Source organism: Burkholderia sp. Bp8984 (genome assembly GCF_003853755.1).
In the GTDB taxonomy this organism is placed as follows: Bacteria; Pseudomonadota; Gammaproteobacteria; order Burkholderiales; family Burkholderiaceae; genus Burkholderia.
The window spans coordinates 57153-114823 of the sequence record NZ_QTQN01000013.1; the positions used below are offsets into that span (position 1 = coordinate 57153).

General features: G+C 67.5%; 51 protein-coding genes (2 of these 51 cut by a window edge). 30 read left to right on the forward strand and 21 right to left on the reverse strand.

The features are described 5' to 3' along the window. The 7 genes from DID98_RS15525 to DID98_RS15555 form a co-directional block, all read right to left on the reverse strand. Positions 1–841, reverse strand: the 5' portion of a protein-coding gene (locus tag DID98_RS15525) for an aldo/keto reductase (RefSeq protein ID WP_124521443.1). It extends 167 nt beyond the left edge of the window; the window shows 841 of its 1008 coding nt (coding positions 1–841); the start codon lies at positions 839–841; its stop codon lies off the left edge, out of view. Positions 842–915: 74 nt separating this feature from the next. Then, entirely contained in the window at positions 916–1242 is a 327-nt protein-coding gene (locus tag DID98_RS15530) for a carboxymuconolactone decarboxylase family protein (RefSeq protein WP_059466882.1), read from the reverse strand. A gap of 95 nt (positions 1243–1337) precedes the next feature. Further along, on the reverse strand, positions 1338–2237 hold the full coding sequence (locus DID98_RS15535) for a LysR family transcriptional regulator (RefSeq protein WP_124521445.1): 900 nt from the start codon (positions 2235–2237) through the stop codon (positions 1338–1340). Positions 2238–2381: 144 nt separating this feature from the next. Then, positions 2382–3230 (reverse strand): alpha/beta hydrolase family protein, encoded by an 849-nt coding sequence (locus tag DID98_RS15540; protein WP_185500329.1) that lies wholly within the window; start codon positions 3228–3230, stop codon positions 2382–2384. A gap of 146 nt (positions 3231–3376) precedes the next feature. Continuing rightward, complete coding sequence (locus DID98_RS15545) at positions 3377–4108, reverse strand: alpha/beta fold hydrolase (RefSeq protein ID WP_124521447.1); 732 nt, start codon at positions 4106–4108, stop codon at positions 3377–3379. After that, complete coding sequence (locus DID98_RS15550; protein ID WP_124521449.1) at positions 4105–4911, reverse strand: DinB family protein; 807 nt, start codon at positions 4909–4911, stop codon at positions 4105–4107. The genes DID98_RS15545 and DID98_RS15550 overlap by 4 nt, the downstream gene beginning before the upstream one ends. A gap of 92 nt (positions 4912–5003) precedes the next feature. Next, positions 5004–5774, reverse strand: a complete 771-nt coding sequence (locus DID98_RS15555; protein ID WP_124521451.1) for an alpha/beta hydrolase — start codon at positions 5772–5774, stop codon at positions 5004–5006. A gap of 180 nt (positions 5775–5954) precedes the next feature. Here DID98_RS15555 and DID98_RS15560 point away from each other — a divergent pair, with 180 nt between their 5' ends. Beyond that, positions 5955–6551: a TetR/AcrR family transcriptional regulator gene (locus DID98_RS15560; RefSeq protein ID WP_124521453.1), complete on the forward strand. Its 597-nt coding sequence runs from the start codon at positions 5955–5957 to the stop codon at positions 6549–6551. Between the two features lie 68 nt (positions 6552–6619). Here DID98_RS15560 and DID98_RS15565 read toward each other — a convergent pair whose 3' ends face one another. After that, a complete protein-coding gene (locus tag DID98_RS15565) occupies positions 6620–7051 on the reverse strand; it encodes a YciI family protein (RefSeq protein ID WP_044844390.1) in 432 nt (143 codons plus the stop codon). Between the two features lie 240 nt (positions 7052–7291). Next, positions 7292–7738, reverse strand: a complete 447-nt coding sequence (locus DID98_RS15570; protein ID WP_124485127.1) for a YciI family protein — start codon at positions 7736–7738, stop codon at positions 7292–7294. Positions 7739–7994: 256 nt separating this feature from the next. Here DID98_RS15570 and DID98_RS15575 point away from each other — a divergent pair, with 256 nt between their 5' ends. Next, on the forward strand, positions 7995–8225 hold the full coding sequence (locus DID98_RS15575) for a hypothetical protein (protein WP_044844388.1): 231 nt from the start codon (positions 7995–7997) through the stop codon (positions 8223–8225). 42 nt (positions 8226–8267) lie between these two features. Here DID98_RS15575 and DID98_RS15580 read toward each other — a convergent pair whose 3' ends face one another. From DID98_RS15580 to DID98_RS15590, 3 genes are all read right to left on the reverse strand, one after another. Continuing rightward, positions 8268–8969, reverse strand: a complete 702-nt coding sequence (locus tag DID98_RS15580) for an MBL fold metallo-hydrolase (protein ID WP_124521455.1) — start codon at positions 8967–8969, stop codon at positions 8268–8270. 145 nt (positions 8970–9114) lie between these two features. Next, positions 9115–9885, reverse strand: a complete 771-nt coding sequence (locus DID98_RS15585; RefSeq protein ID WP_124485129.1) for an ABC transporter permease — start codon at positions 9883–9885, stop codon at positions 9115–9117. Between the two features lie 5 nt (positions 9886–9890). Continuing rightward, positions 9891–10835: an ABC transporter ATP-binding protein gene (locus DID98_RS15590; RefSeq protein ID WP_124521457.1), complete on the reverse strand. Its 945-nt coding sequence runs from the start codon at positions 10833–10835 to the stop codon at positions 9891–9893. A gap of 417 nt (positions 10836–11252) precedes the next feature. Here DID98_RS15590 and DID98_RS15600 point away from each other — a divergent pair, with 417 nt between their 5' ends. The 6 genes from DID98_RS15600 to DID98_RS15625 all read left to right on the forward strand — a co-directional run bounded on the left by DID98_RS15600 (position 11253) and on the right by DID98_RS15625 (position 17988). Continuing rightward, complete coding sequence (locus DID98_RS15600) at positions 11253–11549, forward strand: cupin domain-containing protein (RefSeq protein ID WP_044844384.1); 297 nt, start codon at positions 11253–11255, stop codon at positions 11547–11549. 622 nt (positions 11550–12171) lie between these two features. Continuing rightward, the gene (locus DID98_RS15605; protein WP_124521459.1) at positions 12172–13785 is read left to right on the forward strand and encodes a DUF2957 domain-containing protein; all 1614 of its coding nucleotides are present in this window, start codon (positions 12172–12174) and stop codon (positions 13783–13785) included. A gap of 71 nt (positions 13786–13856) precedes the next feature. Next, entirely contained in the window at positions 13857–15110 is a 1254-nt protein-coding gene (locus DID98_RS15610) for a DUF2957 domain-containing protein (protein WP_124521461.1), read from the forward strand. A 72-nt stretch (positions 15111–15182) separates the two neighbouring features. Then, positions 15183–16007 (forward strand): OmpW family protein, encoded by an 825-nt coding sequence (locus DID98_RS15615; protein WP_124485133.1) that lies wholly within the window; start codon positions 15183–15185, stop codon positions 16005–16007. Between the two features lie 123 nt (positions 16008–16130). Next, positions 16131–16634: a hypothetical protein gene (locus DID98_RS15620; RefSeq protein WP_044844380.1), complete on the forward strand. Its 504-nt coding sequence runs from the start codon at positions 16131–16133 to the stop codon at positions 16632–16634. A gap of 223 nt (positions 16635–16857) precedes the next feature. After that, positions 16858–17988 carry a hypothetical protein gene (locus DID98_RS15625; protein ID WP_124521463.1) on the forward strand — a complete coding sequence of 377 codons (1131 nt, stop codon included), beginning with the start codon at positions 16858–16860 and terminating at the stop codon, positions 17986–17988. 77 nt (positions 17989–18065) lie between these two features. Here the strand turns inward: DID98_RS15625 and betA are convergent, their stop codons facing one another. From betA to betI, 3 genes are read right to left on the reverse strand one after another with little or no spacing between them, the layout of a single operon-like run. Further along, positions 18066–19766, reverse strand: a complete 1701-nt coding sequence (gene betA, locus DID98_RS15630) for a choline dehydrogenase (protein WP_044844378.1) — start codon at positions 19764–19766, stop codon at positions 18066–18068. 22 nt (positions 19767–19788) lie between these two features. Next, positions 19789–21258 carry a betaine-aldehyde dehydrogenase gene (gene betB, locus DID98_RS15635; protein ID WP_044844377.1) on the reverse strand — a complete coding sequence of 490 codons (1470 nt, stop codon included), beginning with the start codon at positions 21256–21258 and terminating at the stop codon, positions 19789–19791. Positions 21259–21290: 32 nt separating this feature from the next. Beyond that, positions 21291–21875: a transcriptional regulator BetI gene (gene betI, locus DID98_RS15640; RefSeq protein ID WP_044844376.1), complete on the reverse strand. Its 585-nt coding sequence runs from the start codon at positions 21873–21875 to the stop codon at positions 21291–21293. A gap of 719 nt (positions 21876–22594) precedes the next feature. On the opposite strand from betI, the gene DID98_RS15645 reads away from it, so the two are divergent. The 8 genes from DID98_RS15645 to fdhA all read left to right on the forward strand — a co-directional run bounded on the left by DID98_RS15645 (position 22595) and on the right by fdhA (position 32661). Then, a complete protein-coding gene (locus tag DID98_RS15645; RefSeq protein ID WP_124485137.1) occupies positions 22595–23497 on the forward strand; it encodes an alpha/beta fold hydrolase in 903 nt (300 codons plus the stop codon). A 67-nt stretch (positions 23498–23564) separates the two neighbouring features. Continuing rightward, positions 23565–24134, forward strand: a complete 570-nt coding sequence (locus DID98_RS15650) for an isoprenylcysteine carboxylmethyltransferase family protein (RefSeq protein WP_124485138.1) — start codon at positions 23565–23567, stop codon at positions 24132–24134. Between the two features lie 17 nt (positions 24135–24151). Beyond that, entirely contained in the window at positions 24152–25435 is a 1284-nt protein-coding gene (locus DID98_RS15655) for a glycosyltransferase (protein WP_124521465.1), read from the forward strand. Then, positions 25432–27018, forward strand: coding sequence for a DHA2 family efflux MFS transporter permease subunit (locus tag DID98_RS15660; RefSeq protein WP_124521467.1), 1587 nt, complete (start codon positions 25432–25434; stop codon positions 27016–27018). Before DID98_RS15655 ends, DID98_RS15660 begins: the two co-directional genes overlap by 4 nt. 10 nt (positions 27019–27028) lie before the next feature. Further along, positions 27029–27967 carry a glycosyltransferase family 2 protein gene (locus DID98_RS15665; protein ID WP_124521469.1) on the forward strand — a complete coding sequence of 313 codons (939 nt, stop codon included), beginning with the start codon at positions 27029–27031 and terminating at the stop codon, positions 27965–27967. Between the two features lie 8 nt (positions 27968–27975). Next, positions 27976–29853 carry an efflux transporter outer membrane subunit gene (locus tag DID98_RS15670; protein ID WP_124521471.1) on the forward strand — a complete coding sequence of 626 codons (1878 nt, stop codon included), beginning with the start codon at positions 27976–27978 and terminating at the stop codon, positions 29851–29853. Next, positions 29853–31043: an efflux RND transporter periplasmic adaptor subunit gene (locus DID98_RS15675; protein ID WP_124521473.1), complete on the forward strand. Its 1191-nt coding sequence runs from the start codon at positions 29853–29855 to the stop codon at positions 31041–31043. The genes DID98_RS15670 and DID98_RS15675 overlap by 1 nt, the downstream gene beginning before the upstream one ends. 421 nt (positions 31044–31464) lie before the next feature. Further along, positions 31465–32661: a formaldehyde dehydrogenase, glutathione-independent gene (gene fdhA, locus DID98_RS15680; RefSeq protein ID WP_044844368.1), complete on the forward strand. Its 1197-nt coding sequence runs from the start codon at positions 31465–31467 to the stop codon at positions 32659–32661. A 278-nt stretch (positions 32662–32939) separates the two neighbouring features. On the opposite strand, the gene DID98_RS35835 is transcribed toward fdhA, so the two are convergent. Together DID98_RS35835 and DID98_RS15700 are read right to left on the reverse strand one after the other, a co-directional pair. Beyond that, positions 32940–33812 carry an ATP-dependent serine protease gene (locus DID98_RS35835; RefSeq protein WP_185640858.1) on the reverse strand — a complete coding sequence of 291 codons (873 nt, stop codon included), beginning with the start codon at positions 33810–33812 and terminating at the stop codon, positions 32940–32942. A gap of 8 nt (positions 33813–33820) precedes the next feature. Beyond that, positions 33821–35242 carry a PLP-dependent aminotransferase family protein gene (locus DID98_RS15700; protein ID WP_124521479.1) on the reverse strand — a complete coding sequence of 474 codons (1422 nt, stop codon included), beginning with the start codon at positions 35240–35242 and terminating at the stop codon, positions 33821–33823. Positions 35243–35525: 283 nt separating this feature from the next. Here DID98_RS15700 and DID98_RS15705 point away from each other — a divergent pair, with 283 nt between their 5' ends. Continuing rightward, the gene (locus DID98_RS15705) at positions 35526–36938 is read left to right on the forward strand and encodes a discoidin domain-containing protein (protein WP_044844365.1); all 1413 of its coding nucleotides are present in this window, start codon (positions 35526–35528) and stop codon (positions 36936–36938) included. A 56-nt stretch (positions 36939–36994) separates the two neighbouring features. Here DID98_RS15705 and DID98_RS15710 read toward each other — a convergent pair whose 3' ends face one another. Continuing rightward, positions 36995–38020: a GlxA family transcriptional regulator gene (locus tag DID98_RS15710; protein WP_124521481.1), complete on the reverse strand. Its 1026-nt coding sequence runs from the start codon at positions 38018–38020 to the stop codon at positions 36995–36997. 224 nt (positions 38021–38244) lie between these two features. Further along, positions 38245–38469: a hypothetical protein gene (locus tag DID98_RS15715; RefSeq protein ID WP_124485147.1), complete on the reverse strand. Its 225-nt coding sequence runs from the start codon at positions 38467–38469 to the stop codon at positions 38245–38247. 9 nt (positions 38470–38478) lie between these two features. Between DID98_RS15715 and DID98_RS15720 the strand changes: the two genes are divergently transcribed. From DID98_RS15720 to DID98_RS15770, 11 genes are all read left to right on the forward strand, one after another. Further along, on the forward strand, positions 38479–39753 hold the full coding sequence (locus DID98_RS15720) for a serine hydroxymethyltransferase (RefSeq protein ID WP_044844363.1): 1275 nt from the start codon (positions 38479–38481) through the stop codon (positions 39751–39753). 43 nt (positions 39754–39796) lie between these two features. Continuing rightward, complete coding sequence (locus DID98_RS15725) at positions 39797–40768, forward strand: dipeptidase (protein ID WP_124521483.1); 972 nt, start codon at positions 39797–39799, stop codon at positions 40766–40768. A 139-nt stretch (positions 40769–40907) separates the two neighbouring features. Next, positions 40908–41441: a DUF5943 domain-containing protein gene (locus DID98_RS15730; protein ID WP_006488993.1), complete on the forward strand. Its 534-nt coding sequence runs from the start codon at positions 40908–40910 to the stop codon at positions 41439–41441. 73 nt (positions 41442–41514) lie between these two features. Then, positions 41515–43578 carry an NADH:flavin oxidoreductase gene (locus DID98_RS15735; protein ID WP_044844361.1) on the forward strand — a complete coding sequence of 688 codons (2064 nt, stop codon included), beginning with the start codon at positions 41515–41517 and terminating at the stop codon, positions 43576–43578. Between the two features lie 3 nt (positions 43579–43581). After that, entirely contained in the window at positions 43582–45507 is a 1926-nt protein-coding gene (locus tag DID98_RS15740) for a (Fe-S)-binding protein (RefSeq protein WP_124521485.1), read from the forward strand. A gap of 4 nt (positions 45508–45511) precedes the next feature. Then, positions 45512–46681, forward strand: coding sequence for an electron transfer flavoprotein subunit alpha/FixB family protein (locus DID98_RS15745; RefSeq protein WP_124521487.1), 1170 nt, complete (start codon positions 45512–45514; stop codon positions 46679–46681). Further along, on the forward strand, positions 46678–47463 hold the full coding sequence (locus tag DID98_RS15750) for an electron transfer flavoprotein subunit beta/FixA family protein (protein WP_044844358.1): 786 nt from the start codon (positions 46678–46680) through the stop codon (positions 47461–47463). The genes DID98_RS15745 and DID98_RS15750 overlap by 4 nt, the downstream gene beginning before the upstream one ends. A gap of 52 nt (positions 47464–47515) precedes the next feature. Beyond that, complete coding sequence (locus tag DID98_RS15755; protein WP_124521488.1) at positions 47516–48757, forward strand: SRPBCC family protein; 1242 nt, start codon at positions 47516–47518, stop codon at positions 48755–48757. 27 nt (positions 48758–48784) lie between these two features. Next, complete coding sequence (locus tag DID98_RS15760; protein WP_124521490.1) at positions 48785–49933, forward strand: hybrid-cluster NAD(P)-dependent oxidoreductase; 1149 nt, start codon at positions 48785–48787, stop codon at positions 49931–49933. A gap of 149 nt (positions 49934–50082) precedes the next feature. Next, positions 50083–50946: a glycine betaine ABC transporter substrate-binding protein gene (locus DID98_RS15765; RefSeq protein ID WP_044844355.1), complete on the forward strand. Its 864-nt coding sequence runs from the start codon at positions 50083–50085 to the stop codon at positions 50944–50946. Between the two features lie 176 nt (positions 50947–51122). Then, positions 51123–52778 carry an APC family permease gene (locus DID98_RS15770; protein WP_124521492.1) on the forward strand — a complete coding sequence of 552 codons (1656 nt, stop codon included), beginning with the start codon at positions 51123–51125 and terminating at the stop codon, positions 52776–52778. A gap of 150 nt (positions 52779–52928) precedes the next feature. Here the strand turns inward: DID98_RS15770 and purU are convergent, their stop codons facing one another. Together purU and DID98_RS15780 are read right to left on the reverse strand one after the other, a co-directional pair. Further along, positions 52929–53816: a formyltetrahydrofolate deformylase gene (gene purU / locus DID98_RS15775; protein WP_124485154.1), complete on the reverse strand. Its 888-nt coding sequence runs from the start codon at positions 53814–53816 to the stop codon at positions 52929–52931. A gap of 460 nt (positions 53817–54276) precedes the next feature. Next, a complete protein-coding gene (locus DID98_RS15780; protein ID WP_124521494.1) occupies positions 54277–55203 on the reverse strand; it encodes a choline sulfate utilization transcriptional regulator in 927 nt (308 codons plus the stop codon). Positions 55204–55405: 202 nt separating this feature from the next. On the opposite strand from DID98_RS15780, the gene betC reads away from it, so the two are divergent. Next, entirely contained in the window at positions 55406–56941 is a 1536-nt protein-coding gene (gene betC, locus DID98_RS15790) for a choline-sulfatase (protein WP_124485156.1), read from the forward strand. 43 nt (positions 56942–56984) lie between these two features. Continuing rightward, positions 56985–57671 carry the 5' portion of a choline ABC transporter substrate-binding protein gene (gene choX, locus DID98_RS15795; protein ID WP_124485157.1) on the forward strand. It continues 285 nt past the right edge of the window, so the window shows 687 of its 972 coding nt (coding positions 1–687); it begins with the start codon at positions 56985–56987; its stop codon lies beyond the right edge, outside the window.

Genomic DNA, 57671 nt, shown 5'->3' on the forward strand with positions numbered 1-57671 from the left:
TCGTCGAGCTGACGATCCGGTTCTTCATCACCCAGGCGAGCGCGAACGCGACCGACGTCGTGCCGCGCGCGGCCGCGTGCTCGGCCACCTGCCGCGCGATGTGCAGCGACTCGGGCCGCCATTCCGTCTGCTGGATGCGCCGGTCGCCACGGCCCGCGCGCGAATCGGCGGGCGGCTGCGCGCCGGGCGTGTATTTGCCGGTCAGCACGCCACGCGCGAGCGGGCTGTACGGCACGACGCCGATGCCGTAATGCGCGGCCGCCGGCAACTGTTCGACCTCGGCCGTGCGATCGACGAGGTTGTACAACGGTTCGCTCGCCACTGGGCGATCGATGCCGAGCTGGTCGGCGAGGCGCACGATCTCGGCGATGCGCCAGCCCTTGAAGTTCGACAGCCCGACGTAGCGCACCTTGCCTTGCCGGATCAGGTCTGCCACCGCGCGCATCCCTTCTTCGAGCGGCGCATCGGTCAGCGCGCGGTGGAAATAGAGGATGTCGATGTAATCGGTGCCGAGCCGCTTCAGGCTCGCGTCGACCGATTCGCAGATCCATTTGCGCGACTGGCCTTGACGGTTCGGCCCCGCGTCCGGACCGGCCGGAAAGCCGAACTTCGTCGCGACGACCCACCTGTCGCGATGCCGCGCGATCGCACGGCCGACGATTTGTTCCGAGCGTCCGGCGTGATAGACGTCGGCCGTGTCGATGAAGTTGATGCCCTGGTCGAACGCCTTGTCGATGATGCGCGTCGACGTCGCTTCGTCGGTCTCGCCGCCGAACATCATCGCGCCGAGACACAGCGGCGACACTTTCAGCGCGCTGCGCCCGAGATAGCGGTAATCCATGGTGAAGCTCCATGCGGGCGAGCGCCCGCGTCGATTGAAGTCGGTTGAATGAGCGTGCGGTCCGGATGTGGCGCTCACACGCCTGCTTCGTCGAACACGCGCTTCGCGATCGGTAGCGCCGAGCTGGCGGTCGGCCAGCCCGAATAGAACGCGAGATGCGTGATCGCCTCGATCAGCTCGTCGCGCGTGATGCCGTTGTCGAGCGCCTTCTTCAGATGGAACGGCAGTTCGTTCACGCGATACAGCGCGACGAGGCTCGCGACCGTGATCAGGCTGCGATCGCGCGGCGACAGGCCGGGGCGCTGCCACACGTCGCCGAACAGCACGTTGTCGGTGTAGTCGGCGAGAGCCGGCGCGATTGCGCCGAAGGCCTGGCGCGCGGCGGAAGTCGGTTCGGACATCGAGGGCTCCGGAGGACGTGGAAGACATCGACGATGGTAGCCACCGACGCGCTATCGATAATCCCCAGGAATGCGCATGCACTTATCGAACCGGTTCATGAATGGCCGGGATGGCGCAGCGCGTCGACGATCAGCGCGAAAGCCCGCGACGATTGCCGCCGGCTCGCGTAGTACAGGTGGTGGCCGGGAAAGGTGGGACACCAGTCGTCGAGCACGCTGACGAGCCTGCCGGTACCGACGTGCGGCGCGGCGAGTTCGGCCGGCACGTACGCAAGGCCGTAGCCTGCGAGCGCCGCGTCGAGCATTTCATAGGTGCCGTTGAACGTGACCTGGCCGTCGACGCGCACCTGCAGCGTGTCGTCGCCGCGCGCGAGTTCCCACGCGTACAGCGCGCCGTGAGTCGGCAGCCGCAGGTTGATGCAGTCGTGCGCGACGAGATCCTGCGGCGTCGCGGGGTGCTCGCGTTGCGCGAAATACGCGGGCGCGCCGACGATCGCCATTTTCAGGTCGGGCGAGATGCGCACCGCGATCATGTCCTTCGCGACCTGGTCTCCCAGCCGCACGCCGATGTCGAAGCGTTCCGCGACGATGTCGGAGAGCCCGTAGTCGGTTACGAACTCGACCTTGAGGTCGCGGTAGTCGAGCAGGATCGGCGACAGCTTTGGCCACAGCAGCGTGCGGATCACGTAGTCGGTCGCGTTGATGCGCACGGTGCCGGCCGGTTTGTCGCGCAGTTCCGCGAGCGCCGACAGTTCGGCCTCGATTTCGTCGAAGCGCGGCGCGAGGTTGAGCAGCAGGCGCTCGCCGGCTTCGGTCGGCGCCACGCTGCGCGTCGTGCGCGTGAGCAGCCGCACACCGAGACGCGTCTCGAGCGAGCGGATCGTGTGGCTGAGTGCGGATTGCGACACGCCGAGCCGGGCGGCCGCGCGCGTGAAGCTGCGCTCGCGCGCGACGGCGATGAAGGCGAGCAGGTCCGCAAAGTTGTCGCGCGGCATGGAGGAAGTCGGGTGGTCGATGCCTGCGCATCCTACCATCGGGTCCGTCGCGCGCTGCGACGACCCACGGGCGCGGCAGCGCGATGCGCGTCGGGCTGTCCGCGTCACGCCGGCCGGACGGCGCGCGACACGGGTGGGCGGATCCTACGCGTAGCCGCCGTGCTGGAACGACGTCGCGAAGAACTGCATCTGGTAGCGGATCGCGTGCGCCCAGTAGTCCCACGTGTGACCGCCCGGACGCTCCGCATAGTCGTGCGGCACGCCGAGTGCGACGAGTCGTTGATGCAGCGTGCGGTTCGAGCTGACGAACGAGTCGTCGCGGCCGCAGTCGATCGTCAGGTCGAGATGCGCACGGACGAACGCGCGCGCGCTTTCGACGATCGCGTTGCGGTTCCAGAACGACGGATGGCGGACGGGATCGCCGAACACGTGGTCGATGCCGGGCTCGTCCTCGCAGCAGCGCGGATCGACCGCGCCGCTGATGCTGCCGACCGCGCCGAACGTGTCGGGCCGGTCGAGCGCGATGCGCAGCGCGCCGAAGCCGCCCATGCTGAGCCCGGTGATCGCACGTGCGCCCTTGGTCGCGATGGTTCTGAAGTGCATGTCGACATACGACACGACTTCGTCGCCGACGAAGGTTTCGTAGCGGCTGCCCGAGTCGAACGGGCTGTCGATGTACCAGCTTTCGTGTCCGCCGTCGGGCATCACCAGGATCACGTGATGGCGATCGGCCAGCGCGGCGATCCGCGTGTTCGCGGTCCAGTCGGTGTGGTCGCCGCCGGAGCCGTGCAGCAGGTAGACGACCGGAAAGCGCTCGACGGCGCGTTCAGGCCCGTGGCGCAGGCGCGCATAGTCGTCCGGCAGCACGACGGTCGCCTTCAGCGTCTCGTTCATCGCCGCGCTCGGGATCGCGACGACCCGCGTCTGAAAGGCGAGGGCCGGGCCCGCGACGGCGAGCAGCAGCAGTAGCCAGAACGTGCGGATCAGGTTCATGGAGCCTCGCATGTGTCGTTTCCGTTCGGCAGTCGGGCATCGGGAAAACCCTGTTTGGCGACTCTAGCAACCGTGCCTTTCAGCCAAATTTCGGCGAATCCTACGAGTTGTCAGGTGGCCGGCGCCCAGTCCGGCGGCCGCGCGCGTCAGCCGAGGCAGCGCGCCAGCGCCTCCCGGAACGCGGCGGGCCGCTCGGCCGGTATCAGGTGCCCGCAGCCGGCGATCGTCTCGAAGCCGGCGCAGCGCGCGAGCGCCCAGTCCGGCACGTGCCAGCCCGCGCGCGAGCGATCGCCGGCGACGAGCCACACCGGATGGCGCTCGAATACTTCGGCCAGCAGCTGCAGATAGCCGGGTTCGCCCGTCGTCGCGACCACCGAGCGTCCCATCGCGCGCAGCGTCGACGCCGGCTGATGCGCGAGCCAGCGGCGCGCGTCGTCGAGCTGGCGCGGCGACGGTTCGTCGATCGCGCCGCGCAGCCAGCCGGATGGATCGCTGCGCAGGCCGTCGAGCATCGCGTCGGCTTGCGCGGGCGACATGCGGCCGACCGACGCCGACCAGAATGCGTCGTCGAGCGTGAAGTTGCCTTCGACGTTGACGATCCGGCGCACGCGCGCCGGATGGGCATGGGCGAACAGCATCGCGATCGCGCCGCCGACCGAGTGACCGACGAGATCGACCGGCTGCGCGCCGTAGTGCGTGTCGACAGCCTGCCGCAGATGCTCGACCTGCGCGGCGAGCGTGATCGCGTCGAACGGCGTGTCGCGATGGATGCCGTAGCCGAGCAGGTCGGGGGCGAGATGCGGGCCGGGCCATGCGGGCACGTCGAACGTGCCGATGAAACCGTGGACGAAGACGACGGGCGGGGCGGGCAGGCTCATTGGACGGTCGACGACGGAAGGGGCGGCAATTCGAGTTCGGCGAGCAGTTCGTCGAGTTCGAGCACGTGGGTGCGATCGTGGTCGAGCAGCTCGCGCACGAGTTCGTCGAGCGACATCCGGCGGATGCCGTCGCGCAGCCCGCAGCGCGCCAGTTCCGACGGTTGCAGCGCGGCGGCCGTCGCGCACAGCGCGGCGCGACCGGCGCGGAACGTGGCAAGCGCGTCGTCGAGCGGCTGCGCCAGATAGTCGCGCTGCGCGGCGAGTGCCGTCCCGTCGACGGAGGCGATCACCGGCAATTCGTGCGCGCGCACGACTTCGATGCGTTCGGCGAACACCGCGTCGAGGTCGCGCAGGTGGCATGCGTGCTCGACGAGCGAGAAGCCCGTGCCGGCCGGGCGGCGTGTGACGAGCACGGCGGGAAAGTGCGCGGCATACGCGGCGATCCGCGCGGGCATCGCGGCCAGCTCGACGACGACGTCGGCGAACGGCAGCACCCGCGGAAATGCGCTGAATACCGCGCCGTAGCTGAACAACGCGCCGCCGATCCGGCCGCGCGCCTGCACGACGTCATGCCCGTGGCGGCGCATCACGTCGGCGACCATCGCGCCGCAGAACTGCCGGGCCGTCGTATCGGCTTCGATTTCGGGAAATTTGTGCGCGATTTCGTGCTGGATCGCGCCGATCGCGGCGACGCCGACACGCGACAGCGCCGCGAATTCGACATAGCGCTCAGGCCGCGCGATCAGCGCTTCGAGTTGCGTGCCGAGCGGCGTCGCGCGAAAGCGGTCGAAACGGGAATGCATGGTGGAAAGCGTTTGTCGGTCCAGTAACGTGTCAAAACGATACGTTACTGGACCGACGGCGTCAACCGGAGCGCTTCGGGCAACGCGCTGCATTACTCCTTGCCGGTGCCCCGGGCTGCCTGTTCGATCAGCTTCGCGACTTCAGCGGGATGCGAGATGTAGGCGACATGGCTCGACTTGAGTTCGATCGTCTTGCTGCCGGCGCGTTGCGTCATGAAGCGTTCGAGCTCGGGGTTGATCGCGCGGTCCGCGGTGGCGACCACCGCCCAGCTCGGCTTCGTCCGCCATGCGGCGTGCGTGATCGGCACGCCGAACGACTGCGCGGCCGGCGTGACTTGCGAGATCGCCATGAATTTCGCTTGGGCGGCCGGCACGTCGGCCGCGAAGTCGGCATGGAACGACGCTTCGTCGAAATACAGATGGCCGTCTTCGGTGGCCTTGATCGCCTTTGTCGCGGGCGGCGTCTTCCTGGTCAGTTCGAGCGGGCTTTCGCCGGTGTCGGGCTGGAATGCTGCGACGTAGACGAGGCCCGCGACCTTGTCGTCGTTGCCGGCTTCGGTGATCACCGCGCCGCCGTAGCTATGGCCGACGAGGATGCTCGGGCCGTCCTGCGCGTCGACGACGCGCCGGGTTGCCTTCACGTCGTCGTCGAACGACGTTTCCGGCTGCTGCACGACGGAAACCTTGTAGCCGTCACGTGTCAGGATGTTCGAGACGGCTTGCCAGCCAGAGCCGTCGGCGAAGTAGCCATGAACCAGCACGACGTTCTTGACGGGGGCGGCGACGGCCGCATGCGAGCCGAGTGCGGCGGCGGTCAGGGCGAGTGCCGCGGCGATCTGGCGGACTTGGGAAAAGCGCTTCATTTTCATTCTCCAGAAGGAAGACAGGGTAGGAACCGTCGGATATCGACAGGCGTCTTGTTCCGTCGATGAAGTCATCCTACTAGTAGGTAGGATGACGTGCAAGAAGAAATCACGGCTGGAAAAGAGTATCTCAGGGAGGTAAACTATCCGTGTTTTTCATCCGACTAGATGGTAGGCAAGATGACGGTATCAGGGGACAGTACGGCGGGGCGCATACTCGAAGCCGGGCGGCAACTGATCATGCGGCGCGGCTACAGCGGGTTCAGTTATGCCGACATCGCCGAGGCGATCGACATCAGGAAGGCGAGCATTCACCACCACTTTCCGACGAAGGCGGATCTGGCGGTCGCCGTGCTGCAGCAGTCGCAGGCGAAATTCGATGCCGACATGGCGTTGCTCGACGCGAGCGGTGCCGACGCGCTGGTGCAGATGCGCGCATACATCGGCTACTGGGAACGCTGCATCGCGGACGACAGCGCGCCGTTCTGCGTCGCCGGCATGCTCGGCGCGGAGTTGCCGGCGCTGCCCGACGAAGTCGCGCGGGCGGTGAAGGCGCATTTCGACGACCTTGCGGCGTGGCTGGTGCGCGTGCTCGACACCGGCGTGAAAGACGGCGTCGTGCAGCCGGGCGTGTCGGTGCAGACCGAGGCCGCGACGTTCGTGTCGCTGGTCTATGGCGCAATGCTTGCCGCGCGGGCGTACGGCAATGCCGGGATGTTCAGGGACGTGACCGCTGGGGCGGTCGAGCGGCTCGCGGTGCCGCGCAATCGCGCGTGAGCCATGCACGCGTCGGCGGGTAGCGAAGGCGCCCGGCGGTCATGTGGAGTCGCCAGACGCCGCACGGCTTACGTGCGCTTCCCGGCCTCGGCTTGCGCGCTCAGTGTCGCTTTCAGCGCCTGCAGTTCGGCCGTGAATGCCGGGCTGAAGTCCTCGGCTTCGAACAGCGGGCGGATTTCGATGTCGGAGTCGCCGCGCATCGGATTCGGGCAGCGCTTCACCCATTCGACCGCTTCTTCCATCGATTTCACCTGCCACAGCCAGAAGCCGGCGACGAGCTCCTTCGTTTCGGCGAACGGGCCGTCGATGACGGTGCGGTTCTTGCCGGCAAAGTGGACGCGCTTGCCGCGCATGCTCGGCTGCAAGCCGTCGGCGATCAGCAGGATGCCGGCCTTCGCCAGCTCCTCGTTGAAGCGGCCCATCGCAGCGAACATTTCAGGGTCGGGCATCCGGCCGGATTCGGAATCGGCGGTGGCCTTGACGATTACCAGGACGCGCATGGTCGTATCTCCTTGGGGTGGGTGGTCGAATGATCGTCCGCCGCAAGGCGAACGGGCTTACGACATCAGGACGGCCGGCAAGCAGGGAAATCGACAACGGAGGTGAAAAAAAAGCGCCGAAGGGCAGGCTGGAACGGCGGGTGGCGCGGTGCCGGGGCGCGATCGACCCGAGACTTTCCGGGCGGGCCGCCGCGCACGGCTGCGAGGCGGCCCGCCCGGCGGGCAGGTCAGTGCGATCCGTCAGTTCCCGGCCGGCGGCGCCTTCGGGCCGTCGCCGAGTTGCGCGCGCAGCCGCGCTTCCTGCTCCTGCAGCTCGGGCGTGAATTCCGCGCCGAAATCCTCGGGCGAGAACACCTGGCGGATCTCGATGTCCGATTCGATCGGCATCGGGTTCGGACAGCGCTTGACCCATTCGACGGCTTCTTCCATCGAGTCGACCTGCCACAGCCAGTAGCCGGCGATCAGTTCCTTGGTTTCGGCGAACGGGCCGTCGATGACGGTCCGGTCCTTGCCGGAGAAGTGCACGCGCTTGCCGCGCGAACTCGGGTGCAGCCCTTCGCCGGCCAGCATCACGCCGGCCTTCACGAGTTCCTCGTTGTACTGGCCCATCGCGGCCAGCAGTTCGGTATCGGGCATCGCGCCCGATTCGGAAATGGCCGTTGCCTTGACGATTACCATGACGCGCATCGTTGTGACTCCTTGAACGGGAAAGGGAAGATCCGCGACCGGCCGGCCGTGCGGACGGCAAATCGATCGGTTACGACACTACGACGCGCGACGATCGCGCGAATCGACATCGCGCGAAAAAAAATCTCGATGCCCGATGACGCGGCGAGTCGCGCAAGCCGGTTGATTCCGGTACGGGTCGATCGTGCCGCGGCGCGCTGGAGCCGCCGGTCAAAACTGGTATGCTGGTCTGCATTACGTTCATGCGGAGGGCGCCATGGCAACGAAGGAAGTCTCGAAGAAAAAGTACCTGAAGATTCTGAACAAACGCCTGCGGGCAGAGCCGGATGCGCCGGCCGGCGCGTCATTCGTGTTCTTTCCGCTCGGCGCGAAGGCCAAGCATGCGACGGGCGTCGTGGCCGGCGAGCCGCGCAGCAAGCGCGAACTCGCGGTGATGGCCGCGGTCCAGAGCAAGGCGTCCGCCGAATTCGTCGTGACCGGCGCCTGACCGGCGACGGGCTGCCGGCTGCCGCACGCGACAGCGCGTGCGCTATGCCGCGGCCGCGTCGCAATGCGCGATCACACCGGCGATCACGCGCGCAATGTCGTGCGTGATCGCCGGGCCGTGCATCGGCAGGATGATGTCGAGATCGAGCGCCTGGATGCGGCGCAGTGCGCTCGCCAGGTGCGCGAGCGACGGCAGGTAGTCCGAGCGCGTGATCGCGTCGAGGATCGCCGGCAGCGGGTCGTCGGTTTCCTCCCTGCCGAAGCGCATCAGGATGTCCGACGACAGCAGCGCCTTGTACGCCGGCAGGTACACGACGAGCGAATCCCACTGATGCACGTGTTTCGTGAAGACCGGCACGACGTCGATGCCCGACAGCGTCCTCGGTTCACCGTCCGTCAGCGGAACCGCATGTACGCCGAATACGTCGGCAAGCCCCCAGGTACACATCGGATGCCCGTACGCGACGAGCGCCGGGTTGGCCGCGAGGAAGTCGGGCAGCGCGCCCATTTCGTCGGCCTCGAAGTGCGGGACGATCACGCTGCTGACCATCGATGGCGCGATGCCGATGGTGTTGAGTGCCGCGCTCAGTTGGGTGAAATTGGAACGGGTGCCCGTTTCGACGCACAGCACGTCGCCGTGCGTCGATCGTACGAAGAACTGGCTGAAGCTCAGGTTCAGCGTTTCGACGTAGGACGTGGCGCGAAACAGGCCGTCGCGGACGACGTCGATTCGGGAGGCGCTCATCGGGGATCCTCGCGCAGGGAAGGGAGCCGGGCCGTCCGCGCGTCGCGGGTTGCGGCGCGGCAGACGGCAGCAGTCGATCTTCCGATCCAGTCTAGCAGCGCGGCCCCGAATCCGCGAACCGCGGCGCCCCCTTGGCCGAGCCGCGTCAGTTCTTCAGCTTGTAGCCGGTGCGGAACATCCACGCGACGACTGCAAGCAGGATCGCGAGGAACAGCGAGGTCGCCGCGAGGCTGATCCCCACGTGCACGTCGGCCAGCCCGTAGAACGACCAGCGGAAGCCGCTGATCAGATAGACGATCGGGTTGAACAGCGTGACGATGCGCCACGCGGGCGGCAGCATGTCGACCGAATAGAAGCTGCCGCCGAGGAACGTGAGCGGCGTGATGATCAGGAGCGGCACGAGCTGCAGCTTCTCGAAGCTGTCGGCCCAGATCCCGATCACGAAGCCGAACAGGCTGAAGGTGATCGACGTCAGCACGAGGAACAGCACCATCCAGAACGGATGCAGGATGTGCAGCGGCACGAACAGGCCGGCCGTCGCGAGGATGATCAGCCCGAGCAGCAGCGACTTCGATGCGGCCGCACCCACATAGGCGATCACGATCTCCCAGTACGACACGGGCGCGGACAGGATCTCGTAGATCGTGCCCGTGAAGCGCGGGAAGTAGATGCCGAACGACGCGTTCGAGATGCTCTGCGACAGCAGCGACAGCATCACGAGGCCCGGCACGATGAACGACCCGTAGCCGATGCCGTTCACGTCGCTGATGCGCGAGCCGATCGCCGAGCCGAACACGACGAAGTACAGCGACGTCGAGATCACCGGCGCGATGATGCTCTGCATCAGCGTGCGGCGCGTGCGGGCCATTTCGGCGCGGTAGATCGCGCGGATGCCGTGGAAATTCCAGTTCGCCATGTGCGTTAGGTCCCTTGTGCGCCGTTGCGGCGGTTGTCGATCAGGCTGACGAAAATGTCCTCGAGCGAGCTCTGTGTCGTATGCAGGTCGCGAAAGCCGATGCCGGCCGAGCCGAGCGCGTTGATCAGCGTCGCGATGCTCGCGTCGTCGCGCTGCGAGTCGTAGGTGTAGACGAGCGCGTTGCCGTCGTCCGCGCGTTCGAGCCCGAACGCGGCGAGATCGGCCGGCACGGTCGCGAGCGGATGCTCGAGCTGCACGGTCAGCTGCTTCTTGCCGAGCTTGCGCATCAGCTCGCGCTTCTCTTCGACGAGCACGAGCTCGCCGCCGAGGATGATGCCGATCCGGTCGGCCATTTCCTCGGCCTCCTCGATGTAGTGCGTGGTCAGCAGGATCGTCACGCCGCTTTCGCGCAGCGAGTCGACCAGCTTCCACATGTCGCGGCGCAGCTCGACGTCGACGCCGGCCGTCGGCTCGTCGAGGAACAGGATGCGCGGCTCGTGCGACAACGCCTTCGCGATCATCACGCGGCGCTTCATGCCGCCCGACAGCGTCATCAGCTTGTTGTCTCGCTTGTCCCACAGCGACAGCGCCTTCAGCGTCTTCTCGATGTACGCGGGATCGGGCGCCTTGCCGAACAGGCCGCGGCTGAACGATACCGTCGCCCAGACGGTTTCGAACGCGTCGGTGGTCAGCTCCTGCGGCACGAGGCCGATCATTTCGCGGGCGGCGCGGTACTGGTCGCGGATGTCGTGACCGCCGACCGTCACGCGGCCTTCGGTCGGCGTGACGATGCCGCAGATCGAGCCGATCAGCGTGGTCTTGCCCGCGCCGTTCGGGCCCAGCAGCGCGAAGATCTCGCCGGGGCGGATGTCGAGGGTCACGTGCTTCAGCGCCTGGAAGCCGGACGCGTATGTCTTGGAGAGGTCGGAGACGGAAAGGATCGGTTGCATGCTCACGGATGGCACGGCCGGTCGGTCCGACGCTGCGCGCCGCGCGTGCCCGGAGCCGCCGCAGCGAAGCGGCGGGGCGGGGGCGGCATGGCGAACGGGCGTCATGTCGAACGGCGTTGTGGTGCGGGATCGCAGGACCGCCATATTAGCAATCGGAAGATGGAAATGCATTTCGACGGCAAGGACATGCGATGCCGGTGCGCGATTTGCGTGAAATGCGCGCGCCTCACTCAATAAAGCGACGCTTTATTGGAATCGAGTGAACAATGCGCGCGGTTTTCGGGCAATCGGATGACGCTCGCGTGAGCGCTTGGCGGCCGGCACGACTGTGCTGCCCGGTCGACGCCGCGCCGTACCGGGACGGCGTGCGCCGCGCTCGCGATAATGCGTTCCTCTCACGTTCCAGGAGCGGTGCGCATGTCTTTGATCGATTTCAAGTCCGTCGCGGCGGCCCAGGCCGTCGCATGGCAATCCACGATCGTCGGCGAAGTCGGCCCGGCCCGGATCAAGGTGCTGCGCATGGACGCGCAGCCGTACGAAGCCGAAGTGCACGATTACAACGAGGGGCTGCTGGTGCTCGACGGCAGGCTGATGCTCGAGGTCGACGCGCAGACGGTCGTGGTCGAGGCCGGACAGATGTATCTCGCGGTCGCCGGCACGCGTCACGCGGTGCTGCCGGGCAGCCACGGCACGCTTGCGATCATCGACGTGTGAGCGTGCGCCCTCGTGCGTGCGGCCCGCCTGAGGCCCGCACGCCGGGCCTCGCGTGGGTCGGGCGCCCTCGTTCGAACGCGCGTTGTACAGCCCCGGTATTTGTCTGAGCAAATAAAATGAAGGCCGTTTGAAAAATTGTCAAACGCCCTGCTCGCACTAGGCGTGCGCGGTTCGGCGCGTTTGGAACTCTGCATCCATTTACTTGTGCGTATCGTCCGATCATAGTCTCGACCAACGACGCATCACGATAACGAATCAAGCGTACGTATGGAGACCACACCATGAGACGCCTTTCCGAGGGGCCGGCCGGACGGCCGTTTTGCTGCATTTCGCCGGATGCGGGCGCGACGCGAGTCGCGTGCCTGCGTCATCACATCGCGTTGCCGCAGTAGCGACGCTCCATCTTCCGTTTCGATTGCTCCGACGGTGCCGTGCCGCATGACGGCGCCGCCGGAGAGCGCTTGCCTGCCGCGGCGGTCCTGATCACGTTTGCCCGACCGGCAACGCGGCGCGCATTGCGCGCATCGTCATGCGCCGCGCGCCGTCGCGGCGGCGCGATACCAACCGGCGGGCCACGCAGCCCGTCCGGACGAGACTTGTCGTACCTCAAAAGGAGGGGTTGATGCTTTGCATTCCTGAATGGCGGAAGGCGATCCTGTCGTGCGCCGTGCTGGCGCTCCCGTTCGTCGCCGGTTGCGGCGGCGGCGACGATCCGGGCCCGATCAACGTGCCGCAGTGCTCGGGCAGCGCATGCGGGCCGAGCGGCGCCGAGACGACGCCGCCCGTCGTGAAGAAGCTGTGTCCGGATTCGCTCGACTACACGACGACCTACACGGGCGGCGCCGGCAGCGGCGAATACGTGAAGGTGAAGTTCGACACGACGAAGCTGACCTACCAGATGCAGTTCATCGAGTCGTCGGTGCCGACGTCGGCGGGGCAGGTCAACGACACGCGTGCGGGCCTGACGATCAGCGGCGCGTTTCACCATCCGGCCAATCTGCCGACCGCCGAGCAGAACCGCTGCGCGTTCGTGCTCGACAGCGGCGCGACGAGCGACGGCGCGTATGCGGTGACGATCAATCGCGCGGACCCGCCGATGCTGTTCGTCGGCAACGGGGTGGTCGGCGGCGGGATTCCGGGCGCGACGATCGCGTTCGCCGGTCTCGAGCCGTTCCCGGGCGTCGTGCTCGGCACCGTGCCGTCGCGCACCTTCGATTTCTATCCGTTCATCGGCTTCACCGACACCGAAACCGACTTCTCGAAGGTCGCCGGCAACTACAACGAACTCGGCATCCACCTGTCGCCGGTCGGCGGCAGCGCGCAGAGCAGCACGGGCGCCGTCGGCTGGCAACCCGATGTCGTCAACTGGAACCAGACGTTCAATGCCGACGGCTCGTGCACCATCACGGCGGGCAGCGACTACTCGTGCCAGACCACCGGGACGCCGTGGGCGTTGCGCAAGAATACGGACGGTTCGCCCGACAACGTGTTCGTGAGCCACCCGGTGGCGAAGGCGGGCGGAAACCTCATCTATCCGTTCGCGGGGCAGGGCTCGGCAATCGTCATCGTCGCGCCGAGTCAGGCGAAGGGCATCATGATCGTCGGCAAGCTGAACGGCGTGCTGGTGCCGATCGTGATTCGCGTGGGCTACACGCATATCGACGCGAGCAACCTGCTGGCGTCGGTCGCCGATGCCGAGGTGGGGATCTCGATGCTGTCGCGGACCACGGCCGTCGGCGCGAATTCGCTGAAAGGCGGGTTCATCGGCGCAACGAGCGCGTCCGCGTGCGGCGTCGTGGCACCCAGCACCGCGACGTTCGCGATCGCGACGTCGGGGCCGAGCTTCAACAACAACGTTCCGCATCCGGATCTGCCCGGCACCTTCGACGGCACTTTCTTCCTGGCGCAGGCCGGCAACTGCAACGACGGCACCGCCGTGTCGACGATGGCCGCGAACTATACGTCGACGCTGTTCCAGGGCGCCACCGCGGCGTTCATCGATCCGCAGACGTCGTCGGTCACGTCGCAGTTCGCGCTCGACTACACGCAGGCGACGCCCGGCAAGATCAAGGTCACGGCCTCGCAGGACTTCGACGCGAAGGGGGCGAACGGCAACGTGGCGATCTTCGGCAAGGGTGACACGGGCTGGCTCGTGACGGCCGGCAACGTGTACGCGATGGTCGTCAACAACAGCAAGGTCAATCCGTTCTTCACGGTCGGCGCGTTCGTCCAGTAACCGCGGACTGAACCCGGAACACCGGCGGCGCATGCGTCGCCGCCGGCGAATCGAAATTCAAGAGGATTCCTATGAATGTGAAGCATTGGATGGCCGCGGCGTCGCTCGCGCCCGCGCTGGCCGCCTGCGGCGGTGATGGCGACCCGCCGCCCGCACCGGTGGTCCGGCTGTGCCCGCAGGCCATCGACTACGGCACGGTGTTCGTCGGCGGCTCCGGCTCGGGCGAACTCGTGAAGGTGCAGCTCGACACGACGAAGATGACGTACCGGATGACCTACCTCGCCTCGCCGGTGCCGACCACCACCGGCACCGTGCAACCGACGCGCGACACCGCGCCGGCCAACGTCGTCGACGGCACGCTGGCCGACGAAACGGGCCTGCCGACCGTGAAGCTGAACCAGTGCACGTTCCGGATGCAGAACGCGAGCCTCGACCCGAGCCGTCCGGCGCGCCTGTTCCTCGGCGAAGGTGTGCTCGGCGGCGCGATTCCCGGGGCGACGATCCAGTTCGACGGCGTGATCGGTGTCGGCAGGATTCCGAAGACGACGTTCCCGTACTACCCGTTCATCAGCTTCTCGTCGCTCGAAACCGATCTGTCGAAGATCGCCGGCACGTACAACCAGCTCGGCTACCACCAGGTGCCGTCGCAGAACTTCCAGCCGGTGGCGCTCGACCAGCAGGTGACGATCCACGCGGACGGCAGCTATGTCGAGACCGACAACTTCGGCAAGAAGAACGGCGGTCAGCCGCTCGCGTCGAGCGCGACCGTGAACCAGCCATTCACGCTGCGCGCGGACGCCCCGGCGTTCCAGTCGCTGAACTACCAGCCGCAGATTGCGCCGACGCTCGCCGCGCTCGATCCGGCGAGGGCCGGCAAGGGGATCCTGATCGTCGGCAAGCTGCGCAACCAGCTCGTGCCGGTTTTCATCCGCACGGGCGCCGCGAACGCGGACCTCACGCAGGGCCCGCCGAGCGCCGACGACGAATCGGGCATCTCGTTCCTGAGCCCGCAGGCGGCGATCGCGCAGGGATCGCAGAACGGCGAGTACACGGGCGTCGACAGCGCGTTCAACTATCGCGCGACCGCGCTCGTCGGTGCGCAGGCGACGCTGCTCGATCCGTTCAACGCATCGCAGGCCGCGCTCACGCGCGCGCTGAACCTCGATTACACGCAGAAGGTGCCGGGCGTCGTGACGACCGTGCACGCGGACGCGGCGTCGGGGCCGGCGACCGGCAAGTTCGTGTTCACCGGCGGCGTGTTCGGGTTCCTCGACATGGCCGATACGCGCAATCCGTACTTCACGGTCGGTGCGTTCGTGCAGTAACCGCGCATGGATGGAGACACGGCGGTGCCGCGCGCAACGGCGCGGTGCCCGGACGAAACGAGGGGAGACTTGATGAAGAAGCTGATTGTCGCGGGTGTCGTCGCAGGCGTGTCGACGCTCGCATCGGCCCAGCAGGCGGGCGACAACGTCGCGACGCTGGGCTGGTTGCACATCATGCCGCAGGATTCGACCAACGGGCTGACGACGAATCTCGCGAGCATGCCGATCAACGGGCCGCTGCGGCTGCCCGGTTCGTTCACGTCGCCGGGCACGAGCCTGACGGTCAACAACGCCGATACGGTCGGCCTCACGCTCACGCACTTCTTCACCGACCACATCGCGGTGACGTCGGTGCTCGGCGTGCCGCCCGAGTTCACGCTGACCGGGCACGGCGTGATCAGGCCGCCCGGTCCGGCCGGTTCGCTCGGCAACGTCGACATGGACAAGCCGGCGAACCAGCCGGCCGTGAAGAACGCACGGCAATGGAGCCCGACGATCATTCTGCAGTACTACTTCAATGCACCGACCGCGAAGTTCCGTCCGTTCGTCGGGATCGGCGTGGCCTACAGCTGGTTCAGCAACATCGAACTGAACGGCAACTTCGCGAAGGACATCAACGAGAACCTCGGCAGCGTGCTCGCGGCCGGCGCCGGCAAGCCGGGGCCGACGTCGGTGGAGGGCAAGGCGTCGTCGTCGTTCACGCCGGTCTACAACGTCGGCGCGAGCTATGCGATCGACAAGCACTGGGGGCTCACGGCGACGCTGACCTACATGCCGCTGAAGACCTACTCGTCGCTCGTGATCAAGGCCGCCGACGGTTCGACGCTCGCGACCACGCGCACGCGGCTGAAGGCGGACCCGCTGATCACGTTCGTCGGTGTTTCCTACAGGTTCTGAGCCGTCCGGCGTGCATCGCGCACGCCGGCGGCTTCCTGCGACCGCGCGGCCGGGCGAATCCGGCCGGCGTGTCGCGTTCCTGGCGGCGTGCCGCCAATTGTGAAGAGAGAGGGGGCAGTTCAAATGAGCATTCGCAAACTCGTATCGCTTGTTGCTGCAGTGGCATTCACCGTGGTTTCGGCCGCGCCTGCTTTCGCCGTGACCGTTTCGCGCGTCGACGGGCACGCGATGAACCCGAACGGGGAACCGTTCTCCGCGACGGGCCTCACGGTCCTGGCCAAGGGGGCGATCAACGCGAGCTGCAACGCGACGTTCAACGGCACGATCAGCTCGACGGGCATCGTCAACATCACGTCGACGACGTTCGCGGGCGGCGCGACGTGCGGCCTGATCAGCGGCAGCGCGACCAGCGCGGCGCCGTGGACGGGGCAGGCCGACAGCACGACGCAACTGACGATCAACAACGCGAAGGTGACCGTGACGCTGCTCGGTACTTGCGGGCCGAGCAAGATCGTGACGACGTGGAGCGATCCGAACTCGTCGCTGACGTTCAACAACGCAGTGCTGACGCCGGACTGCACGGTCAGCGGCACGGTTGCCACGTCGCCGAAGTTCCACGTGCAGTAAGCGGCACCTGATCGAGGCCGGACGCCCGCGATGAATGAGGGCCGTGCAGGGATGCGCGGCGGGCGTTCCGGTTTCGCGATGCATCCGCGTCGTCGCGCGTAGCGGCGCGACGGCCGGCGGGCCGCCTGCCTCGCGATCCGAGGCGGGCGGCCGTGCAGGGGGCCGGTGCGGCGCATCGTGCCGCCTGCTTCGGCCGATACAAGACAACCATTCCGGACCCCCCATGCTTACTGACCCAGCGAAGTATGGCGATGCCCGCGGTGCGACGCTCGACCGGCTGCGCACGGCCGCGTGGCTGCAGTATCTGATCGAACACCTGAACGAAGCGGTTTGCGTGGCGACGGCCGACGCCGACGCTGGCGCCGACGCACCGGCTGTCCTGCCGGCGCGCGCGGCCCGCGGGCGAGCCGGCGTGAACCTGTCGCGCGAAGCGATCGCCGTCCTGCACGAACTCGCGCCGTGGATTGCAACGGACGGCGGCGGTTGCGCGTGCGACGCGAGCGATCCGCTCGGTGCCTGCCTGCACATTCCCGACACGGCACAGCTCGCGCATGCCGAGCGACGCTGCCGCGGATCGCGCGCGGTATTCGATTCGGCGCACGGCTTCGTCGATGCATGGGCTTTCGACGATCCCGACGACGGCTGGGCCGCGCTCGAGCGGATTGCCGGCGGTGTCGAACCCGGCGGTGACGATGGCGGCGAGCACGAAGTACGGGAACCATCCGCGAACGGCGAAGCACCGCCCGTGAAGAACCTGAGAGAACGACGCGCGGCCGTCGCGGCAGCTTGCGTGGCGCCGTCGGCGCAGCCCGGGGCGATCATCGACGCGATCGTGCTGCGCGTCTGCGGGCCGCGCGACGATGCCGCGCGCGTCGACGAGATGGCCGCGCTCGCGATGTTCTGCGCGGAGCTTGCCGCCGGCAACGGGGTGTCCTTCGCTGCGTACGGCGGTCGGCACAACCTCGTTGCGCGCGCGATTCGCGAACGGCGCACCGATCTCGCGTCGATGGACGGTCTGCTCGCGGCGGTGTCCGTATGCCGGCTCGACCGGCTCGTCGGCGCGGGCAGCTTCTGGGCGTATTACCTGCTGGCGGGCATCGTGATCGCGGCGCCGGGTATCGTGCGCAAATTCGCGCGCCGCTTTCACGGCGACGCGTGGCGGACGTGGCTCGATGAAGCGCTCGCGTGGCCGGCGGTCGGCCGCTTCGGACCGACGGAGAATGTCGCGTTCGATCGCTTGCGCGGCGCGATGAGCCTGACGTCGCGAACGAATCCGATCGTGCGCGCGAAACGCGTGCGGCTGAGGGCGGCTGCGACCACGCGATTCAATACGGGCGGCGAGCGCGCCCGATGAAATGAAAAACGGCTCGCGGTGAAAACACCGCGAGCCGTGCAGGTTGCTGCTGCGCCCCGGGGAGGGTGCTTGCGCGGTTACGCCGTTTCCGGCTGCCGCACCGCCTTCGCGACATTGCGCGCCATCGCGCCGTTCGCGACGAAGTAAGGCACGTCGACACGCGCGAGCGGCTTGCGTCCGCGGATCTTGTCGGCGATCTTCTCCGCGATCATGATCGTCGGCGCGTTCAGGTTGCCGGTCGTGATGATCGGCATGATCGACGCGTCGACCACGCGCAGCCCGTCGAGCCCGTGCACGCGGCCTTCCTCGTCGACCACGGCCATGTCGTCGTAACCCATCTTGCACGAGCACGACGGATGGAACGCGGTTTCAGCGCGGGCCCGCACGAACGCGTCGAGTTCCTTGTCGGTCTTGCAATCGGCGCCCGGGTTCAGCTCGCGGCCGCGATAGCGGTCGAGCGCGGGCTGCCGCATGATCTCGCGCGTCGCGCGGATCGCATCGCGGAACTCGCGCCAGTCGAGCGCTTCGGCCATGTAGTTGAACAGGATGCTCGGATGATCGTTCGGGTCGCGCGAGCGCAGCTTCACGCGGCCGCGGCTCGGCGAACGCATCGAACCGACGTGCGCCTGGAAACCGTGCATCTCGATCGCGTTCGAGCCGTTGTAGTTGATCGCGACGGGCAGGAAGTGATACTGGATGTTCGGCCACAGGTCGTCGTCGCGCGTGCGGATGAAGCCGCCCGCCTCGAAGTGATTGGTCGCGCCGAGGCCGGTGCCGTTCAGCATCCATTCGAGGCCGATCTTCGGCTGGTTCCACCACTTGAGCGCCGGATACAGCGACACCGGCTCCTTGCACTCGTACTGGATGTACATCTCCAGGTGATCCTGCAGGTTCTGGCCGACGCCAGGCAGGTCGAGCACGACGGGGATGTCGAGTTCCTTCAGCCACGCGCCGGGGCCGACGCCCGAGCGCTGCAGCAGTTGCGGCGATGCGATCGCGCCGCTGCACACGAGCACTTCGCGGCGCGCATGCGCGGTCGCGCGCTCGCTGCCGCGCAGGTACGTGACGCCCGATGCGCGCTTGCCGTCGAACAGGATGCGGTCGGCGAGCGCGTGCGTGACGATCTCGAGGTTCGGCCGCGCGCGCGCCTGGTCGAGGTAGCCGCGCGCGGTGCTCGCGCGACGGCCCTTCGGCGTGACGGTGCGGTCCATCGGGCCGAACCCTTCCTGCTGATAACCGTTCAGGTCGTCGGTGCGCGGATAACCGGCCTGCACGCCCGCATCGACCATCGCCTCGAACAGCGGATTCACGCCCGGCTTGCTGGTCGTGACCGACACGGGGCCGTCGCCGCCGTGGTAATCGTTCGGGCCGACGTCACGCGTCTCGGCCTTCTTGAAGTACGGCAGGCAGTCGAGATACGTCCAGTTCTCGAGCCCCTTGTGCGTCGACCAGTTGTCGTAGTCGAGCGCGTTGCCGCGGATGTAGCACATCCCGTTGATCAGCGACGAGCCGCCGAGCCCCTTGCCGCGGCCGCATTCCATCCGGCGGTTGTCCATGTGCGGCTCGGGGTCGGTCTCGTAGGCCCAGTTGTAGCGACGGCCCTGCAGCGGATAGGCGAGCGCCGCCGGCATCTGCGTACGGAAGTCGAAGCGGTAGTCGGGGCCGCCCGCTTCGAGCAGCAGCACCGTGACATTCGGATCTTCCGTCAGGCGCGTCGCGAGCACGTTGCCCGCGGAGCCCGCGCCGCAGATGATGTAGTCGTATTCGCGTGTCGTCATGACGGGGAATCTCCTCTCGTTCTCAAAACACCGGGTTGTAACGGCCGAGCTCGACCTGTACCGACTTGATTCGAGTGTAGTGTTCGAGCGTCGTGATGCCGTTCTCGCGTCCGACACCGGATTGCTTGTATCCGCCAACCGGCATCTCGGCCGGCGATTCGCCCCACGTGTTGATCCAGCAGATGCCGGCTTCGAGGCGGTGGATCGTGCGGTGCGCGCGCGACAGGTTCTCGGTCACGACGCCGGCCGCGAGGCCGTAGTGCGTGTCGTTCGCGCGGGCGATCACTTCGTCTTCCGATGCGAATTCGAGGATGCTCATCACCGGCCCGAAAATCTCCTCGCGCACGATCTTCATGTCGTCGCGGCAGTCGCCGAACACGGTCGGCGCGACGTACTGGCCGTTGCCGAAGTGGCCGTCGGTCAGGCGCGTGCCGCCCGCAAGCAGCTTCGCGCCTTCGGCCTTGCCGCTCTCGATGAAGCCGAGCACCTTGTCGAGCTGCGCGGCCGACACGAGCGGGCCGAAGTTGGTGTCGGCATCGGTCGGCTTGCCGACGCGGATGCGCTTCACGCGTTCGAGCACCTTCTGCGTGAACGCGTCCTTCACCGAGCCGTGCACGAACACGCGCGTGCCGTTGGTGCAGACCTGGCCCGAGCTGAAGAAGTTGGCGGTGACCGCGATGTCGGCGGCGCGGTCGAGGTCGGCATCCTCGAACACGATCAGCGGCGACTTGCCGCCGAGCTCCATCGTCACTTCCTTCAGCGACGATGCGCCGGCCAGCGACATCACCTTCTTGCCGGTCTCGACGCCGCCGGTAAACGACACCTTCGCGATGTCCGGATGGCCGGTCAGCAGCGCGCCGACCGAACCGTCGCCCTGCACGACGTTGAACACGCCGGCCGGCACGCCGGCTTCCGTATAGATTTCCGCGAGCTTCAGCGCGGTGAGCGGCGTGACTTCGCTCGGCTTGAACACCATCGCGTTGCCGGCCGCGAGCGCGGGCGCGGTCTTCCAGCAGGCGATCTGGATCGGGTAGTTCCATGCGCCGATGCCCGCGCACACGCCGAGCGGCTCGCGGCGCGTATACACGAACGACTCGGCGCGCAGCGGCACCTGCAGCCCTTCGATCGCGGTCGCGAGGCCCGCGTAGTACTCGATCACGTCCGCGCCGGTGACGATGTCGACCGCGAGCGTCTCGCCGATCGGCTTGCCGGTGTCGCGCGTCTCGATCGCCGCGAGTTCGTCGTTGCGTTCGCGCAGCAGGTCGACCGCGCGCCGGAGGATGCGCGAGCGCTGCATCGCGGTCATCGCGGCCCATTCGCGCTGGCCTTCCTGCGCCGATGCGACCGCGCGGTCGACGTCGGCCGCGCTCGCCTGCTGCACCTGCGCGAGCAGTTCGCCGGTGGCGGGATCGAAGGTGTCGAAAGTCTTGCCGCTGGTGGCGTCGACGTAACCGCCGCCGATGTAGAGGCGCTGCAAACCGTATACGGACATGAGGATCTCCTTGAGGGCGAGTGCGCGACGCGTCAGTCGGACGCGAGCAGCAGGTCGATGTAATCGTGGGTGAGCTTCAGTGCAGCCCGGGTGTCGATCGGGCCGCCGGCGAGCGCGCCGCGCAGCCACAGGCCGTCGATCAGCGCGGCGAGGCCGCTGGCGGCTTCCCGTGCTTTCGCGCGCGGCAGCGCCTTGGCGAATTCCGCGCACAGGTTCGAATGGAGGCGCCGCGTGTTCACGTGCTGCAGGCGCTTGAGCATCGCGTCGTGCATGCTCTGCGACCAGAACGCGAGCCAGGTCTTCATCACGGGCGTGCTGACCTGCGTGACGTCGAAGTTCGCGGCGGCGATCGCGCGCAGCCGGGAGCGCGGGTCCTTGCGGGCGGCGACGCGGCGGCGCGTGGTGGCCGCCCACAGATCGCGCAGCACGTGCCGCATCGTGGCTTCGAGCAGGCCGTCCTTGTCGCCGAAGTAGTGGCTGACGATCCCCGTCGAGATGTTCGCGCGCTGCGCGACCGAGGCGAGCGTCGTGCCGGGCAGGCCGGCTTCGTCGATCGAGCGCAGCGTCGCGTCGATCAACTGCGCGCGACGAATCTCCCGCATTCCGACTTTCGGCATCGCGACTCCTTCGCCCGGACGGGCCGTTCCTGGAAGCCGAGAGCTTAGCGGTTTTTTATTGACCGTTCAATCAATAAAAAATCGGGGTCCGACGGTAGATGGAAGGGTGGAGGAACCAAGCCGATGATGCCGCCGCGATTGTGCAGGTGCGGAAAAACCGATTGAAAGGTGGTTAAATAATTTGAAGTTTGTTTAAAACGGTTTCGGTAAAGACGGTGCAATGGCCGCGAATGTTTCCGTATTCGATTTATTACTGATCGAAAGAATGTCGAGCTATGTGAAATTCTCGTAAATCCGGGAATTCGAATGCCGTGCGCCGCTAACGGAAATTTCTGAAAACTCGCTTCAATCGATCGATTAAAACATTTTATCTATTTGAATTTAAAGGAAATGATTCGGTGGTGCCATTGATTGAAGGCTCGCTCGCAAACGATTGCCGCCACCTTCTGATCGATTCCGCATACCATAAAAAATGCCAAAAATATTCGAATCTGGCGTATTTCCAGGTGGAGTAGAGGGGATCGTTTGAATGACTTGAGTAAGTAATATTGCCCGTATTAGTATGGCGCCGCACCACAAGGAATGAATCGGCGCCGCGGGTTATTCCCGCGGTGCGTCGGCAATGGGCGCGGCCAACGACCGCGACAGGGCCGGCGCCCGCCATTGCGCACCTGCAGCATGCCGCGACGCCGAGACGCCGCATCCACCGGAGAACGACGATGCCGACCGAAAAATACGTGGTCCCGCTACCGAATGGTCTGAAGGTCTACGTCGAACGGAACGTGTTCGATCCGTCGTTCGACACGGCGATGCTCGTCAACGGCGCGCTCGCGACGACCGCCTCGTTCGGGCAGACCGTCCAGTATCTCGGCGAGCGGATGAACACGATCTGCTTCGACCTGCCGTACGCGGGGCAGTCGCGCCAGCACAACCCCGGTTGCTTCATCCTGACCAAGGACGACGAGGCCGCGATCCTCCAGCATCTGGTCGAGCGTTTCGCGCCCGCGTTCCTCGTGTCGGTATCGTGGGGCGGCGTCGCGTCGCTGTTCGCGCTCGCGCGCGGCTGCCCGAGCGTGCGGCGCGCGGCGATCTGCTCGTTCTCGCCGTTCCTGAACGACGCGATGGTCGACTACGTGACGCGCGCCCGCGACCACATCGCGGCCGGCGAGAACCTGAAGGCCGCGCAGCTGCTGAACGATACGGTCGGCCGCTACCTGCCGCGCATCATGAAGCTGTACAACTACCGGTATCTGACGCGGCTGCCGCGTGACGAGCAGGACCAGGTCGCGTTCCACGTCGACCAGATCCTGTCGCTGCAGCCGGAGCGCTACCTGAGCGAGTTCTCGAACATCGGCTGCGAGCTGCTGTTCCTGAACGGCGAGCGCGACGAATACACGACGCCGGCCGACGTTCGCCAGCTGGCCGCGCACGTGCCGCGCGCACGCTTCGCGACGATTCCCGACGCCGGCCATTTCCTCGACATCGAAGGCCGCGCGCAGCGCGAAGCCACGCGGGCGGCGCTGCTCGACTACTTCTGCGACGCGCCGCCCGTTGCCGCGGGCATCGCGCTCGGCGCCGCGCATGCGTGCGTGCCAGCACCGATGCCGGCGCTGTCGTCGTGACGCAGCACGTCGCGCACCGGGCACGCCGGGTGCATCCGAATTCTCATCCACACGAGGCAGGCCAGCCGTGAATATCGTTCAGACCATCGCCATCGTCGCTCCGTGGGCCATCTGGCTCGCCTACTGGATCGCGACGTCGCAGGCCGTGAAGACGACCGTGCGCAAGGAGGCGTCGCGCTCGCGCACGCTGCAGTCGATTCCGCTGATCGTCGGCGGCGCGCTGATCATCCTGCCCGATCCGTCGTGGCAGGCGCTCGTGCCCGACTGGCAGCGCTTCGGCCTGCAGGCGCAATGCGGGCTCGCGGTGCTCGTCGCGGGGCTGCTGTTCTCCGTGTGGGCGCGGCTGCATCTCGGCACGAACTGGAGCGTGTCCGTCACGCTGAAGGAAAACCACGAACTCGTTCGCACCGGCCCGTACGGCCTCGTGCGTCATCCGATCTACACCGGCTGCCTGATCGCGCTGGCCGGCGCCGCGCTGATCGGCGGCGAGTGGCGCGGCGCGCTCGGCGTCGCGCTCGTGTTCGCGTCGCTCGCGTACAAGGTGCGTGTCGAGGAGAGCTGGCTGACCGGCCATTTCGGGCCGGCGTACACGCAGTATCGCCGCGAGGTCGCGGCGCTGATCCCCGGCTTCTACTGACTCCCGCGAGGCGCGCGATGGCGAAGGTGATCGTGACCGCGATCGGCTCGGCGGGCGACGTGCATCCGCTGCTCGGCGTCGCGCGCGCACTCGCGACGCGCGGCCACGACGTCGTGTTCTGCACGCATCCGCCGTTCGAGGCGGCCGCGCGCCGCTGCGGCTTCACGTTCGTGCCGGTCGGCACCGCGGCCGAGTACGAGGCCGCGATGGCGAACCCGGCGCTGTGGGATCCGCGCACGTCGTTTCGCACGCTGTGGCAGGTGATCGCGCCCGTGCTGCGCCCGCACTACGACGCGCTGCGCGCGCTGACCGATCGCGATACCGTGCTGGTCGGCACGCTGTGGGCGTTTTCCGCGCGCTTCATGCAGGAGCTGCACGGCACGCCGTACGTGTCGGTGCAGGTGTCGCCGTCGACGCTGCTGTCCGCGCACGTGCCGCCGACGCATCCGCGCCTGACGATTCCCGCGCGCTGGCCGCTGCCGGTGAAGGCGGCGCTGATGACGCTGATCGAGCGGCAGGTGCTCGACCGCGTGTGCGGGCCGGCGCTCAACGCGGTGCGCCGCGATCTCGGGCTCGCGCCCGCGCGGCGCGTGCTCGGCCGCTGGCTGCATTCGACCGACGGCGTGCTGTGCCTGTTTCCCGACTGGTTCGCACCGGCGCAGCGCGACTGGCCGGCCGGTCATCTGCAAAGCGGTTTTCCGCTGTTCAACGACATCGCGACGCCCGGCGACGATCGCGCGCTCGACGCGTTCCTCGCGGCCGGTGAGCCGCCCGTCGTGTTCACGGCCGGGTCGACACGGGTCGATCACGCCGCGTATGCGCGCGCGGTCGCGGACGCGCTGCATGCCACCGGCGCGCGCGGCATCCTGCTGAGCCCGCACGATGCGGCACCGGCCGGCGACCGGCTGCTGGTGCGCCGCTTCGTGCCGATGCGCGCGCTGCTGCCGCGTTGCCGCGCGCTCGTGCATCACGGCGGGATCGGCACTGCAGCGCTCGCGTTCGAAGCCGGGATCCCGCAGGTCGTGACGCCGTTCGCGCACGACCAGTTCGACAATGCGCAGCGCGTCGCGGCGAGCGGCGCCGGCGTGCGTATCGACGGCCCCGTCGACGGCGCGCGTCTCGGTGCGGCGCTCGCGCGCGTGCTGGACGAGCCGGAATTCGCGGTGCATGCGGAACGCACGCGTGCGCTGATCGATCGGGCGCCGGACGGCTGCGAGCGCGCCGCCGATTTCATCGAGCGCTTCGCGCCTAACCACGGACGCGCGCGGGTGCAGGCCTACCTCGCGACGGCGGGCGCATGAGCACCGCAGCGCCGCTTCAGGACGCGCCCGCCGCCGTCGATGCACGCGAACCCGCACCCGCCGCGCCGCCGGTGCGCGGCGCGCGGCTCGCGCTGCTGACGTTCGCGCTGTCGCTCGCCACCTTCATCGAAGTGCTCGACTCGACCGTGACGAACGTCGCGGTGCCGGCGATCTCCGGCAGTCTCGGCGTCTCGAATAGCCAGGGTACGTGGGTGATCAGCTCGTATTCGGTCGCGGCCGCGATCGCGGTGCCGCTGACCGGCTGGCTCGCGCGGCGCGTCGGCGAGCTGCGGCTGTTCGTCGGCGCGGTGCTGCTGTTCACGCTGACGTCGCTGCTGTGCGGGCTCGCACGCGACCTGCACGTGCTGGTGGTCTGCCGCGCGCTGCAGGGGCTGTGCTCGGGGCCGATGGTGCCGCTGTCGCAGACGATCCTGCTGCGCACGTTCCCGCCGGACAAGCGCACGGTCGCGCTCGCGCTGTGGGCGATGACGGTGCTGCTCGCGCCGATCTTCGGGCCGGTGGTCGGTGGCTGGATCGTCGACAGCTTCTCGTGGCCGTGGATCTTCCTGATCAATTTGCCGATCGGGCTGTTCTCGTTCGCCGTCTGCACCGCGATGCTGCGCCCCGACGCGCAGCGCGGCGCGGCCGGCCCGATCGACGTGCCGGGCATCGTGCTGCTCGTGATCGGCGTCGGTTCGCTGCAGGCGATGCTCGATCTCGGTCACGACAAGGGCTGGTTCGATTCGCCGCTGATCGTCACGCTCGCGGTGGTCGCGGGGCTCGCGATCGTGTCGCTGCTGATCTGGGAGGCGGGCGACGCGCATCCGGTCGTCGACCTCAGCCTGTTTCGCGACCGCACGTTCTCGTTCTGCGTGCTGATCATCTCGCTCGGGATGATGAGCTTCTCGGTGGTGGGCGTCGTGTTCCCGCTGTGGATGCAGGCGGTGATGGGCTACAACGCGTTCCACGCGGGGCTCGCCACCGCGTCGCTCGGCGTGCTCGCGCTGGTGTTCTCGATTCTCGTCGGCCTGCACGCGCATCGCTTCGACGCGCGTGTGCTTGCGACGTTCGGATTCCTGATATTTGAGGCCGTACTCGCATGGGATGCGCATTTCACGCTGAAGATGACGTTCGTGCAGATCGCCGCGCCCGGGTTGATCCAGGGTATCGGGCTGCCGTGTTTCTTCATTCCGCTGACGGCCGCGACGCTGTCGCGCATCCCGGACGACCGGCTCGCGGCCGCGTCGAGCCTGTCGAACTTCCTGCGCACGCTGTCCGCCGCATTCGGCACCGCGATGAGCGTGACGCTGTGGGACAACCGCGCGACCTATCACTACGACGTCGTGTCGCAATCGGTCACGCACGCGTCGGCGAACACGCAGCGCTTCGTGCACACGCTGAACGCGATGGGCGTGGACGGCGTGCGCGAGCTGTCCACGCTGCACCAGGTCGTGATGCAGCAGGCGTACATGATGGCGACGGGCGACATGTTCTGGATGGCGAGCATGACGTGCCTCATGCTCGCCGCGATGATGTGGCTCACGCGGCCGAAGCGCGGCGCGGCCGCTTCGTTCGGACATTGAGGAGAGCGGCATGACGACACTCGGCGCACTCGTGATCCTGTATCACCCGAGCGACGCGCAGCTCGCGGCGCTCGGCGCGTGGCGGCACGCGTGCGACGCGCTGCTGGTCGTCGACAACACGCCGCAGCCCGATGCGCGCGCTCGCGACGTGTGCGCGCGCGACGGCATCGCGCTGCTGCATCACGGCAATCGCGGCGGAATCGCGGGCGCCTACAACGCGGGGCTCGCGGCGCTGTTTCGCGACGACGTCGACGCGGTCGCGCTGTTCGACCAGGATTCGTCGGTGCCGGCCCGTTACTTCGCGACGATGCGCGACGCCTGCACGGGGCTCGCGGGGCGCGCGTTCCTGGCCGGCCCGCGCATCTTCGACGAGAACGCGCGCAGCTTCCTGCCCGAACTCGCGACCGACGGGATCGCGTTGCGCCGGCTGCATCTCGCGCCCGACGCGCCGCCGCAACGCTGCGCGTTCCTGATCTCGTCGGGCTGCGTCGTGTCGCGCGCCGCGTTCGAGGTGCTCGGCCGCTTCGACGAGACGCTGTTCATCGATCACGTCGATACCGAGTACAGCTTCCGCGCGCTTGCGCGCAACGTGCCGCTCTACGTCGTGCCGTCGCTGGTGCTGCCGCACCGGATCGGCGCGAAGCAGCGGCACGCGTTCGGCCCTTTCGAAATGACGTCGATGAATCACTCGTGGCAACGGCGCTACTACAGCGCACGCAATGCGGTGCAGCTCGGGATGCAGTACGGGTTGCGCTTTCCGGTGGCGATCGTGCCGAACCTGCTGACCGTGTGGCAGGTCGTGCAGATCGCGCTCGTCGAGCGCGACAAGCGCGCCAAGCTCGCGGGCATCGCGTTCGGCATCGCCGACGGCCTGTTCGGGCGGCTCGGTCCGCTCGAGCGCACGCGGCCGCGTCTCGCCGCGCGCGCGCGGCGCGTCCAGCAGGGGTGAGGGCGGCGATGGAACGCATCATGAAAGCGGCGCGAGCCGCTCGGCCGGCGCGGCGCGGGGAGGGCGGCTGGGCGATCGTCGCGGCCGCCGCGCTGCTGGCGCTGGGCGGCTGCGTGCCGTCGGGGTTCCTGCCGTCGCTGTCGCTGCGCTCACCGGCCGGCGACGCGCTCGCTCGCACCGCGGGGCCCGGCGCGGATGGCGCATGGCCCGCGCCCGACTGGGTGAAGCAGCTGCAGGATCCGCAGCTCGACGAACTGGTCGTGGAGGCATCGCAGAACAATCCGGATCTGCAGGTCGCGCAGGCGCGGCTGCGGATCGCGCAGTCGCAGCTTCAGCAGTTCGATTCGCTGACGGGCTTGACCGGCACGGCCGGCGCGACGGTCAGCCGCGCGCGGATGCCGAAGCCGGGCGACATCGCCGACGTGACGGCGGGCGGTTATCGCGTGCCGGTCGAGATCTTCGGCGATCCGGTCGTGTCGCCGTCGTCGGTGTTCGTCGGGCTGAACTACCAGCTCGACCTGTGGGGCAAGAACCGCGCGGCGACGAAGAGCCTGATGTCGCTGCGCGACGCGGCCGGTGTCGAGGCCGAGCAGGTGCGGCTCACGCTCGCGGTCGCGATCGTCACCGTGTATTGCCAGCTCGATGAGGCGTACGCGGTGCGCGACCTGCTGCAGCAGAAGCTGAAGATCAGCCAGCGCGTGACGGCCGTGCTGCGCGAGCGCACCGCGCGCGGCCTCGACAATGCGTACGACGCGAGCGACGCGTCGATCAAGCGCAGCCGCCTGCTCGCACAGATCGCGCTGAACGACGAACAGATCAAGCTCGCGCAATTGCAGCTGGGCGTGCTGTCCGGCCGCGGGCCGGAGCGCGGGCTCGCGTTGCAGCGGCCGCGCGTCGGCGCATTCCCCGGCGGCGCGCTGCCCGCGCGGCTGCCGGCCGATCTGCTCGGCCGCCGGCCCGACATCGTCGCCGCGCGGCTGCGCGTCGAAGCCGCGTTCGCGAATGCCGATTCGACGCGCGCGCAGTTCTATCCGGACGTGAACCTCGTCGCGCTCGGCGGCGTGTTCGCGCTGACGCCCGCGTCGCTGTTCTCGCGCGATTCGCTCGCCGGCTCCGTCGGCCCGGCGATCTCGCTGCCGGTGTTCGATCGCGGCCGGCTGAAGGCGAAGCTCGGCGCGGACGTCGCGCAGGCCGACGTCGCGATCGGGCTGTACAACAAGACCGTCGACGACGCGCTCGGGCAGGTCGCGCAAATCGTCACGTCGCTGCAGACCGCGCAGACGCTCGTCATGCAGCAGCAGGATGCCGTCGCCGCCGCGCAGAAGATCGTGCAGATCGCGGCTGATCGCCATCGGCGCGGCGTGTTGATGCAGAAGGATGTCGATGTCGCGGACCTCACGCTGATCGACGAACGCGCGCAGCTGATCGCGCTGCTCGGGCGGCAGCGGACGCTGCGCGTCGGGCTGGTCGGCGCGCTCGGCGGCGGGTTCGATGCGAGCGCAACGACTGCGGGTGCGGCGATGCCCGCGGCGCGTACCGCGCAAGGCGCGCGGACGAAACGCGGCGCGACGGTGAACGCCGCTGCCCGCGGTAGCTCGGCGGACACCAGCGCGCAAGTGCGGCGCGCGGCGGTGTCAGGTAGCGGCGCCGCGCCGCGTGCCGCGCGGATCGATCCGCCGGCGGTGTCGGTCGCGCCGCGTAGTCCGGCTGTCGATGCCGCGAATGTGAGTGTGAGTACCGGCGCGAGTACGAGCGCCAGCGCAAATACCAGCACGAGCGTCGGCGTCGGCTCGCGCCGCGCGCCCCCCACCGTTGCCGCCGACACGCGCGCGTCCGCGCTCCCCGTGTTCCAGCATGACCGCCTGATCGTTACGCAAAGCGACTGATGCACCACGACAACCTTCACACCGCGGCGCAGCCGGCCACTCTGAACGACCCCGCACTCGACGCGCGCCGCGCGACGCGTCGCAAGCGCTTCATGCTGTTCTTCGCGATCGTGATGCTCGCCGCGCTCGTCTGGATCGCGTTCTGGCTGCTACGCGACCGCTATTACGAGGATACCGACGACGCGTACGTCGCCGGCAGCATCGTGCAGGTCGCTGCACAGATTCCGGGCGCCGTGACCGACGTGCTGGTCGCCGATACGCAGCCCGTGCGCGCCGGGCAGACGCTCGTGCGGCTCGACGACACGGAAGCGTCCGTCGCGTTCGCGCAGGCGAAGGCGCAGCTCGCGCAGGCCGTGCGGCAGGTCGCGAACGCGAAGATCTCGAACACGATGTACGTGGCAGCCGTGAGCGCGCGCCAGGCCGACCTGTCGCTCGCGCAGCGCGCGCTTGCCGCGCGTTCGGGCGCGTCGGTCGAGATCGTCGCGCCGGAGGAGCTGGCGCGCGCCCGCGCGGCCGTCGCCGGCGCCCAGGCGAACCTCGCGGCCGCGCAGGCGCAGCTCGACGCCGCGCGGGCGCTCGGCAGCAAGCTGCCGGTGGACGAGAGCCCGGCAGTCGTGCAGGCCGCGGCGCAGTTCAAGCTCGCGTACCGGAACCTGAAGCGCACGACGATCATCGCGCCGGTCGACGGCACGGTCGGCCAGCGTTCGGTGCAGGCGGGCCAGCAAGTCGGGCCCGGCGTGCCGCTGATGTCGATCGTGCAGTTGAACCGGCTGTGGATCGAGGCGAATTTCAAGGAAGGGCAGATCCGCCACATGCGCGTCGGCCAGCCGGTCGACGTGGTGTCGGACCTGTACGGGTCGCGCGTCGTCTATCGCGGCCGCGTGCAGGGCTTCTCGGCCGGCACCGGCAGCGCGTTCTCGATGCTGCCGTCGCAGAACGCGGCCGGCAACTGGATCAAGGTCGTGCAGCGCGTGCCGGTCGTGATCGCGCTCGATCCCCGCGATCTGGCCGCGCATCCGCTGCGGGTCGGGCTTTCGATGCGCGCGACGGTCGATACGCGCAACCGCGACGGCCATGCGCTCGACAGCGAACCGCCGACGCCGGCCGTCAGCACGCGCGTGCACGACGGTGTCGCGAGCGACGCGGAAGCGGCTGCTGCCGCGATCGTCCGCGAGAATCAGGGCGGGTGAGTTTCCTACGCCGGCGCACGCAGAAAACACACGAACCAATCCGGGTGACAGATGGCGGGGGCGGGTGACCGGTGCATCCGACCAACGCGCCCGAATAGGGCACCCGATCGGCGCCCCCGGATCAAGGCCCCGATCAAGGTACCAATCAACGCACCCGACCAACGCACGGATTGGCGGGTCGTTCGCGCCGATCGGCGGCTCCGGCGGCCTCGCGGCCTGCATCTCCTGCAGCCCCCACCACGCACCCCTTTTCCGGCCCGACTTTCGCATTTCCGCCACCGATGTCGGCACCGATCAAACGCGTGTCGCGTTTGAGACATCGACGCCCCCACCTCCGGGACTACTCTCGAACAGCACGTTGCGTAGCACCGCATCTGCCGGCGCACAGCAGCGCCATCCAACGAGACATGGAGACAATACGATGAGCAGCAATCGAGGTGTCGTCTATCTTGGGCCGGGCAAGGTCGAAGTTCAGAAGATCGATTATCCGAAGATGGTCGATCCGACCGGCCGCGCGATCGGCCACGGCGTGATCCTGAAAGTGGTCAGCACGAACATCTGCGGTTCCGACCAGCACATGGTGCGCGGCCGCACGACCGCGCCGATCGGCCTCGTGCTCGGTCACGAGATCACGGGCGAAGTGGTCGAGGTGGGCCGCGACGTCGAGACGCTGAAGATCGGCGATCTCGTGTCGGTGCCCTTCAACGTCGCGTGCGGCCGCTGCGCGATGTGCAAGGACACGCATACGGGCGTGTGCCTGAACGTGAACCCGTCGCGAGCCGGCGGCGCATACGGCTACGTCGACATGGGCGGCTGGATCGGCGGCCAGGCCGAGTACGTGCTCGTGCCGTACGCCGACTTCAACCTGCTGAAATTCCCGGACCGCGACCAGGCAATGGCGAAGATCCGCGACCTGACCTGCCTGTCCGACATTCTGCCGACCGGTTATCACGGTGCGGTGAGCGCGGGCGTGAAGCCGGGCTCGACGGTCTACATCGCGGGCGCGGGCCCGGTCGGGATGGCGGCGGCCGCATCGGCGCGCCTGCTCGGCGCGGCGGTCACGATCGTCGGCGACATGAACGCGGAACGCCTCGCGCACGCGCGGGCGATGGGCTTCGAGACGGTCGACCTGTCGAAGGACGCGTCGCTCGGCGAGCAGATCGAGCAGATCCTCGGCGTGCCGGAGATCGACTGCGCGGTCGACTGCGTCGGCTTCGAGGCGCACGGCCACGGTTCGTCGGGCCATTCCGAGGAAGCGCCCGCGACGGTGCTGAACTCGCTGATGGAAATCACGCGTCCGGCCGGCGCGATCGGCATTCCGGGCCTGTACGTGACGGACGATCCGGGCGCGAAGGACAAGGCCGCGCAGCACGGCAGCCTGAGCATCCGCTTCGGCCTCGGCTGGGCGAAGTCGCATTCGTTCTTCACGGGCCAGACGCCGGTGCTGAAGTACAACCGCAACCTGATGCAGGCCATCCTGTTCGACCGTCTGCCGATCGCGAAGATCGTCAACGTCGAGGTGATCTCGCTCGATCAGGCGCCGGAAGGCTACAAGAAGTTCGACGGCGGCGCGCCGCGCAAATTCGTGATCGATCCGCACGGCTTGCTGGCGGCCTGACGCACGAACGGGCGGAACATGAAACGGGCGGTACCGGAAACGGTGCCGCCCGTTTTTGCTGTGGCCGGGTGCTGCCGGCGCAGGCGAACCCTGATCGCTGCGGCCCGCGATTGCTGCGATATGGCGTGCGGCACGAGACCGATCGCCGCGGCCAACCGGCTGCCGAACGCCGACACGAACGGCCGGACGCTCGCCGGCTTGCGCTTCGAGTCGTATGCGGCGATCCCGTACGACAGCATCGCGGCCGCGATCGCGCCGAATTCCGGCGCGCCCGGCGCTCAGTGCGCGCGATAGACCATGGCCACTTGGGTCGCGCTTGCCGTCGCGCGCCGACCGTGGCGCGTATGCAGGCTCACGCGGCGGATCGCGTGCGCGTGTCGCGTCGCGGTAGCGCCGCCTTTCCAGTTGACGACGCGAGTACCGCTGCGCGCGCGCACCGCCGGTGCGTGCCGCGCGACCGTGGTTGCCGTGCGTCCGGTCATGTGTCGGCTCGTGCCGGCATAGCCTGCTCGATCGGTTGCGTCCAGCCGGTCGGCGGCGGCAAGCCGGTCGGTGTCGAGCGCCGGGTGGTCGGCCGGATGAAATGCATAGACGGGCGCGGGCACGACCGGCAACGTCTGCGCGTCGGCCGCATGCAGACTGGCGTCGTTTGCCGCTGGCGCCGGCGCGCCCTGGCCGCGGCAGACCGGGTCGGCCTTGCACGTCCGGTCGAACGTCACATAGCCGCCGACCAGCAGCACGAGGGTCAGGATGCTCAGCAGCGGCGCGCTCGACGCGCTCGGCCGCCGGATCGCCGCGCTGCGCACCGCGGCGCCGATCCGCGACGACCATGTCGGGACGGGGAGCGCGTCGTGCGGAGGAGCGGCCTGCGCTTCGTCGCTCCGGTTGCCCTGGTCGCTCGATTCGCTCGATTCGCTCGATTCGCTCGATTCGCTCGATTCGATCGATTCGATCGATTCGCTCGATTCGCGCAGCGGCGCGAACGGCCAGTCCCCGAGTCCGCAGACGGGGCATTGCTCGGTGGCGCGGAATGCCATGAAGCCGCATTGCCGGCAGCGCTGGCTGACGGCATCGCGCGGCTCGGCGCGCAGGTTCAGTGCGCCGCGCAACGTGTCGCGCGTGCGGACTTTCCGGATGGGCAGGACTTGCATGGTCGTTGCTACCTCGTCTGTCGTTGCCGCCCCGCGAGCGTCCCGAGGGTTTGCATCGCGTCCTCGACGGCAGGGGTCCACGGCCGGCCGTAGTTCAGCCGGACGTAGCGGTGAAAGGCGCCCGTCATGGAAAAAATCGGCCCGGGCGCGAGGCTGACGCCGTTTTTCATCGCGTCGCCGAACAACCGCATCGCATCCACGTGCGGCGGCAATTCGATCCACAGTAAATACCCGCCGCGCGGGGCATGCACCGCCGTGTCGGGCGGGAAGTACGCGCGGACGGCCGCCAGCATCTGTGCCTGGTGCGCCGCCAGGTTGCGGCGGAGCCTGCGCAGGAAGCGGTCGTACGCGCCGTTGAGCAGGTAGCGGGATACAGCCATCTGCGCGGGCACGTCGGCCGCCGGCGCGCTCGCGTTCTTCACCTGCCTGATCTGCTTCACGTAGCGTCCGGCCGCGACCCAGCCGACCCGGAAACCGGGGGCGAGGCACTTCGAGAACGAACCGCAATGCAGCACCAGCCCGCTTTCGTCGTACAGCTTCGCGGGCCGCGTGGGCGTCGGGCCGAAGTGCAGTTCGCCGAACACGTCGTCCTCGATCAGCGGCACGCGGTGCGACGCGAGCAGCTCGATCAGCGCGCGCTTGCGCTCGTCGGGCAGCGTCGCGCCGGTCGGGTTGTGGAACGAGGTCATGAACCAGCAGGCGCGCACCGGATGCGTGTCGAGCGCGTCGGTGAGCGCATCGAGATCGAGGCCGGTGCGCGGATCCACCGGGATTTCGATGGCCTTCAGATGCAGCCGCCGCACGGCCTGCAGTACCGCGTGGTAGGCCGGACGTTCGATCGCGACGATGTCGCCGGGGCGCGTGAGCGCCTGCAGGCTCAGCGTCAGCGCTTCGGCCGCGCCGGTCGTGATGACGATCTCTTCCATCGGCAATGACGCGCCCGCGTTCAGGTAGCGCAGTGCGATCTGGCGGCGCAGCGCTTCATGGCCGGGCGGCAGTCCGGCCAGCAGTTTCGCGCGGTCCATGTTGCGGGCCGCCGCCGCCGCATACCGCCACAGGCTGCTCATCGGAAACAGCGAATAGCTCGCGAATGCGGAACCCAGCGGCACGATGTCGTCGAATTTGAGCGAGTCGAGCAAGCGGAACAGCACATCGTTGTCGCCGGCCTGCGGCGCAGCCGGTTTGCGCGGGGTGTCGTGACCCGCGCGCACGCGCTTGTCATCCAGGTTCGCAACGAAATATCCGGAGCGCGCACGCGCGGTGATCAGGCCCTCGCTTTCGAGCTTGTAGTACGCGCGAAACACGGTGGATGGACTTACACGGTAAGCGCGGCACGCTGCGCGCACGGTCGGGATACGCGCGCCGGGCCCGAGGTCGCCACGCCGGATCGCGTCGCCAATCGTCTGAGCCAGCGCCGCATAACGCTTCATGCCTGCCCTCCGGCCGATCGCGGCCGTCGTGAAAAAAGAGTAGCACGGCCTCCGCCGCGTTCAATCCCGCCCTCAAACGCTGATGCGCCTGTCGCTGATCCGGTTGTTTTCGACTCACTTTGAGCCTTTTCTTCAGACGAGCGAGCAGGCATCCTGCGCAAGTTTCATTCCCGATGCGTGATCGATACCGAGTTCGCGCCCTCCGATGGCGGACCCGTGATCCCCGTGCACCGTGTGCGGGACCCGGGCCGCTCCGTCCCTACCTTTCCCGGAAGCAATCAGCGTGAAATCGAAGTTCCTCGCTGCGGGCCTCGTGGCCGGCATCGCTCTCAACCTGTCCAGTGGTGCCGCCGAAGCGGCCTGCATCAGCAATCCTCCGACTCAATCCAACGCGTCGTTTCCCGCGGCGCTGACCGGCAAGCTCGTCTATCACAGCTACGTCAACTACGGCGACGGCACGAGCCAGCTGTTCCTGTACGATTTTTCGGCCCATACGCTCACGCAGTTGAGCAAGAGCAGCTGGGGCATCACCGATCCGATGAACGGCGTGTTCAGCCCCGACGGCAAGTGGCTCGCGTTCATGGGCATCAGCAACGGCGCATGGAACGTGTTCATGCTGCAGCTCGGCGCCGGCACGCCGCCCGTGAACCTGACGAACAGCACCGGCGCGACGCGCAACGAAGATCCGAAATTCAGCGCCGACGGCAAGACGCTCGTGTTCAAGCAGAACGGCGACGTGAAGCAGGGCACGCTGTCGTACACGAGCGCGGGCCCGGTGTTCACGTCGGTCGTGAGCCTGACGAACGCACCGGCCGGCGCCGAATACTCGATGCCGTTCCTCGCGCCGGACGCGAGCGCCGTCTACTACGCGACGGGCACCGGCTCGAACATGGGGCTGATGAAGCGCACGATCGCGACCGGCGCGACCGCCACGTTCGATCATCCGGCCGGTCTGCAGACCTACTATCCGATCGTACGCGGCGACGGCATGGTGTTCTATGCACGCTGGAAGGATAGCGGCGGCGCGGACCAGATCTACACGAAGACCGCGGACCCGGCATCGACGCCGAACGCGCTGCCGATCAACGACTGCGTGAGCAACAACTCGGACCCGGCGCCGGTGACCGGCACGAACTACGTGTTCTTCTCGTCGACGACGGCGGGCGGCTACCAGCTCTACGTCGGCGACGTGACGACCGGCCAGCGCTGGAGCCTGTCGCAGTTCGGCGTGAACGCGGACACGACCAAGGCGAAGCTCGGCTCGAGCTACTACGGCGGCCCGGCCGCCGCGCAGCCGACGCTGCTGTCGCAAGGGCGGCCGGCTGCCGCGTCGGCGAGCTACAACACATCGCTGACGGCGGACAAGGCGTTCGACGGCAACACGACCAGCACGCGCTGGGATTCGCCGGAAGGGGCGGGCGTCGATCCGCAATGGATCTCCGTCGATCTCGGCGCGGTGAAGAAGATCAGCAGCGTCGATCTCTACTGGGACGCGGGCGCGCTCGTGTACCAGATCCAGACGTCGAACGACAACGCGAACTGGACGACGGTCTACTCGACGAACAACGGCGTGTCGTACGGTCACGTCACGTTGCCGAACCTGAATGCGCAGGGGCGCTACGTGCGGATGCTCGGTACGAAGCGGGCGACGCAGTGGGGGTATTCGCTCGACGAAATGCAGGTGTGGGGATCGTAAGCACCAGCAAAAAGCGGCCTTCGAGGCCGCTTTTTTTTTATCGCGCAACTCGTGCGTCACGCATGAATCACATGCGCCGGAAACGCCGGCGCGGATGTCGCCGCGCCCTGCGCGAGCGGCGCGACCTGCTTGCGGCGTTCGCGCGTCGGCGCGACGCCGAACGCGTCGCGATAGCTCTTGCTGAAGTGGCATGCCGACTGGAAGCCGCACGCCATCGTGATGTGCATGATCGACATGTCGGTCTGCAGCAGCAGCTCGCGCGCGCGGCGCAGCCGCAGCGTCAGGTAATAGTGCGTGGGCGTCATCCCGAGGTGTTCGCGGAACAGGCGCTGCAACTGCCGCTGCGACATGTTCGCGAGCCGCGCGAGTTCCTCGCGCGACAGCGGTTCCTCGATGTTGTTCTCCATCAGCGAAATCACTTCGAACAGCGACTTGTTCGCCGAGCCGAGCCGCGCGACGAGCGGCATCCGCTGTTGCGCGCTCGTGTCGCGCACGTGTTCGACGATGAACTGCTCGGCGATCTGCGTGACGCGCGGCGTGCCTATCCGCGCGGCGATCAGGTTCAGCATCATGTCGAGCGGCGCGACGCCGCCCGTGCATGTGATGCGATCGCGGTCGACCACGAACAGTTCCTTCAGGAAGCGCGTGTCCGGAAACTCTTCCTTCAGCGCCGACATGTTTTCCCAGTGGATCGCGCACGCGTAGCCCGCGAGCAGCCCCGACTTCGCGAGCGCATAGGTGCCCGTGCACAGGCTGCCGAGCGGAATTCCCGAACGCGCGAAGCGGCGCAGCGTCGACAGATGGGCGGGCGTGGTCGCGCGCTGCACGTCGACGCCGCCGCACACGAATACGATATCCGGCTGCCCGACGCACTCGGCCGGGCCCGTGTCGACCGTGAGGCCATTGCTCGCCGTGACCGGGCCGCCGTCCGGGCTGATGATCGACCAGCGGTAGAGCGGCTGGCCGCTCAGGTAGTTCGCCATCCGAAGCACCTCGATCGCATTGGTGAACGCGATCATCGTGAAGTTCGGTAAAGGCATGAACGCGAAGTGGGACAGCGACGCTGTGCGGTCGGGCGACATGGGGAGCGTTCCTTGAATCTCTAATAGCTTTTAGCCCGAGGCACGGATCGGGCTGCCGTATTGTGGGAGCGAGCGCAACAACCGTGCCATACGGCTAAACCCTAGCTCCATACGTTGTATGGGCGCGGGGCGGATGCTGCACTGCACCGTAAGCGGGCCGCGCTGCACCCGGGACGCACAGCACAGGCACCGGCGAAGTGCCTGTCCATCGGTGAACCGCGAATTCACCGCACACGCCGGCTTGCCTCGTCATCCCAAAAAGCACGACCGGTCACTTGTACAAAACGGACGCGCATGGCGGAAAAGGTAAAGAACGCGTCTAAATTCATCAATCCGTCGAAAATCCGAACGACAAGAATAGAGCCGTCGGCAGCCTTGCACTGGATGCGCTGGAAACCCAGGTATGGCGGGCCTCGAGCTTCGGTTTCACGCCCTTTATTCTTCGTCACGGACGCACTATGTCGAACACCCAGCCTTTCTTCTCGCAGCCCCTCGCCGAGCGCGACGCGCCGGTGCGCAGCGCCATCCTGAAGGAACTCGAGCGCCAGCAGTCGCAGGTCGAGCTGATCGCGTCGGAAAACATCGTGTCGCGCGCGGTGCTGGAGGCCCAGGGTTCGGTGCTCACCAACAAGTATGCGGAAGGCTATCCGGGCAAGCGTTACTACGGCGGCTGCGAATTCGCGGACGAGGTGGAGGCGCTGGCGATCGAGCGCGTGAAGCAGATCTTCAACGCCGGCTATGCGAACGTGCAGCCGCACTCGGGCGCGCAGGCGAACGGTTCGGTGATGCTCGCGCTCGCGAAGCCGGGCGACACGGTGCTCGGCATGTCGCTGGACGCCGGCGGCCACCTGACGCACGGCGCGAAGCCGGCGCTGTCGGGCAAGTGGTTCAACGCCGTGCAGTACGGCGTGAACCGCGACACGATGCGGATCGACTACGACCAGGTCGAGGCACTCGCGCACGAGCACAAGCCTAGCCTGATCATCGCCGGCTTCTCGGCGTACCCGCGCGCGCTGGACTTCGCCCGCTTCCGTGCGATCGCCGACAGCGTCGGCGCGAAGCTGATGGTCGACATGGCGCACATCGCGGGCGTGATCGCCGCCGGCCGCCATGCAAATCCGGTCGAGCACGCGCACGTCGTCACGTCGACCACGCACAAGACGCTGCGCGGCCCGCGCGGCGGCTTCGTGCTGACCAACGACGAAGAGATCGCGAAGAAGATCAACTCGGCCGTGTTCCCCGGCCTGCAGGGCGGTCCGCTGATGCACGTGATCGCCGGCAAGGCCGTCGCGTTCGGCGAAGTGCTGCATGCGGACTTCAAGACCTACATCGACAACGTGCTCGCGAACGCGCAGGCCCTCGGCGAAGTGCTGAAGGCGGGTGGCGTCGACCTCGTCACCGGCGGCACCGACAACCACCTGCTGCTGGTCGACCTGCGCCCCAAGGGCCTGAAGGGCGCGCCGGTCGAGCAGGCGCTCGAACGCGCGGGCATCACCTGCAACAAGAACGGCATTCCGTTCGACACCGAGAAGCCGACCGTCACGTCGGGCATCCGCCTCGGCACGCCGGCCGGCACGACGCGCGGCTTCGGCGTCGCGGAGTTCCGCGAAGTCGGCCGCCTGATTCTCGAAGTGTTCGACGCGCTGCGCGCGAACCCCGAAGGCGACCACGCGACCGAACAGCGCGTGCGCCGCGAGATTTTCGCGCTTTGCGAGCGCTTCCCGATTTACTGATCGACGACCCCACATACAGCAGAGACTGGAGCGAGAGGCAGATATGAGCACGCTGCATCAGGACAGCATCATCATCGACGGACTGAACATCTCGAAGTTCGAGAAGCCGGTGTTCGAGGACATGCGCAAGGGCGGCATCACGGCCGCGAACTGCACGGTATCGGTGTGGGAGAACTTCACCAAGACCGTCGACAACATCGGCGTGATGAAGCAGAAGATCCGCGAGAACAGCGAGTTGCTGACGCTGGTGCGCACGACCGACGACATCTTCCGCGCGAAGAAGGAAGGCAAGACGGGGATCATCCTCGGCTTCCAGAACGCGCACGCGTTCGAGGACAACCTCGGCTACATCGAGGCGTTCGCCGACATGGGCGTGCGCGTCGTGCAGCTCTGCTACAACACGCAGAACCTGGTCGGCACCGGCTGCTACGAGCGCGACGGCGGCCTGTCGGACTTCGGCCGCGAAGTGATCACCGAGATGAACCGCGTCGGCATCATGGTCGACCTGTCGCATGTGGGCGGCAACACGTCGTCGGAAGCGATCGCGTTCTCGAAGAAGCCGGTGTGCTACTCGCACTGCCTGCCGTCGGGCCTGAAGGAACATCCGCGCAACAAGAGCGACGCGCAGCTGAAGGAAATCGCCGACGCCGGCGGCTTCGTCGGCGTGACGATGTTCGCGCCGTTCCTGAAGCGCGGCATCGAGGCGAACATCGACGACTACATCGAGGCGATCGACTACGTCGTGAACCTGATCGGCGAAGACGCGGTCGGCATCGGCACGGACTTCACGCAGGATTTCGCGAAGGAATTCTTCGACATGCTGACGCATGACAAGGGCCGCTATCGCCAGCTGACGAACTTCGGCAAGGTGATCAACCCGGACGGCATCCGCACGATCGGCGAATTCCCGAACCTGACCGCGGCGATGGAACGCCACGGCTGGAAGGAGTCGCGCATCCGCAAGATCATGGGCGAGAACTGGGTGCGCGTGTTCAAGGACGTGTGGGGCGCGTAAGCACCCGCCGAGCCGAACCGCCACCCGCGATTCAACACTAGAACAATCGGGACGTGCCGGCGCCTGTCGCGCGGGCACGCGGACGATGTCGTGCCTGCGCCTGAGCCGCGCGGCCAATTTTCCTCACGGAGTCACCACGATGCAACCGCAACTGCCGATCAACGTCGATCCCGATACCGGCGTCTGGACCACCGACGCGCTGCCGATGCTGTACGTGCCGCGCCACTTCTTCACGAACAACCACGTCGCCGTCGAGGAAGCGCTCGGCGTCGAGGCGTATGCCGAGATCCTCTACAAGGCCGGCTACAAGTCCGCGTACCACTGGTGCGACAAGGAAGCGAAGCTGCACGGCCTCACCGGCATGGCGGTGTTCGAGCACTACCTGAAGCGCCTGTCGCAACGCGGCTGGGGCCTGTTCTCGATCATCGAGGCCGATCCGGCCAGCGCACGCGCGAAGATCGAGCTGCGCCACTCGTCGTTCGTGCTCCAGCAGCCGGGCAAGGAAGGCAAGCTCTGCTACATGTTCGCGGGCTGGTTCGCCGGCGCGATGGACTGGGTCAACGACACGACGCCGGAAGGCAAGGGCGCGCCGCGCGCGCAGTCGAAGGAAGTGCAGTGTGCGGCCGAGCACCACGATCACTGCGTCTTCGAAGTGTCGCCGATCGCGCACTGACGCGCCGACCCGACGACACAGCAACAAACAACACCCGCAACACGAGACATTCGAACGCCAGAGGTCGCCTGCGATGCGTTATCCCCACCTGTTCAAACCCATGCAGCTGAACCAGCTGACGCTGCGCAACCGGATCGTCAGCACCGCGCACGCGGAGGTGTATGCCGAGCCGGGCGGCCTGCCGGGCGACCGCTACATCCGCTACTACGAAGAGAAGGCGAAGGGTGGCGTCGGCCTCGCGATCTGCGGCGGCTCGAGCCCCGTGTCGATCGACAGCCCGCAGGGCTGGTGGAAGTCGGTGAACCTGTCGAACGACAAGATCATCGACCCGCTCACGCGTCTCGCCGACACGATGCACAAGCACGGCGCGAAGATCATGATCCAGGCGACGCACATGGGCCGCCGCTCGTCGTTCCACGGCGAGCACTGGCCGCACCTGATGTCGCCGTCGGGCGTGCGCGAGCCGGTGCACCGCGGTAACGCGAAGATCATCGAGATCGAGGAAATCCGCCGCATCATCGGCGACTTCGCGGCCGCCGCGAAGCGCGTGAAGGCCGCCGGCATGGACGGCATCGAAATCTCCGCCGCGCACCAGCACCTGATCGACCAGTTCTGGAGCAAGCGTTCGAACCACCGCACCGACGAATGGGGCGGCAGCCTCGAGAACCGTCTGCGCTTCGGCATCGAAGTGCTGACGGCCGTGCGTGAAGCGGTCGGGAAGGATTTCTGCGTCGGCCTGCGCATGTGCGGCGACGAATTCCACGAGGACGGTCTCGATCACGAAGCGCTGAAGGAAATCGCGCAGGCGATGTCGGAGACGGGCCTGATCGACTACCTGAGCGTGGTCGGCTCGGGCGGCGACACGCACAACACGATCGCGAACTGCATGCCGCCGATGGCGCTGCCGCCGGAGCCGTTCGTGCACCTCGCGGCCGGCATCAAGTCGGTGGTGAAGATTCCCGTGATGCACGCACAGAGCATCCGCGACGCGGGCCAGGCCGAGCGCCTGCTCGCGAACGGCATGATCGACCTGGTCGGCATGACGCGCGCGCAGATCGCCGATCCGCACATGGTGATCAAGATCCGCGACGGCCGCGAAGACGAAATCAAGCAATGCGTCGGCGCGAACTACTGCATCGACCGCCAGTACAACGGCCTCGACGTGCTGTGCATCCAGAACGCCGCGACGTCGCGCGAAGCGACGATGCCGCACATCATCGAGAAGTCGCGCGGCCCGAAGCGCAAGGTGGTGGTGGTCGGCGCGGGCCCCGCGGGGCTCGAGGCCGCACGCGTCGCGAAGCTGCGCGGCCACGACGTCGTGCTGTTCGAGAAGAACGCCGAAGTCGGCGGCCAGGTGATGATCGCCGCGAAGGCGCCGCAGCGCGAACAGATGTCGGGGATCATCCGCTGGTTCGACATGGAAACCAAGCGTCTCGGCGTCGACCGGCGCCTCGGCGTCGCCGCCGACGAGAAGATGATCATGGCCGAGAAGCCGGACATCGTCGTGCTCGCGACCGGCGGTTCGAGCTTCACGTGGCAGGTGCCGGCGTGGGGCGTGGCCGAAGGTCTCGCCGTCAGCTCGTGGGACATCCTGACCGGCAAGGTCGAGCCGAAGCAGAACGTGCTGCTGTTCGACGGCGTGAGCACGCATGCGGGCGCGGGCGTGGCCGACTTCATGGCGAGCCGCGGCTCGAAGGTCGAGGTGGTGACGCCCGACGTGAAGGTGGCCGACGATTGCGGCGGCACGACGTTCCCGATCTTCTATCGCCGCCTGTACGCGCTCGGCGTGATCCCGACGCCGAACACGATGCTCGATCGCGTGTACGAGGAAGACGGCAAGATCATCGCCGTGCTGCGCAACGAATACACCGAGGAGCTGGAAGAGCGCGCGGTCGACCAGGTCGTGATCGAGAACGGTTCGTCGCCGAACGACGAGCTGTACTGGAAGCTCAAGCCGGAGTCGGTGAACCGCGGCCAGATCGATCCGCACACGCTGTTCGCGGCCGAGCCGCAGCCGTGCCTGTCGGAGGAACTGGGCAACGGCCGCTTCCTGCTGTTCCGTGTCGGCGACTGCATCTCGATGCACAACGTCCACGGTGCGATCTACGACTCGCTGCGTCTCGTCAAGGATTTCTAAAAAATGAATCCGGCTTTCCTCATTACCGCACTGCTGTGGCTGTCGGTGGCGGGGCTCGCGTTCGCGGTCGCGAAGCGCTCGTCCTACTGGCGTCTCGGGCGCGCGACGGCGCCCGGCTCGTTCGGCATCGCGAACCTGTTCGCGATCCCGAAGCGCTACTTCGTCGACCTGCACCATGTGGTCGCCCGCGATCCGTACATCGCGAAGACCCACGTCGCGACCGCCGGCGGCGCGATCGCCGCGCTCGCGCTGGTGTTCGTCAACTACGGCCTCGCGATCTACTCGCCGTGGCTCGACAAGCTGATCTTCCTCGCGGCGCTCGCGATGCTCGTCGGCGTGGTGTTCGTCTGGCGCCGCCGCGCGGCGAAGGACGTGCCGGCGCGCCTGTCGCGCGGCCCGTGGAACGCGCTGCCCTGGCTGCTCGGCTCGTTCGCGCTCGGCCTCGTGCTGTTCATGGTCGTGCCGACCGGCGCGATGTCGGGTGCGTTCGCGGTGCTCTGCGCGCTGCTGATCGGCGCCGGCGCCTTCACGATGACCGTCGGCGCCGCGAAGGGCGGCCCGATGAAGCACGCGATCGCCGGTCTGCTGCACCTTGCGTTCCACCCGCGCCAGGAGCGTTTCGCGGCCACCCGTGAATCGTTCACGGGCAATGGCACGGCCACGCCGCCGACCGCGCTGAAGCTGCCGGACATCGAGCACGAGGAGTATGGCGTCGCGAAGCCGGTCGAATTCCGCTGGAACCAGCTGCTGAGCTTCGACGCGTGCGTGCAGTGCGGCAAGTGCGAAGCCGCGTGCCCCGCGTTCGCATCGGGCCAGCCGCTGAACCCGAAGAAACTGATCCAGGATCTCGTCGTCGGGATGGCGGGCGGCACCGATGCCGCGTACGCCGGCAGCCCGACGCCGGGCCTCGCGGTCGGCCAGCATCGCGGCGAGCCGAACGGCCCGATCGTGTCGGGCCTGATCGAGGAGCAGACGCTGTGGTCGTGCACCACCTGCCGCGCATGCGTGCAGGAGTGCCCGATGCTGATCGAGCACGTCGACGCGATCGTCGACATGCGCCGCAACCGCACGCTGGTGCACGGCACGGTGCCGGGCAAGGGCCAGGAAGTGCTCGCGAACCTGCGCGAGACGGGCACGATGGGTGGCTACGACACGGCTGCGCGCTACGACTGGTCGGTCGACCTGAACGCGCCGGTCGCGCAACCGGGCAAGCCGGTCGACGTGCTGTTCGTCGCGGGTGAAGGCGCATTCGACATGCGTTACCAGCGCACGCTGCGCGCGTTCGTCAAGGTGCTGAACAAGGCGGGCGTCGACTACGCGGTGCTCGGCGGGACCGAGACCGACACCGGCGACGTCGCACGCCGCCTCGGCGACGAAGCGACGTTCCAGCAGATGGCGAAGCGCCTGATCGGCACGCTCGGCTCGCTGTCGTACAAGCAGATCGTGACGGCCGACCCGCACGTGATGCACAGCCTGCGCAACGAATACCGCGCGCTCGGGCTGCGCGTGACGGTCAAGCATCACACGACCTACCTCGCGGAGCTGGCCGACAGCGGCAAGATCGCGCCGAAGGCGGTCGAGTCGCTGCGCGAGAAGCGCACCACGTATCACGACCCGTGCTACCTCGGCCGCTACAACGGCGAGACGGAATCGCCGCGCAAGCTGCTGAAGACGATCGGCATCCAGGTCGTCGAGATGGAGCGCAACGGCATGCGCGGCCGCTGCTGCGGCGGTGGCGGCGGTGCGCCGCTGACCGACATCCCGGGCAAGCAGCGTATTCCCGACATCCGCATCGCCGACGCGCGCGCGATCTGCGCGGACGTGGTCGCGGTCGGTTGCCCGAACTGCACGGCGATGCTCGAAGGCGTCGTGGGCCCGCGCCCCGACGTGCTCGACGTGGCCGAACTCGTTGCCGCCTCGCTGGAGTGAATCGATGAACACGATCAAACGAATCGATCCGCGCCGGCCGTTCATCATCACGGCCGCGGGCCTGAAGCGCATCACGCTCGGCGAGGAAGGCAGCGCCGATGCGAGCGCCGCGCAGTGGTCCGCGCACGGCCACGGCGCCGCGGCCGCGAAGCCGCGCCGCGCGGTGCAGGACCCGAAGCACGTGATGCTGGTGGTGGCGCACGCCGAGCGCGGCGCGCTCGACGACCATGCGCGGCAGGCGATCGCCGCCGCCGCGGTGCTCGCCGACGCGCAGACCGAAGTCGCGCTGCTGGCATTCGGCGAACTGAAGGATGACGCCGCCGAACTCGGCGTCGACAAGCTGATCGAGCTGGCCGACTTCGACCGTCGCGCGTTTGCGCCCGAAAGCGAATTGCAAGCCTTGCAGGCATGCGCCGCGGCGCTCGCGCCGAAGCACGTGTTCGTGCCCGACAACGCGACCGGCGACGGCGATCTCGGCCGGCGGTACGCGGCGGCCGCCGGCGCGAGCGTCGCGACCCACGTGGTCGAGATCGACGCGAAGCATGTCGGCGCGTATGCGCAGGCCGGCCGCGCGTTTGCGACGCGCGGGCTGCCCGACGTGATCCTGCTCGCGCAGAACGCGGTCGAGGCGAAACTGCCGTTCGTCGGCGCCGGCGAGCGCCTGGCCGCCGACTTCATCCGCCCGGCCGGAGACGCGGCGCAGCCATACCGCGATCTCGGCCTCGAGGAAATCGACGCGGCGCAGGTCGCGCTGGAGGAGGCCGACTTCATCGTGTCGGCCGGCAACGGCGTGTCCGACATCGGCGCGTTCGAACAACTGGCCGGCGCGTTCGGCGCGGCGATCGGCGCGAGCCGCGTCGCGGTCGACAACGGTCACTTCACGCGCGACAAGCAGGTGGGCGCGACCGGCAAGACGGTCGAGGCGAGCGTGTACATCGCGTTCGGCATCTCGGGCGCGGTGCAGCACTTGCAGGGGATCAAGGACTGCCGTCACGTGATCGCGGTGAACCTCGACGGCAGCGCGCCGATCGCGAAGCGCGCGAACCTGACGGTGGTGGGCGACGCGCAGGCGACGATCGCCGCGCTGATCGAACAGGTGCAGGCCGCGCGCGCGTCGCGCGGACAATCGCCGGCCGCGGTCGGCTCGCGTGAAACCGAAGGAGTCGCAGCATGAACGCCCCCCGCCAGTTGCAACGCATCGCGGTGCTCGTGTCCGTCGGCCGGCACCCCGTCAGCGGCACCGCGCGCTACAGCCGCAACGACGCGGCCGCGCTCGAGGTCGGCCGCCAGCTCGCGGAGCGGCATCGCGCGCAGCTCGACGTGATCCATGCGGGCGATCCCGCGAATGAAGCGCTTGCTGAATATCTCGCGCTCGGCGCGCGGCAGGTCGAGGTGCTGGCCTGCCACGACGGCGACGATGCCGCGCATGCGCTCGCCGCGCGCGTCGAAGGCTACGACCTCGTGCTGACCGGCACGCGCGCCGAGGGCGCGTACGACACCGGGATGCTGCCGTATCGCGTCGCCGCGGCGCTCGGCTATCCGCTCGTCGGCTCGGCCGTCGACGTGACGGTCGACGGCGGCCGCGCGGCGGTCCGGCAATTCTTGCCGAAAGGGCTGCGGCGGCGCGTCGACGCGGCGCTGCCGGCCGTCGTCGCGGTCCATCCGCTCGCCAACGTGGCGCCGCGCTACGCGTATGCGCGGCTGCGCGCCGGCGCGATCCGCCCGGCCCTCACGTCGACCGGCGCGGACGCCGATGCGGCGGCCTGGAAGGTCGGCCCGATCGAGCGTAAACCCGTAAAGCTGGTCGCCGCCGAGAAGCGCTCGGGGCATGCCCGGATGCTGTCCGCGACCACGACCGAAAGCCGCGGCGGCAACGTCGTAAATGAAGGGAGTTCAGTCGAAAAAGCACAAGTGATCCTCGCGTATTTGCGCGAGCATCAGCTCATCGACTACTGATTTTGATGCCTGTCGGCAACCACACTGGGACGCAAGGAATCCGGAGCAAACGATGAAAGTATCGGCAGACATTCGTGCACTGATCGAGCGACGCAAGGAAGGTTACAGCCTCGAGGCGCCGTTCTACACGAGCGAGGACATCTTCGCCCTCGACATGGAGGCGATTTTCCGCCAGCACTGGATCCAGGTCGCGGTCGAACCGGACATTCCCGAGCCGGGCGACTACGTGACCGTGGAACTGGGCAGCGACTCGATCCTGATCGTGCGCGACGACGACATGGAAATCCGCGCGTTCCACAACGTGTGCCGCCACCGCGGCGCGCGCCTGTGCAACGAGGATAAGGGCTCGGTCGGCAACATCGTGTGCCCGTACCACAGCTGGACCTACAACCTGACCGGCCAGCTGATGTTCGCCGAGCACATGGGCGAGAAGTTCGACCGCTGCAAGCACAGCCTGAAGTCGGTGCACGTGCAGAACCTCGCGGGCCTGATCTTCATCTGCCTCGCCGAGGAGCCGCCGGTCGATTTCGCGCAGCTGCGCGCCCAGATGGAGCCGTATCTGCTGCCGCACGATCTGCCGAACACGAAGATCGCCGCGCAGATCGACATCATCGAGGAAGGCAACTGGAAGCTCACGATGGAGAACAACCGCGAGTGCTATCACTGCGTCGCGAACCATCCCGAGCTGACGATCTCGCTGTACGAATACGGCTTCGGCTACCAGCGCTCCGACGCGAACGCCGAAGGCATGGACGCGTTCGCTGAAACCTGCGTGCGCCGCGGCAAGGAGTGGGCCGAGATGGGCCTGCCGTCCGCCGAAATCGAAAAGCTGCTCGACGTGACGGGCTTCCGCACGCAGCGCCTGCCGCTCGACCGCCACGGCGAATCGCAGACGCTCGACGCGAAGGTCGCATCGAAGAAGCTGCTCGGCCAGTTCGACCAGGCCGACCTCGGCGGCCTGTCGTTCTGGACGCAGCCGAACTCGTGGCATCACTTCATGAGCGATCACATCGTGACGTTCTCGGTGATTCCGCTGTCGGCCGGCAAGACGCTCGTGCGCACCAAGTGGCTCGTCCACAAGGATGCGGAGGAAGGCATCGACTACGACGTGAAGAACCTGACGGCCGTGTGGAACGCGACCAACGACCAGGATCGCGCGCTCGTCGAATTCTCGCAGCGCGGCGCGACCAGCAGCGCATACGAGCCGGGCCCGTATTCGCCGTACACGGAAGGTCTCGTCGAAAAATTCTCGGCCTGGTACATCGGCCGGCTCGCCGAAAAAATCGGCGCGTAGTACAGCAGACAGCAAGTGGAGCTACACATGATGCGAGATTCGGCCAATTTCGAGCCGGTGGACAGCCGGGTGACGCACCCGGCGTTCTGGAGCGCGCTGCCCGAGCGCTGGACGAGCGACGTCGAGGAAACGCTGGTGTGCTGCCACGTGCGTCAGGAAACCCACGACGTGAAGAGTTTCTTCTTCCGTTCGCCGCAAGGCCGTGCGTTTTCCTTCGAGCCGGGGCAGTTCATCACGCTCGAACTCGACATCGACGGCGAGACGATCAACCGGTGCTACACGATCTCGTCGTCGCCCGCGCGGCCGCACACGATCTCGATCACGGTGAAGCGCGTGCCGGGCGGCAAGGTGTCGAACTGGCTGCACGACAACCTGCAGCCGGGCGCGTCGGTTCGCGTGCTCGGCCCGGCCGGCGAATTCACGTGCGCGCGGCATCCGGCGCGCAAGTACCTGTTCCTGTCGGCCGGTTCGGGCGTCACGCCGCTGATGTCGATGAGCCGCGCGCACCATGATCTCGCCGAGGATCGCGACATCCTGTTCGTGCACAGCGCACGTACGCCGGACGACATCATCTTCGCGCGCGAGCTCGACCTGATCGCGTCGAACCATACGAATTTCCGCACGTCGTTCGTCGTCGAGCGCGTCGGTGCACGCACCAACTGGCCGGGCGTCACGGGCTTCCTGACGCTGCCGCTGCTGAAGCTGATCGCACCGGACTTCATGGAGCGCGAGATCTTCACGTGCGGCCCCGCGCCGTACATGAAGGCCGTGCGCGACCTGCTCGACGAAGCCGGCTTCGACCGCAAGCAGTATCACGAGGAAAGCTTCTCGTTCGAGACGCTCGCGCAGACCGCGAGCGACGAGGTGATCGCCGAACTCGCGCCGGCGGCCAACGACGGCGACGTCGCGACGAAGCAGTACACGGTCAGCTTCGCGAAGAGCAATCGCGAGATTTCGTGCGGCTCCGAGCAGCACGTGCTCGACGCGGCGCGCCAGTCCGGCGTGCGGCTGCCGGCGTCGTGTACGCAGGGCATGTGCGGCACCTGCAAGGTGAAGCTCGTGTCGGGGCAGGTCGAGATGAAGCACAACGGCGGCATCCGCCAGCGCGAGATCGATCAGGGGATGGTGCTGCTGTGCTGCAGCAAGCCGCTGTCGGATCTCGTGATCGACAAGTAGTCGTATCGAGCCATCGCCGGTCCGGGCGCGTCGTGTCGCGTTGCGTCGCCTCCGGACAAGCATCCGTCGGAAAACAACGATACCGCGGATTTGTGGTTGAAGAACCTAGAGAGACAACGCGCACGGTGCGCATTTCAAGGAGATCGACCATGAAGTTGTTCGGAAAACTGCTGTGGACCGGCGCACTGTCGGCGATGGTGGCATTGAGCGCGTCGGCGCTCGCGGATACGAAGCCTACGCTGAAGATCGGTTACGTCGAAGGCTGGGACGACAGCGTGGCGACGTCGAACGTCGCGGCACGCGTGATCGAGAAGAAGCTCGGTTACCAGGTCCAGCTCGTGCCGGTGGCTGCCGGGATCATGTGGCAGGGCGTGGCGCGCGGCGACCTCGACGCGACGCTGTCCGCATGGCTGCCCGTCACGCACGGCTCCTACTGGGGCGAGTACAAGTCGAAGGTCGTCGATCTCGGCGCGAACTTCCCTGACGCCAAGATCGGCCTGATCGTCCCCGACTACGTGAAGGCGAAGAGCATCGAAGATCTGAATGCCGAGAAAAGCAGCTTCGGCGGCCGGATCGTCGGCATCGATGCGGGTGCGGGCGTGATGCGCAAGACCGACGAAGCGATCAAGAGCTACGGCCTCAGCTACACGCTGATGCCGAGTTCGGGCAGCGCGATGACGGCCGAGCTGTCGCGCTCCGTCGGCGCGAACAAGCCGGTGATCGTGACCGGCTGGGCGCCGCACTGGATGTTCGCGAAGTGGAAGCTGCGCTTCCTCGAGGATCCGAAGAAGGTGTTCGGCGGCGCGGAGCACGTCGACAGCGTCGCGAACCCGCAGCTCGAAACGAAGGCCAAGCCGGTCGTCGCGTTCCTGAAGAAGTTCCAGTGGAAGCCGGGCGAGATCGACAGCGTGATGCTCGCGATCCAGAACGGTTCGAAGCCGGAAGCGGCCGCCGATGCATGGATTGCCGCGCATGCGGACCGCGTGAATTCGTGGACTGAAGGCGCGCAGTAAGACCGCGGCGATTCGTCGCGCGAATCATAAAAAAATAGACCGGGAATGTTTGCAGGAATCCGAAGTAATAGGAATTTCATGCAAGCATATCCCGGCTTTCTTTTACTGATTCTGCAAAAAAGCGCGTAACTTGTTACACTAGCGCCCTTGTGCGGAGTCATCACAGGAGGAATTGGATGAGTCAGGCAGGACTGCGTGCTAATCGCACCAGTGACGTTGAGGCAACCATCTCACATGATTCGACGGGCCACACGCTGCATCGTGGCCTGACTTGGAAAGACGCATTCTGGGTGACGAGCGGCGTGCCGGCAGGCGTGCTGTTCACGATCGGCGGCGTATGCGCGACGATCGGCCAGCCCGCGTGGGCGATCTGGATCGCCGCGATCACGATGGGGCTGATTCAAAGCGCGACTTATGCGGAAATATCGGGACTATTTCCCCATAAATCGGGCGGCGCGTCGGTATACGGCGCGATCGGCTGGGTCCGTTACAGCAAGCTGATTGCCCCGGTTTCCGTGTGGTGCAACTGGCTCGCGTGGTCGCCGATGCTCGCGCTCGGCTGCGGCCTCGCGGCGAGCTATGCGCTCACGAGTCTCTTTCCCGCCGACGCGGCGGTGCTGCACTGGCAGTTCAAGGTTGCGGATCTCGGGTTCATCAAGCCGGGTCTTTCCCTGCGAATCAACGCGACGTTCATCATCGCGACGATTCTGCTTCTCATCACGTTCAAGCTTCAGCACAGCGGCGCATCGAAAGCTGCGCGCACGCAGCGCATTCTCGGCATCGCGTCGCTCACGCCGCTGCTGATCGTCGGCATCGTTCCGTTCGTCACCGGCGACGTGCCGATGTCGAACCTGCTTCCGCTGCTGCCGCTCGGTCATGACGCTCAAGGCAACCTCACGACCGCGACCTTCGGTTCGTGGAACGGGCAGGGCGTGACGATGGCGCTCGGCGCGATGTTCATGGCCGGCTGGGCGTCGTACGGCTTCGAAACGGCGGTCTGCTACACGCGCGAATTCCGCGATCCGCGTCGCGACACCGCGAAGGCGATCTTCTGGTCGGGCGCGCTGTGCCTCGTCGTGATGACGCTCGTGCCGATGGCGTTCCAGGGCGCGCTCGGCACGCAGGCGATGCTCGACCCGGCGATCGGCGACGGCACCGGCGTCGCGGCCGCGATGGCGAAGATCGTCGGTGGCGGTGCGTGGGTCGCGAACGCGGTCGTCGTGATGCTGATGCTGTCGATCCTGCTGATCGTGATGACGTCGATGATGGGCTCGTCGCGCACGCTGTACCAGGCATCGGTCGACGGCTGGCTGCCGAAGTACCTGTCGCACGTGAACGAGCACGGCTCGCCCACGCGCGCGATGTGGACCGACCTCGGCTTCAACCTCGTGTTGCTGATGATGTCGGACTACATGACGGTGCTGGCGATCTCGAACGTCTGCTACATGCTGTTCGTATTCCTGAATCTTCAGTCGGGCTGGATCCACCGGATGGACCGCGGCAACTGGGATCGGCCGTTCCGCTGCCCGACCTGGCTGCTCGTCGCCGGCTCGGTCTGCGGCTACGCGAATCTCGTCTATGTCGGCGCGGGCGCGAACCTGCAGGGCGAAGGCACGCTGCGCAACGGGCTGATCGCGATGCTGCTGATCGTGCCGGTGTTTCTCTATCGTCACTACTGGCAGGATCGCGGCCGTTTCCCCGCGCAGATGCAGCGCGACATGGAACTCGAAGTGCCGAAGCGCGCGATGTGGCTGAATCTGATGCCGTATGCGGCGCTGGTCGGTGCTGCGCTGACGATCTGGCTGTCGTACTACTTCGCGTGGGTGAAGTAAGCATCTGAACGCGGCACGCGCGTCGCGCGACGAACCCGGACACCGCACCCGGGGCCGTTGCGCGACGCGTCGAACGCAACGCGATAAAAAACCCGACCGGCAGATGCTGCCGGTCGGGTTTTTTGTTGGCTGCGCGCCGAACGGATGCGCTTACGGAAACACCACCGTCCGGTCGCCGTTCAGGAACACTCGCCGCTCGATGAACGCCTTCACCGCGCGCGCGAGCGTGATGCACTCGACGTCGCGGCCCACCGCGAGCAATTGCTCCGGACGCAGCGCATGATCGACGCGTTCGACCACCTGCTCGATGATCGGGCCTTCGTCGAGATCGTCGGTCACGAAGTGCGCGGTCGCGCCGATCAGCTTCACGCCGCGGGCATGCGCCTGGTGATACGGCTTCGCGCCCTTGAAGCCGGGCAGGAACGAGTGATGGATGTTGATTGCGCGGTTCGCGAGCTTCGCGCTGGTTTCCTGCGACAGCACCTGCATGTAGCGCGCGAGGATCACGAGTTCGGCGCCGCTCGACTCGAAGAAGTCGAGCCACTGCGCTTCCTGCTGCGCCTTGGTGTCGGCCGTGATCGGGAAGTGGCGGAACGGCAGCCCGTGCTGCGTGGCGAGCGGTTCGAAGTCCGGATGGTTCGACACGATGCCGACGATGTCCATCTTCAGTTCGCCCATCCGCCAGCGGAACAACAGGTCCGCGAGGCAGTGCTCGAGTTTCGACACCATGATCAGCACCTTCGGGCGCGCGTTCACGTCGTGGATCGCCCATTGCGTGTCGCCGTCACCGCCGCCGCCGAGCGCGGTCGCGATCGGACCGAACTCCTGGCGCAGCGCGTCGATCTGCAGCGTTTCATCCGTCGGATGAAACACGCAGCGCACGAAGAAGTGGTTGCTGAGATCGTCGTCGAACACGTTCAGCGCATCGACGTAGCAGCGATGGCGCTCGAGAAAGCCGACGACGGCGGCGACCTGGCCGGCCGCGCTCGGGCACGACAGCGTCAGGACGAATTGATCGGGGCGTGAGTCGGCGGTCATGAGATTCCTCGGATGTCAGGGAACGCAACGCGCGCGGCGGCGCGACGGGGCGCCACGCTACGCGGGTAGCGGGAGGCTCAAGTAAATCAGGACGATTCGGGCGCGGATAGAACCAACCCGCCGTGTGGCTGGTATCGGCGCGCCAGCGCCGCGGGGCGGTGGCGAGGCTTGAGGCGGGGGTTTTGGGGACGCTGGGCGGGGCGGGCGCGGCTGGTCCAGCGAGCGTCAGGCGGTGCAGCCGTAGCCGGTCCAGCGAGCGTCAGGCGGTGCAGCCGCAGCCGGTCCGGCGAGCGTCGGGCGGCGCAGTCGTACCGGCTCCAGCGGGCGTCAGGCGGTGCAGGCACAGCCGCTCCATCGGACGTCAGGTGGGGCAGGCGCAGCCAGTCCAGCGCGCGTCGGATGGGACAGCCGCAGCCGCTCCAGCAAGCGTCAGGCAGCGCTCCGCCGGCCAGCCGCCCGCTCAAGCCGGCGCGCACGCGTCCAGCAGCCAGCGCCGGAACACATGTGTCGCGTCCGGCTCGGGCCGCTGCGGCGGCCGCACGAGGAAGTAGCCGCGCGACGTGACGACGGGCGCGTCGACGAGCTTCACGAGCTGCCCGGTCGCGACGAGCTCGTCGACGAGCGGCGACCAGCCGAGCGCGACGCCGTCGCCGAGCAGCGCCGCGTGGATCACCAGCGCATAGCTGTTGAAGGTCACGCCGCGCGCGGCGGCCGGCGCCTCGAGGCCGTGCGCGTCGAACCAGCCGGCCCACGACAGCCAGCGTTCGGGGCGCGTCGCCTGCACGTGCAGCAGCGGCAGCGCCTGCAGGTGCTCGGGCCGCGCGACGTGCGCGTGCGCGGCGCGGAACGCCGGCGAGCAGACGGGCGTGACCGATTCGGGAAAGAGCCGCGCGGCCGTGCACGACGGCCAGTGGCCGTCGCCGAACAGAACCGCGATGTCGGCGTGGTCGCGCTGCGCGTCGTAATCCTGCGAGGTGACGACCCGCACGTCGACGTCCGGCATCACGCGCTTCAGGCCGGAGAGGCGCGGCATCAGCCAGTAGGTCGCGAAACCGAAATCCGTGACGATCGTGAGCGCGCCGTGCTCGCGGCGCGCGCGCAGCGTCGCGGTGGCGCCGCGCAGCGTGTCGAGGCTCAGCCGCACGGCTTCGTACAGGCACTGGCCGTCGCTCGTCAGCGTGACGCCGCGCGGGCTGCGCTCGAACAGCGGCACGCCGAGTTCCGCTTCGAGCTGGAACACCTGCTGGCTCACGGCCGGTTGCGTCGAGCCGAGCTCGCGCGCGGCGGCCGTGAAGCTCTGGAGACGGGCGGCCGATTCGAACGCGCGCAGCGCCTGCATCGACGGTAACGGTTCGGATTTCGACATAAGTCTCTCTAATGGCCTCATAAGGGCCGGACGCCTTCCCGCGCGAATTCGGGCGGGGGATAGTGCTTCGGACGGCACGGCGCCGCGCCAGGCCTTCCGCGATTCTAGCCAGTCGCGGCCGGTGCGCGCGGCACTTTCTTCAGGCTGCGTCCGTCATGCCGGCCGTGTCGCCGCCCGAGCGTCGCGCCGCTCCATTCGAACACCGATTTCCCCAAGACCGCCGATGACGAACCCGACTCCCAACATCCTGATCCTGATGGCCGACCAGCTGACGCCGTTCGCGTTGCCGGCCTACGGCAACCGCGTCGCGCGCACGCCGACGCTCGACCGGCTCGCGGCGCAAGGCGTGGTGTTCGACGCCGCGTATTGCGCGAGCCCGCTGTGCGCGCCGTCGCGCTTCTCGCTGCTGACCGGCAAGCTGCCGTCGGGTATCGGCGCCTACGATAACGCCGCCGAATTGCCGGCGCAAACGCTGACTTTCGCGCACTACCTGCGCGCGGGCGGCTACCGGACGATGCTGTCCGGCAAGATGCATTTCTGCGGACCCGACCAGCTGCACGGCTTCGAGGAACGGCTCACGACCGACATCTATCCGGCCGACTTCGGCTGGGTGCCAGACTGGGACCGCCCGACCGAGCGGCCGAGCTGGTATCACAACATGAGTTCGGTGCTCGAGGCCGGCCCGTGCGTGCGCACGAACCAGCTCGATTTCGACGACGAAGTCACGTTCGCGGCGAAGCAGAAGCTGTACGACGTCGCGCGCGAGCGCGCGGCCGGTCATGACGCGCGGCCGTTCTGCATGGTCGTGTCGCTCACGCATCCGCACGATCCGTACGCGATCACGCGCGAATACTGGGATCTGTACCGCGACGACGAGATCGACATGCCGGCCGTGCGGCTCGATGCGCAGCAGAGCGATCCGCATTCGCAGCGGCTGCGCTTCGTCTGCGAAAACGACCGCACGCCGCCGACCGACGCGCAGATCCGCGCCGCGCGCCGCGCGTACTACGGCGCGACGTCCTATGTCGACGCGCAGTTCGGCAGCGTGCTGGCCGCGCTCGAGCAATGCGGCTTCGCCGACGACACGATCGTGATCGTCACGTCCGACCATGGCGACATGCTCGGCGAGCGCGGACTCTGGTACAAGATGACGTTCTTCGAAGGCGGCTGCCGCGTGCCGCTGATCGTCCACGCGCCGGGCCGCTTCGGTGCCGCCCGCGTGCGCGGGCCGGTGTCGCACGTCGATTTGCTGCCGACGCTCGTCGACCTCGCCGGCGCGGCGCCGGCCGGCGGCTGGCCGGACCCGGTCGACGGCGCGAGCCTCGTGCCGCATCTGCAAGGCGCGCCCGCGCACGACGTCGCGCTGGGCGAATACCTTGCGGAAGGGGCGGTTGCGCCGGTCGTGATGATCCGCCGCGGCGACTGGAAATACGTACATTGCCCGGCCGATCCCGACCAGCTCTACAACCTCGCCGACGATCCGCGCGAGCGCACGAACCTGGCCGGCCTGCCGGAAGCCGCCGGCGTGCTCGCCGCATTCCGCGAGGAGGCCGCGCGCCGCTGGAACCTGCCGGAACTCGACGCGCAGGTGCGCGCGAGCCAGCGGCGGCGCCGCTTCCATTACGCGGCGACGACGCAGGGCCGCATCCAGGCGTGGGACTGGCAGCCGTTCACCGACGCGAGCCAGCGCTACATGCGCAATCACATCGAACTCGACACGCTCGAAGCGATGGCGCGCTTTCCGCGCGTCGGGCGCTGAACGGGCCGCAGCGGACATTGACGAACGACGGAGGAAGCGAATCATGAAACGGCAATGCAATGCAGCAATCCGGAGTATGGGCACCGCGCTCGCCGCGGCTGCGTGCGTGGTGGCGATGCAGCAGCCCGCGCGCGCCGCCGACCCGCAGACGTGCCGCGACGTGAAGATGGCGGCGCCCGGCTGGACCGACATCGACGCGACGAACGCGATGGCCGGTGTCGTGCTGAAGGCGCTCGGCTATCGACAGGACGTCGCGAACCTGTCGGTGCCGATCACGTACCAGGGCTTGAAGAAAGGGCAGGTCGACGTGTTCCTCGGCAACTGGATGCCCGCGCAGGCGCCGCTCGTGAAGCCGTTCGTCGACGAGAAGTCGATCGACGTGCTGCACGCGAACCTGAACGGCGCGAAGTTCACGCTGGCGGTGCCCGACTACGTCGCGGCGGCCGGCGTGCACACGTTCGCCGATCTCGCGCGCTACGCGGACCGCTTCGGCGACAAGATCTACGGGATCGAGCCCGGCGCGCCCGCGAACCAGAACATCAAGCGGATGCTGTCCGACCATGCGCTCGGCGCGGCGAACTGGTCGCTCGTCGAATCGAGCGAGACGGGGATGCTCACGCAGGTCGAGCGCGCGGTGCGCGACAAGCGCTGGATCGTCTTTCTCGCGTGGGAGCCGCACCTGATGAACACGAAGTTCAAACTGACCTACCTGTCGGGCGGCGACGCGTAT

Coding starts and splice junctions, on each gene's coding strand:
- DID98_RS15535 (WP_124521445.1), bottom strand. CDS start 2,237: ATGCCGCGCGACAACTTTGCGGACCTGCTCGCCTTCATCGCCGTCGCG.
- DID98_RS15580 (WP_124521455.1), bottom strand. CDS start 8,969: ATGAGCGCCTCCCGAATCGACGTCGTCCGCGACGGCCTGTTTCGCGCC.
- DID98_RS15610 (WP_124521461.1), top strand. CDS start 13,857: ATGAATGTGAAGCATTGGATGGCCGCGGCGTCGCTCGCGCCCGCGCTG.
- DID98_RS15735 (WP_044844361.1), top strand. CDS start 41,515: ATGCGTTATCCCCACCTGTTCAAACCCATGCAGCTGAACCAGCTGACG.
- DID98_RS15590 (WP_124521457.1), bottom strand. CDS start 10,835: ATGCAACCGATCCTTTCCGTCTCCGACCTCTCCAAGACATACGCGTCC.
- DID98_RS15670 (WP_124521471.1), top strand. CDS start 27,976: ATGGAACGCATCATGAAAGCGGCGCGAGCCGCTCGGCCGGCGCGGCGC.
- DID98_RS15550 (WP_124521449.1), bottom strand. CDS start 4,911: ATGCATTCCCGTTTCGACCGCTTTCGCGCGACGCCGCTCGGCACGCAA.
- DID98_RS15675 (WP_124521473.1), top strand. CDS start 29,853: ATGCACCACGACAACCTTCACACCGCGGCGCAGCCGGCCACTCTGAAC.
- DID98_RS15665 (WP_124521469.1), top strand. CDS start 27,029: ATGACGACACTCGGCGCACTCGTGATCCTGTATCACCCGAGCGACGCG.
- betA (WP_044844378.1), bottom strand. CDS start 19,766: ATGACGACACGCGAATACGACTACATCATCTGCGGCGCGGGCTCCGCG.
- DID98_RS15605 (WP_124521459.1), top strand. CDS start 12,172: ATGCTTTGCATTCCTGAATGGCGGAAGGCGATCCTGTCGTGCGCCGTG.
- DID98_RS15750 (WP_044844358.1), top strand. CDS start 46,678: ATGAACGCCCCCCGCCAGTTGCAACGCATCGCGGTGCTCGTGTCCGTC.
- betB (WP_044844377.1), bottom strand. CDS start 21,258: ATGTCCGTATACGGTTTGCAGCGCCTCTACATCGGCGGCGGTTACGTC.
- DID98_RS15745 (WP_124521487.1), top strand. CDS start 45,512: ATGAACACGATCAAACGAATCGATCCGCGCCGGCCGTTCATCATCACG.
- betI (WP_044844376.1), bottom strand. CDS start 21,875: ATGCCGAAAGTCGGAATGCGGGAGATTCGTCGCGCGCAGTTGATCGAC.
- purU (WP_124485154.1), bottom strand. CDS start 53,816: ATGACCGCCGACTCACGCCCCGATCAATTCGTCCTGACGCTGTCGTGC.
- DID98_RS15660 (WP_124521467.1), top strand. CDS start 25,432: ATGAGCACCGCAGCGCCGCTTCAGGACGCGCCCGCCGCCGTCGATGCA.
- DID98_RS15710 (WP_124521481.1), bottom strand. CDS start 38,020: ATGTCGCCCGACCGCACAGCGTCGCTGTCCCACTTCGCGTTCATGCCT.
- DID98_RS15770 (WP_124521492.1), top strand. CDS start 51,123: ATGAGTCAGGCAGGACTGCGTGCTAATCGCACCAGTGACGTTGAGGCA.
- DID98_RS15720 (WP_044844363.1), top strand. CDS start 38,479: ATGTCGAACACCCAGCCTTTCTTCTCGCAGCCCCTCGCCGAGCGCGAC.
- DID98_RS15740 (WP_124521485.1), top strand. CDS start 43,582: ATGAATCCGGCTTTCCTCATTACCGCACTGCTGTGGCTGTCGGTGGCG.
- DID98_RS15555 (WP_124521451.1), bottom strand. CDS start 5,774: ATGAAGCGCTTTTCCCAAGTCCGCCAGATCGCCGCGGCACTCGCCCTG.
- DID98_RS15545 (WP_124521447.1), bottom strand. CDS start 4,108: ATGAGCCTGCCCGCCCCGCCCGTCGTCTTCGTCCACGGTTTCATCGGC.
- DID98_RS15620 (WP_044844380.1), top strand. CDS start 16,131: ATGAGCATTCGCAAACTCGTATCGCTTGTTGCTGCAGTGGCATTCACC.
- DID98_RS15645 (WP_124485137.1), top strand. CDS start 22,595: ATGCCGACCGAAAAATACGTGGTCCCGCTACCGAATGGTCTGAAGGTC.
- DID98_RS15560 (WP_124521453.1), top strand. CDS start 5,955: ATGACGGTATCAGGGGACAGTACGGCGGGGCGCATACTCGAAGCCGGG.
- DID98_RS15780 (WP_124521494.1), bottom strand. CDS start 55,203: ATGAGGCCATTAGAGAGACTTATGTCGAAATCCGAACCGTTACCGTCG.
- DID98_RS35835 (WP_185640858.1), bottom strand. CDS start 33,812: ATGCAAGTCCTGCCCATCCGGAAAGTCCGCACGCGCGACACGTTGCGC.
- DID98_RS15730 (WP_006488993.1), top strand. CDS start 40,908: ATGCAACCGCAACTGCCGATCAACGTCGATCCCGATACCGGCGTCTGG.
- DID98_RS15530 (WP_059466882.1), bottom strand. CDS start 1,242: ATGTCCGAACCGACTTCCGCCGCGCGCCAGGCCTTCGGCGCAATCGCG.
- DID98_RS15570 (WP_124485127.1), bottom strand. CDS start 7,738: ATGCGCGTCATGGTAATCGTCAAGGCAACGGCCATTTCCGAATCGGGC.
- DID98_RS15565 (WP_044844390.1), bottom strand. CDS start 7,051: ATGCGCGTCCTGGTAATCGTCAAGGCCACCGCCGATTCCGAATCCGGC.
- DID98_RS15540 (WP_185500329.1), bottom strand. CDS start 3,230: ATGAACCTGATCCGCACGTTCTGGCTACTGCTGCTGCTCGCCGTCGCG.
- DID98_RS15625 (WP_124521463.1), top strand. CDS start 16,858: ATGCTTACTGACCCAGCGAAGTATGGCGATGCCCGCGGTGCGACGCTC.
- DID98_RS15760 (WP_124521490.1), top strand. CDS start 48,785: ATGATGCGAGATTCGGCCAATTTCGAGCCGGTGGACAGCCGGGTGACG.
- DID98_RS15600 (WP_044844384.1), top strand. CDS start 11,253: ATGTCTTTGATCGATTTCAAGTCCGTCGCGGCGGCCCAGGCCGTCGCA.
- betC (WP_124485156.1), top strand. CDS start 55,406: ATGACGAACCCGACTCCCAACATCCTGATCCTGATGGCCGACCAGCTG.
- DID98_RS15700 (WP_124521479.1), bottom strand. CDS start 35,242: ATGAAGCGTTATGCGGCGCTGGCTCAGACGATTGGCGACGCGATCCGG.
- DID98_RS15615 (WP_124485133.1), top strand. CDS start 15,183: ATGAAGAAGCTGATTGTCGCGGGTGTCGTCGCAGGCGTGTCGACGCTC.
- DID98_RS15655 (WP_124521465.1), top strand. CDS start 24,152: ATGGCGAAGGTGATCGTGACCGCGATCGGCTCGGCGGGCGACGTGCAT.
- DID98_RS15585 (WP_124485129.1), bottom strand. CDS start 9,885: ATGGCGAACTGGAATTTCCACGGCATCCGCGCGATCTACCGCGCCGAA.
- DID98_RS15765 (WP_044844355.1), top strand. CDS start 50,083: ATGAAGTTGTTCGGAAAACTGCTGTGGACCGGCGCACTGTCGGCGATG.
- fdhA (WP_044844368.1), top strand. CDS start 31,465: ATGAGCAGCAATCGAGGTGTCGTCTATCTTGGGCCGGGCAAGGTCGAA.
- DID98_RS15725 (WP_124521483.1), top strand. CDS start 39,797: ATGAGCACGCTGCATCAGGACAGCATCATCATCGACGGACTGAACATC.
- DID98_RS15575 (WP_044844388.1), top strand. CDS start 7,995: ATGGCAACGAAGGAAGTCTCGAAGAAAAAGTACCTGAAGATTCTGAAC.
- DID98_RS15755 (WP_124521488.1), top strand. CDS start 47,516: ATGAAAGTATCGGCAGACATTCGTGCACTGATCGAGCGACGCAAGGAA.